This window comes from Pseudomonas gessardii (genome assembly GCF_001983165.1).
Classification (GTDB): domain Bacteria; phylum Pseudomonadota; class Gammaproteobacteria; order Pseudomonadales; family Pseudomonadaceae; genus Aquipseudomonas; species Aquipseudomonas gessardii.
On sequence record NZ_MNPU01000040.1, the window covers coordinates 1 to 54,535 of the forward strand.

The window sequence follows — 54,535 nt, forward strand, 5'->3', positions numbered from 1 at the left end:
ACGGAGAACCGGTCGAAAAAGCTCTCCGTACATGATTTTTCGGTCACTTTTCGTCCAATGACGCTGTAGGTGCCTGGAAAATTGCAACTTGCCGCGGCTGCACGACAAGTTGATCGGAGCATCCCTAAGTTTATTTATGATTTTAGCTACAACAAAGCGCTCATGGACGGGGTTAAGAAGAACTCGAACCAAGCGGTCAGTCTTGTAATTAACCAGGCGTTTTGGCCAGCATTGATGATCAACCAATAATCTAAAAATCATCCGCCAGATGGTAGGGATAGCCCCGTTGTCTGCCTTAGCCGCCGTTGGCCTGACAGACCTCAAAACAATGCTCTATGTGCGTCGCACGATTCAGATTTGCCCTTTTGCCGGAGATCGAATTCGTGGTTGCTTCATATCTTTCGAGGGCTCATCAATGAGCCTTGCATGGGCTTAGCTTGTGCTCGAACAGGATCGATAGACAGCCGCGATTTTGATCAAACATTTTTGCGAGTAAGAGATCGCTGTGATGAAGTTATGCTTTGTCGTGATGGGGTATGGCAAGAAAACCGAGTATGAGTCTGGTCGCACGCTCGACCTGAATGCAACGTACGAAACGATTATCGAGCCCGCTGTCACCAGCCGCGGCTTACGCTGCGTTCGGGCTGACGAGATCATGCAGTCGGGACTTATCGACGTAAAAATGTACGACCTGCTGCTCAGGGCTGATCTGGTCATCGCCGATATTTCCACGGGAAACGTAAACGCCGTCTACGAACTGGGAGTACGTCACGCGCTGAGACCGAATTCGACCATCGTCATGAGCGAGGACAAGGGCAAGCTGTACTTTGACCTCAATCACATCAGCACTTTCCAGTATTCGCATTTTGGTGAGGACATTCTTGCACGTGAGGCGCGGCGCGCCACGGAGGCCCTGGGTAACCTGATTGAGGCCGTGATGGCCGCCCAGGCTATCGACAGTCCAGTTTATACGTTCCTGCCCAGGTTGCGCTCGCCGAGTATGTCGGATGAAGAGTTTGAAGAGTTGGTCGATGAAGCAGAAGCCGCTCAACAACGACTTTTTCATCACATGCGCGAAGGTGAAAAGTTGATGCGGCAGAGTCAACATCATGCTGCCAGCGTAGAGTTTGCTGCTGCAAGGGATATGAAGCCTGGTGAGCCTGATATTTTGCAAAAGCTTGCACTGAGCACCTATAAGTCAAAGATTCCTAATGAGCTCGCCGCGCTGCGAGCTGCCATGGAAGTGCTTAGCCCCCTCAATCCTGAAAGCTCGAATGACCCCGAGACTGTTGGCATTGCGGGAGCGATCGTCAAGCGAATCTGGCTGCTTGAGGGTGATAGAGCTTCACTTGACTCCGCCATTGCTTTTTATCGCCGAGGCTTTGAGGTCAAGCGTGACTATTACAACGGCGAAAACCTTGCGCTGTGCTTCGAGTTTCGAGCGCAAATACAAACAGAAGACGCGGAGAGAATGTTCGACTTCATGTGCGCGCAGAAAATCCGTGAAGCGATTTTGAGGATTCTGTTGCCTGTGCTGGAGTCTCCCGATTTCATTGAACGCAGCGACAGACGCTGGGTGTATGCGACTTTGGCCAACTGCTATTTTGCGGTCGGAGACGCCACGCAAGCCGAGACGTTCGAGAATCATTTTATGGGAGCCTTCATTGCTCAATGGGAGGTTGATACTTATCAGGCGGGCAAAAGTCACGTGTTAGCAACCCGAGAGAAACGGCTCGCAGCGGTGGCCCCGTCTCAGCACTGACCGTTTGAGGTTATCGACAATGCTCAACCAACGACTTCAAGAAAGGAACAGCGAAATGGGGTTGCCCAGAACATTCGTCGGCTTCAGCAGCACAGACCGACACATGTATGAACTGATGGGGGCGTGGAAGAAAAACACTCGGATCGATTTTGATTTCGCCGACTGCCAGTTGAACATGGCGTTGAACTCGGAAGACGAGGATTACATCAAGCGCAAATGCCGGGAAAGGATTGATATGGCCGGCACCTTCGCACTGCTGATTGGCAGGGACACGCGTTCGAAACACAAATACGTGCGTTGGGAGATACAGGTAGCGATAGAGAAGGGGTGCAAGCTCATCGGCATCAACCTGGACGGAGCCCGCCAGGTGAATGCTGATCTTTGCCCTCCCATCCTGCAGGACGTTGGGGCAGTGTTCGTCCCGTATTCCCCTGCCATTATTGCTCATGCCCTGGCGAACCCCACGGCAAGTGAGCGTGGCAACTATTTCTATCCGCCAGCCGTGTATCAAAAACTCGGCTATGAGGTTCCTTGATGCAGATTTCTGATTTCCCTGGTCTCTATCAGGCCGCCGATGAGCTGTCGGGTTCCGCTCAGAAGCATTTTCTTGCCGCGCTGCTCACTAACCTGGCGCTGTTGGTGGTGGCCGCAGTCGTCTCGGTTATCAATTATCCTCACTGGGGTGCAGCGGCCCTGCAGGCGGCTCTTTTAGCCGGCGCATTAGCCAGCTCTGTGTATTTGGCGACACAGCGGCCTGAGCGGCTTTGGTATTCGGGGCGTGCCGTCGCCGAATCAATCAAAACCATGGTGTGGCGCTACGTGTCCCGCGCAGAGCCTTTTCATGAAAGCGACGAGGCGGCCAAGAAGCATTTGCTGGCAAAGCTTACGCAAGTGGTTGAGCAAAACCCAGGCGTGTCGAACAAGCTGCTCACGCATCTGCCGGCCCAGCAAATTACGTACAAGATGAAGCTGATGAGGGCCGGTGATTTCGAAACCCGGCGCGATACGTACATCGAATCCCGGATCAACGACCAACTGGGATGGTATTCACGTAAAGCTAACTTCAACGCCCAGGCCGCCAAGTATTTCTTCATTACATTGATCGCCGTTAACGCCATCGCTTTTGGATGTGCGCTGATCAAGATCGCCAACGTGGAATACCAATACTTTCCGACTGACGTGCTGATCGCTGTTGCAGCGAGTATTCTGACGTGGATGCAGGCAAAACGCTTCACTGAGCTATCGGCGTCTTACGCACTGACTGCGCATGAGATTACGCTTATACGTGAACAGGCCGATGAGCTGAAAAAAGATGAGCATTTGTCGACATTTGTAGGTGACGCTGAGAACGCATTTTCTCGTGAGCACACTCAGTGGGAGGCAAGGAAGGACAACTGACAGCGCCTCGCGTGCGAACGACTACTGGCAGGAGTAGGGCGCTAGTTTCAGAAGCTAAACACCTTCCTGCCGGCAGCTTATTTAAGCTCGTCGGAGAGCTTCGACCAGGGTACGGTTTTGATCTTGTGTTCCGATACCCATTTAGGCTCAGCTGCGCCGAACTGCTTACCGGAATGCACAGCTACAACCTTCTTGCCAAGCTCTAGGCTCTTTTCTACCTCCCATTTCACCCACTTGCTCTGGGCAGTGTCCTTGGAAATGAAGACCACAGTGATAGATGAGCGGTTGATGCGCTCGGCGATCTTGCGCTTGATGTACTCCGCCTGCTCACTGTCGTAGGGTTCGCGGACTGAATGATCATTGAACTCGATGTCATTGTTATCGTTTTTTGCCTGTCCCCTGAGCAGATTGACCTCAGCCATGTCCTCAGTGGCAAAACTGATGAACACGTTGCGCTTGCCCTCATTTAGAGCAGCCTTGGCTTTTTGCTCCAGTGACCTGACATCACCGAGTCGGCTCCATCCACCTGTGCTGCTACCGCCCATCATTGGCACCCTCAAATTTGAATTCGTTGCAGGCGATACAGTTGCCGCACGGCTGTTCTTCACCCAGGTGGCACGAGTAGGTCTGAGAGATGCCTTTCTCGGCTGCCAGCGTCACGACGTCAGGTTTGGTGAACGATGAGAGCGGTGCAAGCACCTTGATATTCCGGCCCATGCATAGAGTTATCATGCGCTCAGCCTCCTCGAGGAATCCGGAGGTCTGATCAGGAAAAAGGCTGGTGCTTTCGTGAAGCAATCCGATGGAGATCGCATCGGCGTTTTTCTGATGGGCGTAAGCGGCGGCGGTCAACAGAAAAAGCATGTTCCGGCCGGGAGTGAAGGCGTCGTCAATGATGTGCAAGGTCGGGTCGGTGAGTCCCGAGCGAATCAACCTGCCAAATCCCGACAGACCGGCAATTTCGGGCTCAGGAAGTCCAAGCTTCTGCATGGCCAGCTTGCAGGCTGCGAGCTCTCGGTCGCGGGCGCGTTGACCATAATCTACAAAGAGTGGAAATATCTGCAGGCCTTGCTCCTGTGCCAACTTGGCGACGAGCGTAGAGTCTAGGCCTCCGGAAACCAGTGTCACGATACTCATACTAAAACAGCCTCCTGCTTGCGATTTGCAACGCGCATAACGATCCATATGGCCCAATCCAAAAGACCAACCGGGCAATCCATTTCCCGGGCATGGTCACGAAGCCTGTCTTCATGCCTGCCATACTGATTCAATCCGGATATGGATACCTGAGTGCCTGAATATATCCCCTGAGCAGACATGTAATTGAGCACGTGCCGATCAAGGATTGCCAAGTCATAAGTAACCCCGCAATTGCGCAAAAACATACTGGCTTGCTTGGGCCCCATACCGGATGCATGGGCCACTAGCCACGCGCGTACATCACTGACGTCACCACTGATCAGCGCCTTGAGTGAGCCGCCAATGCTTGCTACGGCCGCCCACGTGGACGCTAAGTGACCGGCTTTTGCCCTGGGAAACCTGTAAGTGCGCATTTTGCCGTCGACAACGAGAGGGGTTCTGAGCACTTCAAACAATTTCTCGGCAAGGTGCTCGCTGTGTTGTTTGTTGTGATAAAGATAGCCACGTTCATCGATGGCATCGGCGGCTGCCATAGCGAGCGGGTAGGGGACCTGGCTACTGAGAATGCAGCAAGAAAGCTCCCACCATAGATGACGCTCGTCAGACACTGCGCCGGCTTCGATGCGTGTGCGAATATCTGGACAGACCGCAGCGACAGCTCTGCAGAGCGCTTCAGCGCTATAAGTGGTCATAGAAAAATTCCTGGGAATAGCGATCGAAGCTCGGCGCTTTTCATGCCGGTAACTCCCATGGCGAACGGTTCTTCGCGGCCTTTCGAATACATGTCACGCATGATTCGGCCAAACTCCGCATAATACTCTAGATTGTGGAACGCAACCTTGCCTGCGTAGCCTATGTTGTTGTTTGCCATCACCCTATCCATAAATTCACTTCGGATCCTTTTCGTTTTGAAAAAGTCGAAGTGTTGGAAGTGGTGAAGCCGCTCAAGCTCAGGATCTACCGCAAACCGACACCACTCAAGACCGTCGAACGTGTCCGCGCCAGCGGCCGCCAGTAGTGCAATGCTCCACGGGTTTCCAGTGCCCAGTAGATGAATGGGTTGATAATAGGGCAGCTTGTCCAGTTCATCCCTGATATGTCTGACAGTCAATGCACGCTGCGCAAGGCCCGCACCCAGTTCCCTTTCCGGAATGGCGATGATAGGCGGTTGCAGGTGCTCGGATATCGCCCTGACGATCCGAGGAAGTCTTTCGAGCCCCTTAGGGGTCTGCTTGACGTGAATGATGGGTAGCACCGGAGCAGAGGTGTGCTTGGCGTCGCGCTCCACTGCTTTTATGACCTGCCTGACCGCCACTTCGAATTTGTCACTGGGGGTCATGTTGTCAAAACAGAACGCCCAATCGTGTGGCGTATCGGTTAGCGCGCGCTTCAGGTTCGATGGCTTCCACTGTTTGTCATTCAGGCGTGTCGGCGCTGATTGAAAACTGACCCACCCTGCCGATTGAAAATTGACCCAGGGCGGATTGCTGATTTTGGCATCAGCAATTGTGGATAAGCTTAGCAGTCGTGTCCCGGTGGAAGAGGCATTAAGCCCCCACCGCATGTGGGCATGCGGCAGGGTATTTTTGGTGCGGATCAAAACAGCTCATCGTCCTCGGCACCATCATTGTCTTTGCGCTTTCGTTCACGTGACATGATCTTCGTCTGGGCGACCAAGCTGCTGTGTTGCAGGCGGTAGGACTCGTTGCCCGTTTCGACGATGTGGCAGTGGTGTGTCAGCCGATCCAGCAACGCCGTTGTCATCTTGGCGTCACCAAACACGCTCGACCATTCCGAGAAGCTGAGGTTGGTGGTGATCACCACGCTGGTGTGCTCGTACAGCTTGGACAGCAGGTGAAATAACAGGGCACCACCGCTCTGGCTGAAGGGCAAATACCCCAGTTCATCGAGTATCACCAGGTCTGTTCGTAGCAGCCCTTGAGCGATGCGGCCCGTCTTGCCGTCGTACTTTTCGCGTTCCAGCAGATTGACCAGATCCACCGTGGAGTAGAAGCGCACGCGTTTGTGATGCGTCGTGATCCCGGACACAGCCAAGGCGGTGGCGAGGTGTGTTTTGCCTGTTCCAGGCCCGCCGATGAACACGACATTCTGCGCGGTATCGGTGAACTCCAGGTTGGACAGATCCCTGATCAGGCGGGCATCTGCGCTGGAAGCGCTGAAGTCGAAGCCGGCCAAATCACGATGCATGGGGAGTTTGGCCATGTTCATCTGGTGGTTCACTGAGCGCACCGCTCGATCCGCATGTTCTTGTTGGAGAAGATGCTCAAGTAGCCATTTCGAGGATGCCGTCGAAGCTTCTCCTTGCGAGGCTAGTTCTTCCCAGGCGCTGGCCATGCCATGCAGACGCAGTTCTTTGAGTTCCGCCATAAGATCACGCATTGCGAGTCTCCTCATCGGTGGTACGGAGCCGGTCGTAGCGTGCCGTATTGGCGACAGGCGCTATCTTGAGTTGAAGGCTGGTTTCGGCGGACGGAGGGGCTGCTGTCGATGTCAGTCGAGCCAGGACATTCAGGATGTGCTCAGCACTCAAGCTGCCTGATTCAAGTACCAACTCCACAGCCACCAATATGGCGTCGAGCCCGGCGATGGGAACAGCCGCCAGTACCTGCGTCATGACTCGATCACCATTGGCGTGACGCCTCAGACCGCGTTTTAGCAGCTGCAACGGCTTCGGCAGATCAGCAAACGGAGCGCCATTGCGCAGCGCTCCAGGCTTGCGCTCGATAAGCGGGATGTAATGCTGCCAGTCAAAACTGACCTGATCTCGATCAAACAGACGCTCGTGGCTGGCAATCGTCGTTTCATCGGCGATGACCACCACCCGGGAAGGATACAAACGGCTGCTGACCCACTGGCCGACCCGCTCACACGGCACCGAATAGCGATTTCGCGCCACGCTGATCAGGCAGGTGCTGGAGACCCGTACGGTGCGCTCGACGTAGCCATCAAAGGCAGTCGGCATCGGCATCAATTCAGCGCGTTCCAGCTCCAGGACGTCCGCCACGGTCAGCCCGTTGTACTGCGGGTGCAGCAGTTCGCCCCAGAGCGCACGGCAGCGTTGGCCGAGCCAGGCATTCAATTCCTCGAAGGTGTGGAACATGCAGTTTTGAGCATCGAGCCAGATGCGCCGTCGGCTGTCTTGGACGTTCTTTTCAACGATGCCTTTTTCCCAGCCGGAAGCGACGTTGCAGAAGTCCGGGTCGAACAGGTAGTGCGCACACATCACGGCAAACCGAGCATTGACCGTGCGGCCCTTACCCTTGTTGACCTTGTCGACAGCGGTCTTCATGTTGTCGTAGATGCCGCGACGCGGCACCCCACCTAACGCGCCAAACGAGCGGGTATGGGCATCGAACAACATCTCGTGGCCTTGGCTGGGATACGCAACCAACCAAAATGCGCGACTGGCGCACAGCTTCATATGGGAGACCTGGATGCGTCGGAACAGGCCGCCGATCAGCAGACCTTCTTCGCTCCAGTCGAATTGAAAGGCCTCCCCGAGTGCAAAGGTCAGCGGCACAAAGGCTCGTAAAGACTTGCCTTGCTCGCCGCGCCACGAGCGTATAAAGGCGGTGAGTTGGCTGTAGCCGCCGTCGTACCCCTCGGCCTTGATCTGTTCGAAGAGTGCTTTGGCACTCCTGCGGTTGTGCTTTGCCCGAAACGAATCGGCCTTGAGCGCCTGCTCCAGCGTCTCGTGAAATGGACTGAGTTTGTTGAAGGTTGCGCACCGTTGGTACGCCGGCTGGGTGGCTTCGGGTGCTCTGACCCATTTTCGAATGGTGTTTCTCGACAGTCCGGTACGCTTGGCTATCTGATGCAGCGAGAGCTTGTCGCGGAAGTACATCCGCCGGATTTTTCCCAACATTTCCATGCTGATCACCCTGTGTTCTCCTGCTCGAAAAGTGAGCAGAAGCAGTTGAACACCTGGGTCAGTTTTCAGTCGGCAGAACAGCCTTTACTGGGTCAGTTTTCGGTCAGCGGCAACAATTCAGGCGGTAAGCCTCATAATTGCCCGAGTCGATGAGAACAAAACCGCCTAGGTCTCGATAGGTCGTTATTTCAGCAATCATCTTGTGTCGCGATTCAGAATTAACCAGGTCATAGGCAGAAACAAGAATCGAGCGCGTCGGATACACCGTTAATGCTTCCAACGCTTCTACGGGATCGAACTGTGTCTCGTGTGACGAAACAGACATGAAGACATTAGGAAGGGCAAGCGCACCGTCAGCTATCGTGGCTAACCGGACGGGCTTACCCTGAGGAGGTACAACGAGCCCGATTTTCTTCTGCAGCAACTGAAAGCATGAGTGATCTGCTTCGCCCTGCCATGACCGGAAATCAACACTGCTGAAGTGACCATATGGGTACGGCGGATCACTGTCATCCAAAATGAGAGGGACGACCTTCTTTTGATATTTTTCTGCCAAGCTCAACTCGCCAGTGATGGTGTGCTTGTGAGCAAATGAGGAATATAGAGCAACGACGCATTTCGCTTCTTTGAGATTTTCTGTAATCGCGACACTGAAGTCGCCAACTATCAAATCGTCTAGCCACACGCTCCAGGACGCGGAGAGGAGATCGCGAACCTTCAGCGCTGTCTTGCTATTTTCTTTGGCATATATGATATAGACGTCCGCCATGGATCGATCTGGCCTCAGCTGGTTACATTCCGTTGCATGACCCTGCGGGCGATGCCGATTATTGTTTTATCTTTCAGTGAGTGGCAGCGGCTTCGCCAGCAGCCCAGACTGCGAGGTACATTGCTGTCGTGAAGTCATCCGTTGTCTCTGTTGCAACGGTTAATACACTCGCGGCAGTAGTGCGCTCGTGGAGTGTGATGATCGGAATTGATCGGGCTCGGTCTTCTGCAATTCGTGCCAGGGACTCCACCGACAACTCATCATTTATTACCAAGGTCGCATCCGTATTCCAGCCAGCGTTTGCCACTTCAATCTGTGGACATGTCACATCAACACCCAGTTCGCGCAATGCAAACCGGGCTTCTTCCATCGTGTATCGCTGTCCTAGTGAATCAACACCACCTTCAAGACGAACCCTGCCACCTCTCCAAGATGAGATAGGCTGACGTTGCTTGAGGATGGATTCATCAAACTCGAACGCACGGGTATCGCAATAGACAGATACCGACCGTGACGCCAGATCTGCAGCTTGGTGAGGCGGCAGTTCGCCTTGCGCCCAATGAACCGCAAATACGGCAGTAAATATGTCACCTGTTCCGATTTTAAAAACACTGCTGGAACGATAAGCCGGTATGTGTGAAATCTTGCCTACACCCTCGTAAACTGAGGCGCCACGTGCACCTTGTTTGATCACGACAACCTGTGCGCGTTGTTTTTTCAGCAGGTGTTGCGCCGCTAAGTGCAACTCATCGATTCCAGTTATCTGGCGCACTTCCAGTTCATTCATTACTAGGGCCAATTCTCTGGCCGTCGACCCATTGGCTCCAAACGATGGCGGGTTATGCCAGGTTTGCGGGTCGTATACGGCCCGATTCGCCGTGACCACCGCATCTCCCTCAAGAAAGCCGAAGCGCAAAACGGCGTTCCCAGTCACCGATATCGAGTTTTCGCGGTTGATGGACGCGCGGGGTGGCTCAATATGGGGCGAAGAAAGGGGGTGGAAATACGCAAAGACTATTGGCGATGGCCTGGTAGCGGCATGCGTGATGATTCCCTGCGACTCCAGCGAAACCAATGCGGAGCGATCAGCGGGGGAGGCATAAGTGGAAAACTCGACACCCGAAGCCAGTGCGTTGGCGGCCAAGGCAGCGCGACCTCCAGAGCCCAGCGTAGAGTCCCAGAACGGTACATCACATAACTCGCGATATAGACCACCAACGATGTGCATTCCGTGCCCTCGGTCAGTCTTACGTCGGATCGGCAGCCAATGCATCGCTTCAGAGACTGAAGTTCAGATGATTTGCTCTTTAACGCATATCGCATCATGCCCTACAAAAAAAGCCTGAAAACCAGCAGCCACATAGTCGCTGCGCGGCGAACGACAACGATCGTCGATTGACACTTCGGTCGATCAAGCTCACGTCCTCGAGGCCCGATGATGCTGCACGAGTATAGGTGTCATGATGATATTATCGTCAAGCAGGGCGCCCCAAAAAACTTTGAGACTAAGCCAATCAACCATCGAACTCTATGAGCTCCTGGAGAGCGGCAACGGAACGGTTCAGTAATGAGCGCTGCCCCGAGTTGATTGTGCATGTCGAGCACCCAATGGGATGCTACGGAGATTTAAGCTTTTTCGAGCTTAAGAAAGGGATTATCGGTAGGTACGGCCGCAGCTTTGAACAATAGTGCTGGTTCTTCTAGCAAATAGCCTTTGAGTTTTGCCTTCTTACGGGGACCTTCGACCTGACAAGCCCAGATATTTAGACCGTCGTCACGCTTCCTGTGGACCTTCAATTTTTCGAATTGCTTCTGCACCCAACGCCATTCTTCAGTCTCTTGATTGGCACCCTGAGAGATACCAGGGAACTCCTGCGCATAGCGTTGGAAGAGACCAGGCGTGACCAGAAATACGCTGCCACTCACCGTGTGGATTTTGGCCTTGCTGTCATTGATGACCAGTTTGTGGCTCAGGATGCTTTCCTTGACCCAATTCAAGAATGCCTGGCCAGGGTTATTCGAAGGAGGATTTGAGATTTCGAGAGCGTTTGCTGACGGTGCATCACGTGCCTCGGGTTCTGCCATTTCGAACATATCCAGCAACGCTCCTAAGTAGTCGGCATCTTCCGTGGCTACGGGATCTGGCTGTGATGGGCTTTGATCTGATCCTCTACTGACAACCTTGGGTGCTAGTGGCGATGCCGGAGCGTCAGTTGAGTGGTCATCGACTGCGAAGCTTACCGTTCCGCTGAAAGCTTCAGGTCGGTCTTCGTTCGCCCAAATCAACGCCGGTTGAAGGCGCAGAAAGGTAAAGCTCTGCTGCCAGTTTCCCTGCGTGACAAGCGCAGTCCAGATGGCTTTGCCTTCCGGCGTGGACTCAACCAATCCATGCGATTGCAGTTCGTCGAACACAGCAATGTTGGACGACGGAATGCCTTCTATCGCTTGTGAAAGCAAATAAGCTCGGAGTTTGTCCGTGACTGCCTTACTAACCAACCACAGGGAGTCCTGGGTCAGCCATCCCGCGGCCCCTGGCTGGTTGAGTTTCAGCTCGTGCTGAACGAGATGACGCAGTCCGCTGATCAAGTGATGTTGCAGCGTATGAATCGGCGCTTGCAACGCCTTGCTTGGGTTGCCACCGATGTTCTGTGCGGTGGAGACCCGGTCGGCTTGAATCACCAACTCGCCCAGCACGCCGGCGCGTTCATACTGGCCGGCTAGGACATACAGCAGACTCGCCCACAGCGGCGGAAAGCCACTCAGCCAATCGAGGATCGGTCGGTTGAGAATCTGGGTGTAGAGCAAGCCTGCGGCGGCGCCGTGCAGGTGATAGTCGCGACCTTTGAGGTAGCGAAAGCGGTAGGGCTGATCCAGGGGACCCTGCCAAGGATGCCAAACACGGCCATCCTGGCGTTCGACTAGCAGGTCCACGGCGATCTTGCCGATGTCATGCAGAAGGGCACCATAAGCAATACCCGCCGACCAGGCATCGGTCTGGGCGGCTTGGTCTTCGGGCGCAGCGCCGGTTGGCAGCAGATACGACTGACGCAGTTTCAAACTGCAAGCGACCAGTTCCAGTCCATGGTCGAGCATGCCGCCAAGGTAAGCATGGTGGTGCGTCTCGCTGGCAGGCAGTTGCTGGACCTGTTCGGCGTAGCGATGGATCGGATTTATATAGAGCTGGGTGAACTGCGCGTGGGAGAGGGCGGTGTACTGCCAGATGCGGTCGAGCAACTGGCGGCGGTGTTCCGCGGCTAACAAACTGTGAGCCGACTCGATGGGCAGGTAACCTTCGGCGACGTTGACGGTCGGTGGCGGAGGGGGCTTCTGCCTTTTGCGGCGAAACAGGCTGAGCATCGTGATCTCCGGGAAGTGGCTGGGTCATTGGCCTTTTAGCCTTTTCGGATAGCGCTCTTACCCTTGAGTGCCCATTCCCTTCCAACCCTTACCCGTCCTTTTGGCTCGTGTCCCTTTGTGAGGCAATCGGAATATGGATACTGCTAGGCATCATTTTTTTGGGGGCTAGTACGGAAAAGAAAAGAGTCGGTACACTGCGGTGCCTATTTTTTGGGTCTTGCCATGAACCTTACTGACGCCACGCTCGTGCTGCTGCTCGCGGCACGTATCCATGGGACCGACGAAGCCGTCAGGGCCTCGGCGAAGAGCGTGGTCAAGAAGTTACCGCGCAGTAAACGCGATCTGATCTACAAGGTGATCGACAGCCGGAGTCCGCTCGAGCTGGTGGATTTTCTGGCGCAGAACCTGGATACATAACGGCATGCTGCGGGTGTGCGCCCCTCTCTTTTTCTTTGCGTGAGGGGCCCGCCGTCTGTTTTCTGGAAACAGAAAAAAGGGCTCAACTCGCGTTGGGCCCTGTGAAGCGTTTGCAGCGGTGAGGTAACGATCAAGCTCCATCGTTCATGCATAGTGAGTCATCCAAGACCGCTTGCTTCAGTTGCTGCTCCAGGTTGAGTACATACTCCGAGGCGCTTCGGGCCTGGCCACTGGCGCGGAAGATCGCGCGTTTGTCAGCCTTGAGCAGGCCGAGCCAGGAGTCAATGTAGCCCTCGTGCCTAAGTTCTCCCTGTATACCGGTGTAGGCACATAAAAACGCAGCGCCCATCTCGGCGATCAACTCCTCAAACGCGTAGCCTGGCGAGCCGAACGGACAGGCTGACGTCATGCCTTCGCGCTGCAACCGAGAGTGATGCCCGGTCCAGTGCGTCAGCTCATGAAGTGCCGTGGCGTAGTACCCGCCTTCATCGTGAAATTGTGCTTTTGTCGGCAGTTGGATGAGATCCCTGATCGGGTGGTAAAAGGCTTCGTCGGCAGGCCGATGAACGATGCGTGCACCTGAACTTAATAGCAGATTTTCCGCGGCGCTGTTGGGCTGGAAGGGATCACTCTGTTCCGTCTCGAGCAGGGTTTCATTGAGCATTTCGAGCCCCTCCGTTTGCTCGATGTTGAACAGAAAATGTGTCCTGAGAATGCCGAAGTGAGCGACCTTGGGTTGACCGTTTTCATCGAGTACGGGTTGGCCTGACTCGGTCTGTTCCTCGCGCTCCATCGGCTTGTAGAGCACCGCCAGAGTGCTGTGCTCACCCTTACGAATGTGCCCACCGGTCTTTTTGGCTTGGTTGAAGGTCAGCCAACGATCTTGAGTGAACCCCTGCAACCTGGCCTCGGCCCAGAGCAGCGGTAAATTGATGCCCGAATACGGACGTCGTGTGATGGCGTTGACGGGGTAGGGTTGATGACCGATGTAAGCGGAGCCACTTGAGGACCAGGGTTTGATCCAGGGAGCAACGCCTTGGTCTAACGCGGTAACGATCTTGTCAGTTACGTCTTGGTAGATATCGCGCATGGCAATTTCCTCGAGAGAAAACGGAGGAACGCCTTGCCCGTCGGGGGAGGGTTCCCCGGTTGGGTGATGGGTTGGATTGATGCAGGTCTTGCATGCCGCCCGAATGTGGAGGTGGGCGCCGCCCATTGCGCTTAGCGCTGGTGTTCTCCTGCAAGCGCTATCAGCAAGGCGGCAGGCTGACCCGGTTCTTGGAGTAGGCTCAGACTCAATTGCAGCAACGGGTCGTGGTGTAAGTGATCGGTTGGTTCAATGTGGATTACCTCGAACAGCACGTAGGGCTTGTGTGGATAGGCCAGGTGGGCTTCGAAGGCTGCGCGCAATACGTGGCTCAACCGATCGACCTGCAGCTTCTCAGCGTGATCGGATTGCTCGAGCAGTACTGCGCGTTGCCACGCGCCAGGGGTGAACACGATGGGCAACCGAAGGGTGTTCAGTGTTTGCGGTGTAAGTGAGTCGGGCATGGTATGTCTCTGTTGAATACGCGAAGAAACCTGCCCTGTGCGGGGAAAGATTTCCCCGCAGTGGGTTGAAGAAAATCAAGAGGGCTTATCTCACGAGCAGCGCTCGAAAGGCGCTCAGGAGAGCAGTAGGCGTTCATCATCGTAGCAACGGTCACCGTGCGAGCCACCGAACGCTAATCGCACTTGGGGAGAACCATCATCGAAGTGACGGAGCCTTGAAGGTTCTGGCTACCTGGGAAAGTGCTGTCGATAACAGCGATCCGTACCTTGTATTTAGCTGGACGATTTATCTGGGTCAATCACTGTAGATAGGCTTTTTCACGGGGCTTGTCTTCTGTCTTCCAGTGAAGATTTTTTCGGCTGGGCAAACTGATAAACGGTCAGGCACGGACAGTTTTCAGTAGTAGGCTGTTACTCCTGTCTCAACCATGAAAACGCTCAGAAGAGTGCGAGAGCATGCCGACTCAGCAACCTGTTCAGAATTCACGTGGCCACAGCTGGGCGTACGCATGTGGCACGTCGGTAAAGCGTGGTTATCGCAAATTGCAAGCGTTTGAGTCCCGCCTGGCTGAGCGTGCGGTGACGGCAGGTATGCCCGCAGGTAAATTACTTGTTCGCGGGAGCTTTCTGATTGCCAAACTGGCATTGATCGGAGGATTGCTCTTTGTCAGTGTTTGGCTGGTTACTTTTTTTGTGATGATGCTGGCTGTCATCACTTTGCTATGGTTCAGGGCTTTTGTTGGTTCCGATCATCAAGAGGAAAGTCCAGGGCCAGACTACCTAGGTGCTGATCTCTACATCGGTGACTTCGATGACAATGGGCATTATATAGGCGACAGCAAGTCATCTAATTGAACGTTTTGCAGCACCCAATATTTGATCCGTACCTTTGCTCGCTGAATCACTTGCGGCTTTGCTACCGTTCGCCAACATGCCTTGAATCCCGTTGCCGACTGAATATCCTGCCCAGCTCATGGCCCCTAGAAACAGCATTGGTAGCACGATGAACATCGCCCCCATCACATACTCGATCACCTGTGCCGTGACGGTTCCATCCATGAAGCCGGATGTGGGCAGCGATAACAGCACTTGATTGGAAGCCGAAACCTGGTTGTACAGCGTATCGAGCATGCTGGAGTCGATCCAGCGAGCGAGTTCCCACCAGAAGCTCAGCATGTGTAAGGTGAACAGCGCGAACGTCACGGTCATGACAGTTTTCAACTGGTAGGTACTGACCAGCAGGATCAGCGGCAAGCTGATGATGACGCCCATGATCAGGAACGCCTGCACCATCGGCAAGGCGGCGCGTAGTGCATTCATTGCCGGGAAGTTGCTGAAGGAACCGAGGGCCAGCCCGGTATTGGTGGCTAGGTTATTGAGCCCCTGATTGATCGAGCCGCCACGAGCGCTGGAACCATAGTCCTGGTACACCTGTCCGGGCGACATGGACATCGATTGCTGGCGCGGACTGACCAGTTCGCGCAGGGTGGCATCCTCGATGTCGTTGCTCGAGCGGCCAGTCAGCCAATTTTTCAGCTGAGTCAGCAGAGAGGGATCAACCTGCTGGATCAACTGCTCGCGCAAGCCAACACCGCTGTCGCTCCACCACTGCTTGCAAGTGGGGTAGCCCGCGGCACTCTCCAGCCGCGGCAAGGAAACATCGCGGCTTTCGTCATACGGCCAACTGATTCGCGGTGTGCGTGAACGATCCGTGTCGTAGTAGCCGGGCGTGTCGAGAAGATAGCTTGAGCCGATCCAGGACGCGTCGTGACTTTGTGCCTTGTCCAGTTGCGGGCGATTGGTAAACAACCGAGAACGGGAATAGCCATAACAGTCGCGGGTGAAGTCGGCGACTTCCTGCAGCAGTACCTGGCTGTTGATACGCGAGCTGTCGATCTCCATGCGCATCTGCCGAATATCCGGTGCGCAGGGAATGGAGGCGGTGGCTGCGGCGGTTACTCCTTTGCTCAAGGCATGCACTAGAAACCACCAGATCGGTACGTTGGCGGAGCGTTCGCCGATGGTATTGAAGGTTGTCCCCCAGGCGGTTTCCGCTGGCTTGGCCACATTTACGCCGCAGCGCTGACTTGCCGCATCATCGAACGTCATTGACGAGAGGCTCAACGGAAAGACCGGCGCGCAGCCGAACAATACGACGATGTAGGCCAGCCACAACCGGTTCTCGATCCGTGGCACCGAGAGCAATCCCTTGTTTCCCTCATCCGCGCCTTGCTGACGGGCTGACAGCCATTCCTGGAGGATGATCGCGCCAAAGGGCGCGGCGAACAGTCCGGTGTCGGACAGGACGCTCCAGAGTCCGTTGTTGATGATCCAGGCCAGCAGGGAGAGGTAAAACTCCAAGTAGCTGTTGGTGCTCATGAGCATGGTGGTGACCTCACAGTCGGGTGAGTTCGACGAAGGTAAAGAGCACGAGCCCTAATGCCCCGATGCGTTTCACGCGCAGTCGATCCTGTGGTCGATGTCGGTAGCGCCGAAGCAGATCCACCCACAGCGCGAAGAGGGCGCCGTAGAGCAGGGCACGCCACCACTGCAGATAGGGCCTTACGGATTCGAATGCCTGCTGCCAGACCTCGAAGCTGCCCAGCGCAGCGTGGCCGATCCATGCGACCAGTGCGGCGGTCAGGATCATCACTGCGGCAATCCCCAGACTCGAAAGCAAAGTGAATAGCGGTGAGCGTTTCATGGCTCACTTGCGCCTGGCGTCAGCGTCATTGAGTCGGCCCGGCTCAGGGTCGCCTTGCTCGACGGTGCGCGAAGCATCAGCACCGCCGGCATGCCGATCGAGCACTAGGCTGGCGGTATTGGTGGCCAGCATCTGCCGGACCTGCAGTTCGGTCTGCAGCAGGCGGATTTCGCGCTCCAGAGCGTCGATGTTTTTCGTCAAGGCGGTTTGGGCCGGCTCGGCGGAGGCGATGTTCGGTTCGTGACTGCCCGCCAACAGGGTGCGCAGTAGCAGCAACGCTTTGTCGAGCACACTGGACAAGGCCGTCTCACTGGCCAGGCGCCGTGCCAACAGATCCTGGTCGGGATCGTCGCGCAGGGCTTCGACCACGCCACGGGTTACCGGCAGCATTGGGCTGGAGGCTTTAGCCAGATTGTCAGGGGTAGGCGGCAGTGAGCCAGACAGCAGCCCTTGCAGGGCCTTGAGGCGTTCGCTGTAGGCCTCCTGGATCAGCGGCGTCAGTCCGCTGCCAGCGGTCGCACGCAGGGTTTCGCAGGTATCGCAGGTCGTGACTTCAGTTTCGCCCAGCACGCGAACGGCCCATTCGGATTCCTCCTGGGGCGAAGCCCAGGTCTGGCAAATGGCCCCACCCAGGCAATCGCTATTACTAATCGAGGCATTGTCATCCATCGACCGGTTATGCAGCAGGTTGTAGCCCGCGCGCACTACGTCGGCGGTCACCCGAATGGGCGTCTGCCCATCACCGCCAGCCTTCGAGCCGCCGACCCAGGACACCCCCTTGTTGCCGTTATGGGCCTCGGTGTTTTTCACCGCGGCCACCGCATCACCGCCGGTTTGCTCCAGATTGCCCTGCATCTCCTGGTTCTTGGCCAGCGCGCCCCAGCCGGCTTGACCGACCTTGTCCGCCATCTTCTCGGCCATGGCCTGGCAGGTCAGCTTCGAGCGGTCGAAGTCGATACGCCCCTGCATCACCCCGTTGCTCAACAACTCATAGAGGCCGGGGTTGGCGCGTTGGATGATCAACGCCGGCAGCGACATCACGGCTTGGGTCGCGTTCTGCACGATGCTGCCCATGATCTGCTGGAAACCTTCGGTGACGCCGTTCAGCTGGTTTTGCAGGGTGTTGGTGAGGCTCATGTTTCCGCACATCATGTTCGCCCGCCATGACCCGCCGACACCGAGACCACTGGGTCGGTAGAGCGAGCTCGGTGAGCCGACTGCCGAGCCGCCACCAATGGTGTACATCACTCGGTCGTCGAGTACTTCACCTTGAGTACCCAGACGGTAATCGCCCTCGGCGGCGTAGGCATGTGTGGCAATGGCGAGCAGTCCACAGAGCAACAGACTCATCGTGCCCAACCAGGGCCGCGCGAGAAGCCGACTCATGAAGCACCTCCTTCGAAGTCGATGCTGAACAGGAAGGTCTGTCCCTCACGTTTGCAGCAGCTATAGGGACGCCACAGCGACCAGGCGTAGCCGCCATCCGCGCTCTGTACCGGATCGCTGGGGAAGATGGCGCACGTGGGCTGCACCTGGGGGTAGAGCAATTGCCATTTGTGGGTCGAAGCGTCGTTTTCAACGATCGGGCCAGGCGGCCAGTAGCCGTCGCGTTTGGCGGGCGTGAGTGGTAAGTACACATGCGGCTGCCAGTTGTGGGTAATCACATCGCCGGCGCGTTGCGCCATGACTGCGGCCGCCTTGAAATCGTCGGGCTGTACCAGAAAGCCCTGCCGGGGATAAACGTTGCCCCACATGTTTCCCGAGACCTGACGACCAATTTCACGGATCCCCGGCATGAGCGATTCGGGGTAGAAACTTTCTGGGATGCCATGGCGCCAGGCCAGTGAGTCCAGGGTACTCAGGTAGTAAGGCATTAATGCAGTTGCACCGCTGGCGCAGGCATAGCCGGATTGCGAAGCCAATTGCGTTGCGACCCAGCCACCGGGGTGGCCGATGCCATCAACGTTCTTGAATCGAGGCAGGTTGTCGCGGCGGGCGTTCGGCGTGATCAGGTTGCCGCCACCTTCTGCACCGCTGATGGGAGCGGAGAGGGTGGTCATCTCGGTCCAGGGGTTATTGCCGGTGGTGGCGTAGCTCGAGACGACCAGTTCAGGAATGAAATGACGAACCTTGGTCGAGGTTTTGACTGTGCAGCCGAAGGGCGTGCAGAGTAGCCAGAAACAAATGCCGACGACCCTGTATTCGAGACAGTTTGGCGAAAGCACGGAGGAGGTGATGCTGACGGTGTCCAGCGCCATGCTTGGGCCGCACGCCAGCAGAATGCTTAGCGCCAAGGGCCTTAGTTTTGTGGGCGGAAGTGACGAGCAGGCAACAGGCATTATCCAGGCTCTCGGTGTATGGCCTGGGCAGGTTCGGTTAGGGACTGAAGACTGTCAGTGGGAATTATGAAGGCGGATCTATCGGATTTGTGAGGCGTGGGTCTATTATTTGACGTGAAGGGAGCTGCGCAGGGTATCGGCGTCTACAAGTAGTTGATCTGTGGTGATTTCGAAAATATTGGCGAGTTTGCACAGGACCAACAGCGAGGGGTTGCCCGCGCATCGTTCGATTTGGCTGACGTAGGTGCGATCCACCTCGGCCATGAGCGCCAGCTGCTCCTGGGTAAGGTTCTTTACGCGCCGCATCCAGCGGATGTTCTCCGCCAGTTGCAGACGAAGTTGTTCGTAGTCTTGAGTCATGCGCGCAAATTGCGCCTTGAGGGACTCTCAATCCACGGGATATAGTCTACATTGGCATTCAACTAGGCCATTTGGTGTTCATGCCTGGTATCGAGCGTTCATTTGGTGTCGTTACGCTTTTCGAAGCTGCGCCCAGCATCTAACAATAAATCAGAAATTTAGGGTGTGTATGGACCAAAACTACATTTCAATTCCTGCGGCGGATGGTTGCCCAAGTCTTCTGACACCTTGGGGCAGCGAATTTTCGCCGATGATCGAGCGTGGTGTGCAATGTGCCCAGGCTTGGCTTGAGGCAACGACCGATATTCCTTTGTGGTGGGAACTGGCGCAAACGCGCAAGACCTTTCCTGTCGGTGACTGCCAAGATGCCTTCGAAGCCGGTTTTCTGTTGAGAATTCAGCAACGGCTTCGGAGCGTGTCACAGTAACCCTGTTGCTTATGGGCGATTGCATCGTCTTGATCGCCCGTTTGCACTCAACCTGGCTGCATCGACACAGACCATGCAGTTTAAGAACGATTGCCGCTTCGCTGGCGCGTTTTTTCCACCGGCTGAACAACTCGGTGGGGGATTGTGCTTCCCTTATTTGGGCGCTGCACCAAGGGCGGCACTTGCTTCAAATGCCACCGGTCATGCATCGAACGTGAAAATCTCTTGAAAGGTATGGTTCCAGACGCCATTCCTCTAGAATGAAGGCTGACAGAAGTAGCTTTCGCCCTGTTACAAACAGGTTTACGTAGCTAAGATTCTGATTAAGTGCAGATTCTGCACGCTCTGAGAACGTGGAGCGAGATATGAAAGCCAAACGAGTGTTGAGTGACGATCTGGTGAGCCGACTGGAGGATAAGATCCCGGTCATGGCTGAAGGCGCCATCAATACCGCCTATATCAACGCCCTGGCTGCCGGCCGCAGTGTGATGGAAGTCATGAACGGCATGCTTGTTGAAACGACTGCTGACGGTAAGCACAAAGTCATTCGGGTGGCCAAGCCCAAGCACAAAGTGACTCTGGGTGGCGTCATTAAGGTGCGCCGTTGCTCATGACTGTCCCTCGGTTGAGGGTCTTTGCTGGACCCAACGGCTCCGGCAAGAGCACGATGAAGAGTGCCATCCCTTCCCACCTGATCGGTATCTACATTAACCCGGATGAAATCGAGAAGGCTGCCAAAGACAGCGGTCGTCTGGAGTTCAGTGATTTTCAACTGGAAGTTGAGGGTGATGAGGTCCTCGGTTTCATTAGGGAGCATCGGCTGGTCAGGTCTGCCCGGCTCGATGAGGAGGCGACCAACATAGGCTTTAGCAGCAACGGCCTGAATTTCCAGACGGTCGCGATGAACTCCTATTTTGCCTCCGTGCTCTCTGACTTCATCCGGAACAAGCTCCTCGAAGACCAGCTGTCTTTCACCTTCGAAACGGTGATGTCTAGCGACGACAAAATCGCTTTTATGCTCAAGGCAAGAGAGTCTGGATACCGAACCTACCTGTACTTTGTGGCAACTGAAGACCCTGACATCAATATCAACAGGGTCAGGAACCGTGTCGCGGCAGGTGGGCACCCAGTTCCCACAGAAAAAATTGTACAGCGCTACGGCCGTTGCCTGAGCCTGCTGCCTGTGGCTATTGCTGCTTCGGACCGGGCCTACATCTTCGATAACTCCGGTGCCGATCTGGTGCTGCTGGCCGAAGTTACGGATGGGACGGACCTTGAGTTCAAGGTTGATGAGGTCCCTGACTGGTTCATGGATGCCTACGTTGAAAAGGTGTCCAACGGCTAGCTGCCGGATTGGCCAAGCTGGGAGCGCCACACCTCCCTTATATGGGCTCTATTCCTCGTGCGCTATCGATCCGTTCAGCTACCCGGTAAGCCGCTTCCAACTCCGAACAGCCATTCTCCTGCATCAGTGTCCAGCGTTCGGCTTTTTCCTCGGGCTCTGTCATGGCCAAAGCGAGGTAAAGACTGGGTGGCACGGCTCGAAACAGCGTCTCGAGCTTTTTCGACAGCACCACTCCCTCGGTGTATTTCCCCGGCTCTTTGCTGGCGGAGAGCAACAGGGCTTTCTGCGCAGGTGAAAGCTTCTTGAACCGTGCGATTTCTTCGATTTCCGCGGGCGGCATATTCAAACAAATCCACCATTCGATCATGTTGAGCATGGTCTGCGCAGCCGTGGGAAAATCAGCAAGGTTCTGCGTCGCCAGCCAGAACCAAGCGCCGAGCTTGCGCCACATCTTCGTCCCCTTGACCACGAACGGCGCCAGCAACGGGTTCTTGGTGATGATATGACCCTCGTCGGTGACCATGATGATCGGTCGGCCCAGGTACTGGTCGCGCTCGGCGAGGTTGTTCACGGTGTTCATCAAGCTGATGTAGCTGATGGACATCTGTGCCTCGTAGCCTTCGCGCGCGTAAGTGGCAAGGTCGACAATGGTCACATCGCCCTCGGGCCAAGGCGTGCCTTCGCGATCGAACAGTTCACCCTCGAAACCCTGGCAAAATAGGTCGATGGACTCGCCCATTTCCTGGGCACGCTCGCGACGTTTCTCCGGCAAGTGCGGGTCGGCGGCGATGCCCAGCAAGGCGTCGCGTACGTCGCGGGTCAGTACCTGGCGACCCGCCGCGACGCAGGTCTGCGCCGCATCGAGAATGCACTCGCGGATCAAGCTGCGATCGGCTCGACTCATGCGCGCCTCTTCTTTGGCCTCGCCGCCGGTGATCATCAGGCGGGCAGTGATTTCCAGTTCGCCGAGAACATCGCGCTGGTCTTCGTGACTGGTTACCACCTCATCGTCCAGCTCATCGATCGACAGACTCGCCACCTGATCCGGCTGCTCGACCAGGCGCCAAGCATCGGCGAACGGGGCGAGACAGACCGAGGCGCCAGGTTTCAATTGGACCTTGTTGACCGACAGGCCCTGTGTCGCGAAGTAGTCTCCCTGCAAGCCGAATGAGTTGCCGGCCTCTACGATAAACAGGCGAGGGCGGTACACGGCCATGACCTGCATCAGTAGGGTGACCAAGGTCGCCGACTTCCCGGCACCGGTGGGGCCGAACAACAGCAGATGACCGTTCATGGCCCGATCCAGGCGTGACAATGGGTCGAAGCTCAATGGCGAGCCGCCGCGGTTGAACAGGGTGATGCCCGGGTGGCCGGTGCCGGTGCTGCGGCCCCAGACCGGAACCAGGTTCGCTAGGTGCTGGGCGAACATCAGGCGGGTGTACCAGTTACGCGTGTCGCGGGCCGGGTTGTAAGCCATCGGTAACCAACGCAGGTAGCTGTTGCAGGCGGCGACCTCATCGCCTTCACTTACCGGTTGCAGCCCCGCGCCCAACAGCGCGTTGGCCAGGCTGACCGAGCGCTGGTGCAATTGCTGTTCATCGTGACCGCGTACGTAGAACGCCAGGGTTCCTCGGTACAGCTTGTGCTGGCGGCCGATGATCGCGCGAGCCTCTTCGACATCCTGACGAGTCTGGGTCGAGGCCAGGTTTTCACCGATGGCTTTGCGAGCTAGGCGGTTCAACTGATCCTCGAGTACATCCTGTGGTTTGACCATTAAGGTCAGACTCGTCACCGTACCTTCGGGTAACTGGTCGAACAGCGCATTCACCGCGTCACCCTTGCGGGTTTCGCCGGTGAGTTGACCAATCGATGGTGCCCGCCGCAGTTTGTCCACCACTATCACCCGGTGGGGTTGATCGTCGAAAAACCAGAGTCCGTGCTGCACATCCGAACGCGGTTCGTTGAAGAACAGCCGCTCGGCAAAGTCATGATCGAAGGGCAGATCCAGCGACTCACCGTCACCCGACTCCGGATAGGCCACGCGGCGGTAGAAATTTTCGGGCGCTTCATCAGTGAGCCTGGGGGCCGGATTGAACCAGGGCAATAACCAGGCATACAGACCTCGGCCATCGACTCGCGTTGAGTGCACCCCGCACGCCTGCAACGAAGCACGGATACGTTCGCAAGCCTGTTGCAGGGATTGCACCGGGGTGAGTCCCGTCTCCTCAGCGTCAGATTCAAGCCAGCGATAGACCACCAGACGCACCCGTCGGTTATTGCCGCGCCAGGGCAGGCGCGTCACCACCTGATCCTCAAACAGACCACCGGGCTTGGCGATGGCCTTCAGATGACGGCGGCTGAGCTGCAAATACGCCTCGGTGAAGACCGTACCTCGCGCGCTGTTCTGAATATAATCGGTGAGCTGGGTCAGGTAGGGTGTGAAGTCGTTGTCGTCTTGACAGAAAAACTGCGCCACCCAAGGCGCTTGATCCAGCTCGTCAAAGCTATCTTGCAGGGCGTCTTCGAGGGCGTCGCGGACCGCCATCAGCCAATCGGGTTCGCGCCCTTCGGTGCCGATGGGCAGCAACTCGAACACCGCACCCACCGAGCGATTGTCATCCAGTAGAAAACACTGCTCAGTGTCGAGGTATTCGACCCAAGGCAGGTAATCGGTGAAGCTGGGGTTGTGCGCATAGAGTGCGGCCTCATCGGCCAAGGTCGCGCGAGGGCGCAATGGATTGCGCCAGCCTTTCCACGTGGGAGTGCGATTGCCCGAATCGCCGCTACGCACTACAGGTCTTCCTGACGTTCACCAGGTAATGCGTACTGCACACGTTGGTAGAACGGAAAGACGGTCGAGTAACCTGGGATCGGTGCCTGCTCGGTACCACTCAGATGCGGATACACGTATAGCACCAGATCGGGATTGGGCAAGCGAGGGAACAGGTTGCGGATCTCGTTCGCCGCTGTGCGAGTGTACGGTTCCTGGAGAGAAAAGGAGAAATCTGCTTGAGCCAACGGGCGGCGTAACTGCTGCCGAGCATCCAGCAGTTGCTGCTGAGTGCCTTGCGAACCGGCGCCGTTCCAGATGTCCAGCATGGTTTGCTCTCCATGGGGCAGAAGCGTCTCCTTGTCGGTGGAGCACCCCGCCAGGACCCAGCAGAACACGCTAATCCAGGTCAGGCAGGGAGGCATGGTCTTTTTCATGGCGAACGCTCCGGCCCTTGGGCTCGTAGTCGATGGTGATCTCATGGTCGAGGTGCAGCGCGACTTGTGCTGCCGGTGGCACGTACACGGCAGCAAAGGCTTCGCCATACAGCTTGTTGACCCACTCGCGGATGTCGCTGACCCCGCCGCTGAGAATTGAATTCAGCGCGCTGTTGCCACTGCTACTGGTGACCCCGAGGGTACTGCCGCCTGAACTGATCACGCTGCTGTTGTTCCGCTCATCCCCGAGCAGGGCGGCGACACCGGCGCCGGCGGCAGTGATCAGGCTCTGGCTGCCGAGGTATTGCTGAGCGTTCGAGCGGCGCTCGCCAGCGATGCAAGGAATGCCATACGGATCGGACAGGTAACCGAGTCCGCCGCGGATCTTGTCGGTGTTTGAGCTCTGGGTGGTGGAGGCAGTGCGGCTGGCTACTGCTTTCGGCTGAGGTACCGTGCGGATGGTGCCATCGGTAAACACAAAGGTGATTGACTCGACCTGTCCACGTACGCAAGACAGGGTCCAGTCACCGGACGCGGTGCCGCTCATTACGGCACCCGCGACGTCTGGCAGGTCGATGCCGTTGGCGGTCAGGTTCTCAGGGCCGACCAGCACTTTGAAGGGATAGGGATCATTCACAGTGCCGTCCACCGGGACGCGGCCGATCAGCGCGGTCATGGCGACTGAGCCCATCAATGTCGCGTTTTCGGGGATGGTGTAGACCGGCTTCGCCCCTTCGGTTCGGTCAACGGATCGCGTCAGGTCACGCTCACCCTTGGTGACTGCACGTAGCTGTTTCTGGCTGCGATCAATAGGATTGTCTTTCAAGCCTTCCAGTGAGTTGAAGGCGGTAGGCAGACTCAATGCGAGGGAGGAGGTCTTGGTTTTGCCTCGGGTGTCGGTGCCCGAAGCATCCGAGGGTTCAATCCACTGCAGCGCATCATTGGCAGGATGCTGTCCGTCAAACTGAGCACCGTCGCCAGGCTCGAGCCCCAATCCGATTGGCATATCCTTGCCTTTGCCGGTCAGCCCCGACAACTGATCCTGCAATTGCGTGAGCAGGCCGCGAGCCTGACGACTGTCTTGTTCCGCTTTGAGTCGGGCCTCGTTGGCTTGGCGGCGGCCTTCGTCGACCTGCTGGGTCACACTGCCAAGCGCGGTCTGGATACGCGAATCGACACTGTTTTCCCGCTCGCGTAGGCGGTTGTTTTCCGTCTGCAGTGAGTCATTGTGTTTCTTCAAACCGAGCATGTCGCTGCGCATGGCCTTCACCTGGCCGACCAGGGTGGCGACCGTGTCGCGTGGGGTATCGCCCGCAATGCCGAGCGACTTGGCTTGCTCGGCGGATAATTGAATATTGCCCTGATCAACTGGGTGCTCTGGAGAAGGTGTGCTGCCACCCGGGACCCAGGTTTTCAGGATGATCAGTACCACGCCCAGCAGCGCAGCCGGTACCAGCCATTTGAGCAAGGCGTTAGCTTTCATCGTCAGCACCTCGCGCAACGGGCGGTAGCAGCACGGCTTGCTCGAGGCCGGCACCGCGGGTGACAAGGTAGGCGATCGTGGTGTCTTCAGCGCTGCCGACAGGCCCGAGGAAAGCATGCTGGAAGGCCGCGGCGAACAGCTTGGCCTGAAGTCGACGTGGATCGAGTTGCACCGTCTCTGAACCACGATTGCGCAATTTCACCGCCGTCACCCAGTAATCACCGAGTCGCCAGACGGCGATGGGTGTGCTGGACACGTTTTCGGTCGGCAGCAGGGTCGGCAGTTCGGTACGCAGCTTGAGCGGGACGCGGCGTACACCGGGCAGGGACTCCACGGTGCGCAGCGGCGCGTACAGGCTTTGCGCGGCGTAGCGCGTCAAAGCGACCGGGATCGGTGTGCGTTCTGGAACAGGGACGGTGCTAGATTCAGCCTCGGTAGCTTGCCCCTGAGCATTCTTGAGAATACGTACGGGCTCCAGCGGTTGATCGCCGGGAGTGGCCGCGATATCCAGGAGGATGATCTCGCCCGTCGTGACCGATTGCAGCTGCAGTCGGGTCGGTGCAATGGCTTCCGACGCTCGCAGGTACAGCGTGCCGCCGGTTGATTGCACACGCAGCTTGCCGGTCAGGGTTGAGGGCACACCGACGCGAACAGCCTCATCGATAAAGACCACTCGTTCCTGATTGATCACCAGCGGGACCGCGAGGGGGAGGCGTTCCCAGTGCATCAGCTCGACGGCCTGCGCTACAGCTCCCCATAGCATCAGTGCAACGGTGAGTCCCAGGGTAGAAATCCGCTTCATGGCTCACCTCCAGGCAGGGAGATTTTTTGCGGAGTGCCCTGATAACAATCCAGTGCCAGCCCCCACTTATTGCGTTCGGGGTCCAGATCAAAACGCACCACGCGCAATGGATACCGCACCACCACCCGTTTCACCGGTTCGGCGGCGTAATATTCATCGGCATTGAGATCGAGCTTGACCAGCCAGCTGTCGCGGTCGAGTTGCTTGACCCTGAGTTCCGGATCTTCGCTGTAGCCTCGGCCCAGAATTTCGTAGACGCCACGCACCCGCTGGCGCAGCTCGCCGGCGGCCTTGCGGTACTCATAATCACCGTCGAGGAAGGCCTTGCAGGCGGGTGTCAGGTAGGACTGCAAGCCATAGATGGCGCGGCGATAATCCTGCTCGCCATCCGAAGGCCAGCGGTTGAGTTGGCCAAAGATGTACAGGGCAAAGGCATAGACATTCTCTGGGGGGACATCCCACCACTTGCGAGTGCTGCCCGAGCGCAGATCCGGGGGGACATGCACCGTCAGATCGGTCGGTGCCGAGCGCCAGCCATACCAAAGTCCGGCACAGACCAGGGCCAGAATCACTACCGCCAGACGCAGGCTGAAGATGTGGGCGTGTTGGGCATCCACCTTGTTCCGAAAACGATTCATGGTTGCCACCGGAACAGGGCAGGGCGCAGTCGACGCGAACGGCGAATCGTCCAGGCGCCGGAGTGGAGAATCAAACTTCCGCGCCCCAGGCGCCAACGGCTGGCGAGTATCCATTCGAGCTTGCGGTACAACCAGGTCTCGGGGCGAGCCCGTTTGGCCCGACGCAAAAGCGTACCACCGGCAAATAACACCAGCGCCATGCTTGCGATCATGCTGGTCGGCGCAACGGCAATAGACGAGGTGACGATCCCTAGAGGAACGCCCAGCAGCAGGCCAATGGCGGCGCCAGTGCCGAGAGCTACCCACATCTCATCATTGGTCAAACCGCGCAGTACGGCAGGATCGCGGTTGAGTCGCTCCGGCAGAAAGACCAAGGTGCCGTCGGCAAGGCGTTCGATAGTGTCGTTCATGTCGACCTCACAGAATCGCGGCGGCCTTGGTCAGGAACCAGATGATGATCACCACCAACAGGGCGCCGATGCCGACCACCGCGCCGAGGTCCTTCCAGGTCTTGCGCTGGTTCTGCACGTCGGCATAGACAGTTAGGGAATGCCAAGCCACCCCGAGAAAAGCGAGCAGGGCGATCAACAAACCGAGCAGGATGCCGCCGTCATAGGCGTAGTTTTTGATCGTCTCGATCAACCCGGAACCTTCACCACGCGAAGGAGCCTCCATGGTGGGAAGCTCGGCAAAAGCCAGGCTTGGGCCGAGCACCAACAGCAGGCCGATCAAGCGCTGGCTGGCACGATCACGCAGGTTGTTTTTTAGAGGGGTAAAGCACTTGAGCATGGCAGTGATCTCCTGGATTAGGACAGCGTGAAGAACATCAGGACTAGTAGGGCGAGCAAAACACGTGCGGCGCTGCCGCCAAACGCGCCGAAGCGCACACTGCCGGTGGCCCAGCCCCGGTAAGCCGTCCACATCACCCAGGTGCACCAGAGCAAAGCCAGGACGAGAACCAGGGACAACCAGAGTGTCGAACTGCTCTGTGCCGAGAAACCGGAGGCGTTTTGGAACGCTGCGGTCTGAGCGTCGGTCATGCTCATGGCGACGGTTCCACGGACGGGATGTCGAGGCGGTAATCGCCGACCAGCTCACCAGCGTCGTGAGGTTGAGCACGGGAGGGCGACAGATAGTTCTGCATTCCTTGGCGAATGCGTTGGATGTCCTGAGACAGGCGGGGATAGTCGAAGCGATAGCGTTCGTTTGGTTCGGAGGTCCTGGCTACCTTAGCTTGCGCCGCAAGGCGCTCAATAGTGTCGACCTGCTGCTGAACTAGGCTGAGCTGCTCGCGCTCATGAGCAGATGCGGCATAGCCGCCGCTATGGAACGTCATCAATATGAGCAGTAGGCAGATTCGGAAAAATGTAGTCGGCATGTGGATAGCCCATTTGGAGATGGGGCCAGCATTCAACTAACGTCCAGGACTCAGCAGTAAGAAACACGAAACACGCTGCGTCATTTTATTTCGATACAGTCTCTGATCGTGGAGCGAGTTCGAACACCGTATCGAGAGCTACGAAACGCGGAAAAATGACACGATTGGACCGCAAGTACAGCATTGGTTACTCATGAAAAACGATTAGTAGCCGTTAACTTTTGATTCCGCTAACAGCATTGTTAGCGGGGCGCAGATAAGCGCGGACGAAATCAGTTAACGAAGAGTGATAGCAGAGAGTGAACATCCAACAAGCAATTCGGCGGTACCGTATTCGACAGGCCGTGGGCTTCTCCTTGATGGTCTTCGGGGGGCTATTTTATTTGGTTTCATCGTTGATTTTTCTGCACCATCAAGCAGAGACTCTCGCGAGCACAAAATTTTTTGGGCATTTGGGAGGGGTTGTGCAAAATTTAGTAGCCGATGTTTACCAGGTCACATCACCCTACATCGGTTTTGTATGGGAGCACGCGCCTACCCTCAGCCAGGAAAACCCGCTCAGCTATGGAAATTTGCTGTTTTTCGGTTTGCTGGGTGTGATGATTATTGGAAAGCAAATTCTCCTTTCCGCTAGCCAACTCAAGAGGCGTGTTCAGGTTCAATTCGAACGTCTTGAGGAAGCTCAGTGGCGCAACTCGATGCAAAATGGAGCAGCCACCCAAGTCAACGCAAATCAGATCGGGCAGATCAATTTTTATCAGCAGTCTATGCCGCCGTCCCCTAGCGGTGATTGGTGGCAGCGGCCGTTGGGTATTGTTGGTTTGTCTATTATTGGCGGTTATGTCGTCGCGATTTTGGCTAAATTCACCGGAATGGTTTAACACGTCAGCGTTACATTTTATTAAATGTATTTTTTAAACGTCGCCGCGGTGATGGCTGTCGTTATTCCGAGCATCATCGCGCAAGGCAAAAAGACGGCCATAGGATTGAGCGAAAAGGGCAGGGACAGATACATGATCCAGGGTACGAGCAGCAGGGGTATCACTGCTCGTTTAGCTCGGTGATAGACAAAACTGCTTTCTCGCCCGGCTCCAAACTTGCGCAGGTCGCGGCGCATCAAACCATCGACAAAACCGGTGAACGAGGCCAACAAAAATAGCGGTGTGGCCAGAGCCAAGATGGTTAGGCGCACTACGAAGGTAAAGGTCACATACACCGCCGCCAGTACGAAATCCTCAATGCTCACGTAGAGCTGATTCGCCCAGCTCCAGAAGCCATTGCCCTGGCCCGAAACCCGCGCCTGCCGGGCAAAATCCTCAAAGCCAGTCTTGACCAGCAGCCACTGATTGAGGAGCTCCAGCCACTGGACAATTGTTTTCCCAGGCTGTTGGATGAGAAGTGAAGCTTTGAAGTGCTCGCTGAGCCAGCCCAACTCACTGGTTAGCATAGCCTGACTATGCCGCCAGCCCTGATCACCCCAGAACAGTAGCAGCCCGGCGAACTCGATGAGGATCGAGAACAGCAACGAGGCAATCAGCAAACCGATGATGCGCAGGACTAGGCTGATCGCCGAGATGATCAATCCCGGACGCTGGATCGGTTGTGGCGGCGTGTTCTGGGTGGAAGTCGCCATAGTTCACCCCATTGCGCGCTGCAGAGTTGATGTGGGCAATACGTCTCCTGGATCGTTTTCTGCTGAATCGAAACCTGTTGTGGGGTAGGGCTACCCCACCTGATCCAGATCGAAGTTGGTAGTTGGGCCGCCACCGCTTGCGCTCCACCATTGCCCCGCCTGCGCGTTATAGGCCGCCCGCATCCGTTGAGTGAGTTCCTGTAGGTCCTTGGGCATGGCGTCGACGTTGGAGGGTTTTGGCAACGGCATGCGGACTTTCCAGAGCTGCCCACCGGCCTGGAAGGAGAACATTTGCCCCTTGGGCAAACTGACGATATGAGCAGGCTCGATCAGCGGCACACTGGTGCTGCTGACACGGTCCTGGGAGGACGAGGTGAAGTCCGTGTTGGCGTCCGGATCGGATGTGTCCGTCGCACCCGACATCAGGGTCTTGGTCAGCACGTTAACCTTGGGTAACTGCTGGGTGAGCAGTTCAGCGGTGGCGGTTTCGCGCACGCGGAGCATCTGCAGGGTGTTGAAGTTGCCAATCACCTGGCCAACTTTGGCGCGGTTGCCGATACGTGCTTCGATATCGCTGAGGGTCTGGGTGTAGGCGGTTACCTGGATACCGGCGCCGCCACCCTTGTTGATCAGGGGGATGAACTCATCGCCCATCAATTCGTTGAACTCATCAGCGTGCAGGTTTATCGGCAGCTTGTCACTGCTGCTGCCTGATGGGGGCAGGCCGTGGTCAATGCCATGTTTGTAGATGTGGCCCGCGACCGAGACCAAATCAGCGAACATGGAGTTGCCCACAGCGGCTGCGACTTCGGCGTCGGTCAGCGCATCCAGGCCGACGTAAACGATGCCGCGTTTGCGAATGATCTGCATCCAGTCGAAGATTGGTCGCGGGTCATCTAGGTCGGTGTAGTTGGGGGCCAGCAGTTGGGCGGTCTTGCCGGTGGTGAGTTTCTCCAGCAGCGGCAGCAGCGAAGCAACGATTTTGTCGAAGTAGGTGCGGTCGTAACGTACTGCCGAGCGCAGTCCATCCAGCACCGGATCGAATACCCGTTTCACCGCCAGGTACTGTTCGATGGCCACCACACGCTTTTCGCGTCCCACCATATGCCGGGGAATGTTCTTCTCAGTGAGTTTGCCTTCCAGTTGGACGATCACTTCCCAGGCTTTCGGATCGGTCTTGGCGAAAAACTGCTGAGCGTATTCGATGAACAGCGCGTCTATATTGACCACATGTCGCTGGATCTGCAGGTAGTCTGGGCGCCGGCCCAACTCGATCAAAGCCCGGGCAATGATGTTGACAAAGCGCCAGGCGAACTCGCGAAAGGCTGCGGAGTTGCCTTCGCCACTGAGTTGCCCAGCGATGCGCGATGCTACCTCCGAGATGCGCCCGAAACGTCCCACCGCGTTGTAACGCGCGGAGATCTCTGGCCAGCCTAGATGGAAAACATAGAATTCCTTTTCCCGACCGGCCCGTTTGGCTTCGACGTACATGCGTTTGAGCAGGTCGGCATCGCCCTTCGGATCGAAGACGATGACCACCTCATGTTCGACGCGGTGAATGTCCTGGGTGATGTACACCTCGGCGAGTCGCGTCTTGCCGACACGGGTAGTGCCCAGCACCAGGGTGTGTCCGACCCGTTCGCCCAGCGGCAGACTGACTTCCGTTTCGTTGGGCTCGACCCCATGCAACAGAGGCGAGCCACCGACTGGGGGTAAAGGGCGCAACGGATTGAAGGCACTGTCCCAGGCGGTGACACGGGCCAGTATCGAGAGCGGAAACGGTGCATGCTCCAGGCGCCGTTCGAGTTCACGGGCCAGCCGGTAGTGGGTCGGTTGGTCGACATAATGGGCGACCGCCGGATCCTGGGCCTCGACCAAGCGCTGGGTGTGCAGGCGGGTCCAGCGAAAGCCGCGACCCATGAACAAACGCTTACGACTGACCGGAATCTGCCGGCTGGTCAGCTCGTAGCGGGGCAGCCGGCGGATATTGCGCCGATAGCGCAACACCTCCCAGGCTTGTCGCAGGCGGATCAGGCCGAACAGGGTATAGGCCAGCGCCGCAACCTGCCCGATCTCGGGTGACAGGGCCACGGCCCAGGGCGAGTACACGCACAACACCGCGGCGGCGATGCAGATTGTTACGGTGTACAACTCGACCGCTGGCCGGAGCTTGGACTCCATCGCATGCTCGGCCATGACCTGACTCACTGTCCCAATGAGGTGGCGGTGATCAAGACGGGGTAGTGCAAAATCTGCAGGCGGGTGGCGATGTCGTTGCCGTTGACCGGCAGGATGGTGATGTCTGGAGCGGCTGCGCGAATTCGGGCCAGGGCTTCAGTGTCGGCTACTTCGACGGCGAGGCCAGCCGCGCCCATTTCCTGCAGTTCAGCAGCGCGCTGACGCAGCCAAGTCAGCGACAGGGGATCGTCACCGACCAGAAAAAATGGCCGCAAGCCCGGCATGTTCAGGGCGCGATACGTGATCTGGCCGGGGCTCAAGTGGGGGCTACGGATGGGCAGTATCCAGGCTTCATCGGCAAACGTGGACAGGTCCGCATGCATGGCCCGATCAGGCTGGATCTTGTTGTTTATTAGCGGCCTGGCAACTTGAAAATGGTGTCGGGTGAAGTCGCTAGGCTGATCCCCGGCTACGGTCAGTTCCGGCTGGGCGAAAGATACCAAAAGCAGGATGAAATAACAGGCGATGGGGATTCGCTTCATGGTGGTGTGCCCTGTTTGAAAGAAACCAGCAACCGTTCGAGTTGCCGGGAAAAGCCGGCGCGGTAACGCGCGGCCGGCGTTCCTCCTGCCGGGCGGTGATATCGGCCGGCAGCTGATACCCAATCACCGGTGGTGGCGTGATGCTCCTGCAACAGCGCGGCGGTCACGGCGAGATTTCGGTAAGGGTCAAGGGCTTCGCAGGGGCTGGAATAACGTTGCCCGTGGTAACCCAGGTTGGTTTGTCCAAGACCGACATCGACCCGCTTGGCGTCATGTCGCGCGAGCGCCTGAAGTAAGGCGTGACAGGCGGCCTGGCGAGTGGCGAAGCGGTAGGGTATTCCGGCGATGTTCAGGGTCCAGGGCCAGGGCAGCAATCGACCACGGACGTGGATACCACTCTCCTGCAGGGCAATTGCGAATAGCACCATAGAAGGGATGTCGGCGTCATGCGCCGCCAATTGATAGGCCGGAGGCGGAAGTTGGTCGGCCTGGACGGCGAGCACCGTCAGCACCAGCGCAAGACCACTCAGTCGAGGCGTTGCCATTGTCCATTCACCTGTTGAAATGTGGCAGGCATTGGCCCCGGGGCACCCAGGCTGAACCAGCGACCACGGTCATGGTTCAGGGTGATCTGCCGGCGTTGAACCTTGACGGGATCGATGCCCGCTTGCCGAGCCCAGCTACGGACGCGTTCATCCTCGCCTTGGCTGCCCACCAGGTAGATATCGAACGCCGTGTCGCTGCTTTGCAGACGCTGGGCTTCGGCGGTACACGCTGAGCAGTGGTCCTCCACAAATAGAGCCTGGCGCGGCGCGGCCGCTGAGCTGATAGGGGGCGGGGATGCCATGCCCTGGATCGGTAGCAGCCCGGGAAACAGCTTGGTCCAGGCCGCGGCGTAAGCGTTTTGGTAGGCCAACTCGCGCTCGGCGCGTTTGGCTTCCAGCGCTACCTGTAATTCGGCATAGCGCTGGCGCTCTTGGTCGGTCTGGGCCTCAACCCCGAGCGCGGTCAACGGATCGAGGTTCGGGCTCCAGAAACCGCGTGGGCCGGATTGGATCTGTTCGAAGCGCGTCCACTCCTGCCCCGTCAGGCCCCAGCTCGCTGCCTGTTCAGAGTCAGAGCGCCCCAGCGGAGCAGACTGCGTGTCCTGGGTCTGTGACTGTGTCGTGACGGGGTTGCCCATCGCAGCGTCCATGGCCAGTAGCGAAGCGAGACAGACGACGGTGGGCAGTAGCGCTCTGTTCATGATCGCTTCTCAAGGGAGGTGCACGGTCTGGTCTGGCTGAGCGGCCACCGCGAAGATGGCTGAGTTCGGCTCCAGCACTTTCAGGTACCAGGCTCCGAGCTGCTCGCCGCTATGCAGCAGCCGAACATCTATGAGAGAGCGACTGTCATGAGGTGCGACTGCCAAAAAGCGCTCACCACCACGGGATTCGACCCCCAACACCGAGAACGGTGGCGAGAGCGGGACGGGCTTGGGGCGAGCGGTCTTTTTCGGTTTAGTCGCGGAAGGCGACGGCGGTGGGGGTGATGGCTGGGTCTTGTGCTCCTGGAACTGTTGCTCGACCTGTTCAAGGTGTGCGCGCAGCGCTGTCAGTTCTGCCACGGTGGCGCGGGCTGCCAGACCATCGCGCAGCTCCTGTATTTCTTGCGCCCACTGATCCAGCATCGGATCGAGGGTATTGGCCTGTTGCTCACTAGTATCGACCATCTGCTTCAGGTCTTTCAGCGCGTACTGCAGCTTCTCTTGTGCATCCTTGAGGGCGCTTGAATCATGTTGCAGGGTGTCCAAAGTTTGTCGGTATTGCGTGTCCGTGCTCTGCAGTTTTGCCATGCGTTGATACTGGTTATACAAACCACCGCTCAGCCCGGCGACCGCCAGGCAAAGGAGCCCGATGATGAGGGTTTGAAACGTTGAGGCTTTCATGACCGCGCCTCCGATTGATGGGGCAAGACGGGTGTAATCAGCGCGACACCGGCATCCGTTTTCTGCTGTTCGAAGCAGACCGAACGGCTGACTTCATCGGTCGTGAGTTGCCAGGCGGGGCCAGCCAGCACTTGTAGCGCGCGGCGCAAAGGGATTGGACCAAGCCGGTAATGGGCTGCAGGCAGAGGCCGGGTAAACAGCAACTTCACCGACGCAGTAACGGGGCAGAGCGAATAGCCCGAGCGCTGCAATACGTACTGCAACGCATCCTGCACTGAGGGGTTTAGGCTGGACGGGATGTTCACTTCAATGATTTGAGCGAGAAGATAGCGTTGTTCCGTGGTGGGCTCGGTGCTGACCAGCGTATAGCGGCCATAGCGGAGTTCTGTCGGATGGTTTCCTTCCGCTGTGTCCCTCGAAAGCTGGGCCCGATTGGAGCCACTGTCGATCTCTGGATGGGTTGGCAATGTATTGGGGATTTGCGCGGTGCAGGCGCTCAACAAACCCAGCAGGCAGACAGGCGTGAAAAAACGCTCCATGGAAAAAACCTCATGACAGATTCAGTGCAAAACCTGACATGAGGTGAAGGAGCAACTCAGTGAGAAAGTTGATTCAAGGCGGGTCGTGTTAACGCTGAACGCGTTGCTATTCATCAAAAATAGCGAGCCCATTCAAGACGGCAGCGTCGGGGTCGAAGATCAACAATCTCGCATCCGCCAATGCCGCCAGGTACAGTACGTTGACTAGGACTTCCGGTGTGCCTGCGTCGAGTTGCTCTTGTCTCAAGCTTGAATAACGTTTGCCCTCAATGTTCAGCAAGTTTTCGTCCGTCCATGGCGTGCCAATCAGCTTGCAACTGATGCCGCAGCAATCCGGCAACTCGAAAAGCTCGAACAAAAGGCCGGTTTGCCTCGGAGCGGAGTTACTTGCCCATCCTTCCAGATAGAACATCGCTTCTTCAGGAAGGTGTGCGGTACTGATCTCCCAGGCTCGACTGTAGTGCCCCGTTTCGAAGCTCAAGCGATGGACCATGGCTTGGGCTTCTTCTAGGGAGTACAGATCGCCGAGGTGATGCCGCTCGTTGAGCATGTCGCCCATCACGGCGTAGATCACTTGGCGCACCAACCCGGTGGACTGGCAGCGTTCATCTAATTCATCCAATTCATCCGGAATGGATTGGCCTTCGCTGATCAAGGCGAAATCGTCATTGAACAGGCAGGTGAACAGTTGCAGCTCATTGTCGGGCAGATGTGCTTGTGAGTCGTGCACTGGTCGAACGCAGGGAGGGCAGTCGTTTTCGTAGGTGATCAGTAGCAGCCGTTCGATATGAAGGTTGTCGTAGCCGCGAGCAAATGGGGTTGAGGCCATCAGCAGAGCTGGGGCTTGGTGTGCGGGGTTCATGAGGGTTCTCCAGAATGAAAATGAACAAGGCGCCCGAAGGCGCCTGTGAGGGTTAAAGCCAGCCGTATTCGGCAAGGGAGAGAGGACGACCTTCACCCACGATGAAGTGATCCAATACACGCACTTCGATCAAGGCCAAGGCCTCCTTCAGCCGTGCGGTCAAGACGCGATCCGCCTGGCTGGGTTCTGTACAACCCGAGGGATGGTTGTGAACCAAAATGGCGGCCGCAGCGTTATGCGCTAGGGAACGCTTAACGACTTGGCGGGGGTAAACGCTGGCGCCATCAATGCTGCCGTGAAAGAGGACTTCGAATGCCAGCACCCGGTGCCTGGCATCGAGAAAGATCACACCGAAGACTTCATGCTCTTGTTGCGCAAGCTGCAGTTTTAGGTAGGAGGCAACAGTGTCAGGCGACGTCAGGATAGGGCCGCGGGCGAACAGCCGACGATCCAGAATATGCTGCGCTTCGTCGATCAGCTGGTTTTCTTGGACAATGCGATCAGCCTCGAAATCCGAGGTCTCAATCAGTGTAAGTTGGGTGCTCATGGCGGTACCTCCGAAGGGAACAATCAGGGGTACACGCCCGAGGGGAGTGGTATCCCCCAAGGTGGGTGTGGAGTCTTGGGCGTTAGCAGATGGCGCGCTGTTTACAGCCGAGTGAATCGGTGGCGTTGACCGTGTAGATGTGAACCACAGCCGTCGCAAGGCGATGGAGAAAAGGTTCTTATTCCCCAGCCGGCTTCGGGATCGAAGTCGGCACTGATGGGCATCAACCGAAGTAGCTCACGATGTATCGCGGCGATGCGTTGTTCGACCTCATCCTGCGAGTAATACAGCGATAAGGTGCTGTAGTCCTCGTAAGCTGTAGCGAACAGGCAGTCGTCGCAAAGCCAGAAGGATTCCATAATGGTCCCCTGTGCTGATTGAAGAAAAGGCGCTCGACGGAGCGCCTTGATGAGGAACATCGTGGACTGTTCAGGCGGACTGAACGGTACGGGTGGCATCACGGCGGGCCGTGCGCGGAGCGGGTGGAGATTCAGGTTCCACCCGAGCCTCTATTGGGTTTTCGGTATCCTCAACTTCGGCATCAGCCGACGGTGGGGATGGTTCACTGTTTGGCGCTTGCTCAGCAGGTGCTGTTGCTTCCTGCCTGGCGGGTGCTTTGTATTCGAACGTGCCGTTGATCTTGATCCAGTCGATGAACAGCAAACGACCTTTCAGGCTGGCGCCCGGTTGGCCTTGTTTCTCGCCTTTCTCATAGAGAAACGGATCGATCCACAGGTCGCCGATACGGAACGACAGCAAGACCTTTTTCTCGGCGTTGACGGCGTCCATATAGAGACGAATCAAGCGTTCAGCTTCACCCCCAGCGACTTTGCAGTCGAAGCGGGTGTACTCCACCGCATCGGTGGCACCGTGCAGGGCTGCGATATCGCAGGCAATGAATGGTTGGCCGCGGCGGACTTGGACTTCACGAACACGGTTGAGGTAGCCGATACCGACGGTGTGCAGGTTGAAGTAAGTGGTCGCTTCTTTGGATTGGTTGGCGTGGGCCATGGTGGTTCTCCTGTTTCAAGGGGAAACGGCGACGCACAGTCCCTGATGGGGAAGTGAGCCCCCGTCAGGGTGGGTAAGGTGAAGAAGAGCGATGAACGACTCACCACCGGCAAGCCGATGACGATCAGAACGATGCGTCTGGCGGAATAACGGTGCAGCTGAGGAACGTCTGCGGTAGTGGTTAGCAGACATGGGGTAGTGGGCATTCATCACCGCTGAGGCGGTAACCGTGCGAGCTTCCGAACGCTGATCGCACTTGGGTAAACCACCACGAACGTGGCGTAGCCTTGAAGGTTCAAGCTACCTGGGCTGGGCTGTCAACGACAGCAAACCACGCCCTTTGTATAAGCCTGTCACAGGGGAGCGTCAAGACGCTGCAACCCGATTTTTTATAGCCGGAATACAGTGGCAGTCACTGGACTGAAGAAAGTGAAGAGTGGGCCTGACGGGATGCCAGGCGAGGAAGAAAAACCACCTTTGACGGTCTTACGCAGTCGACCAGCGCCTCGCAACACTTGGTTGAACTGCGCCATGATTCGCCAACCGACCCTTGTCGTGGCCTGGGTCGGAACATGCTGGCACGCATCCGCGCACAAAAGGTGCCCAGTGTTTCCCCGGCGGGCTCCGGGACTGAATACGATCGCCGAAGCGGATGACCGCTGTTGCCGGGTAGAGGCAACAGTGGTCATCCGCCACCACGATCAGGTCAAGCACAAAACGGGAATGAAATCCCGCAGAAGAGAAGGCTCCGAACTCGACGAGTTCGACCGAGCTACCCGGAGCAAATCGGTCTTGGGTCGCCATTGGCGATGATCCTGAGGCACTACAGCAGAGAGGGTGGGACGACGTCAAGGCAGAGAACGCACCGTTCTCATAATGATCGTCCCATGGAACATCATGAGCGACGCGTATCTTTACTGATCGACACAGTGCCCTTGCAATCTGGGTAGTGGGAGCATGACCAGAACTGCCCTGATTTTCCTTTACGTCTACGCATCGAGGCATTGCAAATGGGGCAGGCCGGGCCGGCTTCGACAGGTACCGCCAAGGTGAGTGCGCCACAGTGTTCGACCAATTGTGCAATCCAGTTCGCCTGCTTGGCGACGAACGCATCAAGGGTCAGGCGTCCCGTTTCGATTTCGTCCAGGGCCTGTTCCCATATCGCGGTCATGCCCGGATCTGCGATTGCGGCGGGTACCGCCTCAATCAGGGTATGGGCCGCTGCGGAGGCCATTAAGGCGCGTTTTTTCTTCAGCAAGTAACCGCGATCAATCAACCCCTTGATGATGCCGGCTCGCGTGGCTTCGGTACCGATACCGGTAGTGTCCCGAAGTTTCTGTTTCAGGCGTGGGTCGTTGACCAGCTTGGCGACGTTTTTCATCGCCTTGATCAGATCGCCCTCGGTGAGTGGTTTGGGGGCGGCGGTGCGCATGGACTTGAGTTCGACGTCGTCCACTGCGCACTGCGTGCCCTGTTGCAAGACGGGTAAGACTTGGGACTTGTGACTGGGTTCGTCCTCCTCGGTGTTTTCGGAGAGCAAGCCTTTCCAGCCCTGGACCAGGATCTGTTTGCCAACAGCGGTCAATCGTTTTTCGCCACATTCCAGTTCGACCTGGGTTCGATCAAACTCATGAGACGGAAGAAATTGCGCGAGGTAGTGGCTACGAATCAGTTCGTAGACTTGGCGTTCTTGTTCGGACATCCGCGCAAGGTTCGCCGGCTCGGTGGTGGGAATGATGCCGTGGTGCGCGGTGACCTTGGCATCGTTCCACACGCGGGAGTGCAGTGATCGATCGAGTCTTCCGAATGCGGGCCGCAGGGTGGGATCGGTTTTGAGCAGGGCATCGAATACCCCAGATACCTCGTCGAACATACTCTCTGGCAAATAGCGGCAATCACTGCGCGGGTAGGTGGTGGCTTTGTAGGTTTCATACAGAGCCTGGGCGATATTCAGGACTTCCTGAACGCCGAGTCCCAACTTGCGCGAGCAGACTTCTTGCAGCGTGCTCAAGTCGAAGGGCAGGGGCGCCGCTTCGCGGAAATGCTCAGTCTGCAGCGAGAGTACTGTGGCGGTCTTGCTGCAAGAGATCGCTTGGACCGTTTGACTGGCAAGCGCCTGTTGCAGGCAACGACCCGCTTCGTCCTGTCCTGAGCTTGGCGGTAACCACGATGCGATGAATCGCTGACCCCTCGACGATAAGTGCACTTCAACGTTCCAGTAGGGCACCGGAACGAAACTGGCAATCGCACGATCCCGATCGACCACTAGGCGTAAAGTGGGTGTCTGTACGCGTCCAACCGACAGCACGCCGTCGTAGCCTGCCCGCCGACCGAGGAGGGTAAACAAACGACTGAGGTTCATGCCGATCAGCCAGTCAGCACGGCTGCGGGCGAGGGCTGAGTGATAGAGCGGGAAGGTCTCCTGACCAGACTTCAGCGAGGACAATGCTTTGCGAATCGACGCCTCGTTGAGTGCCGACAACCAGAGGCGCTGAACGGGGCCTCGATACTTGCAGAGTTCCAGTAACTCGCGGGCAATCATTTCACCTTCGCGGTCGGCGTCGGTCGCGATGACGACGGTGGTGGCTTTACTGAGCAGGCGCTTGATGACTTTGAACTGTGCCGCAGTCTTGGGTTTGACCTCGACCTGCCACTGCGCGGGAATGATCGGTAGATGATCTAACGACCAACTCTTGAAGTGTTCACCATAAGCTTCAGGCGGTGCTGTCTCCAGCAGGTGACCGATACACCAGGTGACGGTTGTCTCGGGTGCGATTAGGCAGCCATCGCTGCGCCGGCTGGCTCCGAGAACTTTGGCGATGTCACGACCTTGGGAAGGTTTCTCGCAGAGGAAGAGGCGCATAAGACTGCTCCGGATGGGGTCCGGAGCAGAGTTGTTGGAAACAGCAGCTACGAGATATGAGAAACCTGACTCGCAGGTACCTCATATTAGTCGGTGAGGACTGCCTTGACGATCCGATGCTGTTACCCCGTTTTAGCGTGGACGACAGTGTGGGTCTTCACGAGCAGCGAGTAGTAATACGCCAGCAACTTCGCGCAAAGGCGCAATTTTTATGCCTAATGCTCGTCATTCCGGAGGTGGCGGCCCTGTGCGCTTTTTTGGCTTCGACGCAGGTGAGCTGGCTTGCTCTGTATTTTGCCCGACGTGTTTCGCAGATGCTGCCGGTTCATTGGATCGCTCCCGCATGACCACGCTGTGCACTCGATGAGGCAGGATGCCGACTCGACGGGCCTCGATCTTGAAGGTCACCCGCGCGTTGTCTTCGCTGTCCTCCCACTCATCTCGTATCGTGCGGCCCTCGACCAGCACACGCATACCTTTCTGGTACAGCGTGCTCCAGTGTTCAGCCTCGCGGTGCCAGAGCTCAACCGGCGCCCAATAGCCGCCTCGATCTTCGTAGCCGCCCTCGCGTGGCACGGGGTTGTCGAAGTACACATTCAGCCGTAGCAAACGCCGTGGCTCGTCATTGCCTGAGGCGAATTCCTGGAACTCTGGCGCACTGCCGATGTTGCCTTCGCCGACGAAAAAAGTACTCATCGTGATATCTCCGCTGCGGTTGTGAACTGGCGCAGCAGCCGTTCGGCACTGGCCATTTTGATCGCGCAGGTCGAGGCCTGGCGGTAAAGCGAATGCACCACGCTCATCTGCAGGTTCAGTGCAATACGGTTGCATTCGAAACGGTGCAACCCCTCGCGTACGGCCTGCGGTTGGGTCTTGTTGCGGACCTGGCGTTCCCAGACCGCAACCCCCATGCGGGCGAAGTCACGGGTGCGCCAACGCAAAAAGGTGCTGCCCGCGCTGGTGTTCTGCAGCACCAATCGAATATCCAGCAGTGAGTACGGGGGCTGTCCGGCTTGCTGCACAACAGCTTCCATCAGGTGACATAACTGCGCCTCGATTTCCCTCGCCACCTGCGCCAGGTGGTCCAACTCCCCCTTACCCTTAAAAGGTTTTAAAAGGCCTTTTAGGGAGGCAGCGTGTTCGAGCTGTCGATAGGCATCCGGTGTTAACGCTTCGAAGGGCATTGGTTGAGCCGGGATCATGAGATTCATGCTTCGTCCTCCGGCTCATCCACCGTCGCAGATGGCTCTCTCGCTTCCTCTGCCAATGCGTCCGCGTCATCCACTGCCACAGCACCACGACGAATGATCGGTGGCGCGAACTGGGAGCGGCGATGACCCTCAAGAATGTCCATGGGGGGCAAACCCATCTTCTCGATGGCCGCCAGAGCACGGGCATTGTTCGCTGCCATGTCATCACGGGTGACGCCAGAATGCCGATAGCGCTGCGCCTGGCCGAACAGGCTGCGCAGCAGATGGGCGCCGTCATCGATCCAGGCTTCCATGTCGACGCGGCCGATCAAGGCTGTGTGATGGGCCAATAGGGTACGACGCACCAGGGTGTCGTAGTCGGTCAGCAGGTAGACCGCCAGAAAACCCAGCTGGCTGCCGATGTACAACGGCAAGGTGACGGGGTGGATGTTGAGGTTGTCGCCCATGTCGATCTGTGTCGGCAGGTCCTGTCTGATCCGATCCAGCTGTTGGGTCAGTTCCAGCATCCCAGCCTTGGCCTGCATCAGTTTTTCTTCGAGTTGTACGATGGCCCAGTCGGCATAGGGATCGTCCTGAGCCGCGGTTTGTTTGATCAGGTTGGTGACACTGATGTAGCCGGCCATGCCCATGATCGAGTGAACGCCTTCGCGTGCGGTCCGCCCTTGCCAGATACGGGCGGCGTGGTGAGTGTGCAGGGTCAGGGTGATGCTGCTGCGCAATGAACCCAGGTTGAGTTGGTAATGATCGGCCACGGCGTTGTCCTCGCATTCGCTTGGACGGAAACGTTGCGGCAGATGAGGGTCAAGGACAGCCAAAAAACTGAATGCGGTCTGTTCGGTTTGGTTTAAGAGGGCTAATTATGGAGACGTCAGTAGATTTGATGCCACCGGCATCAAATCTACTGACGTCTACGTTCATCGAAAGAGATGTCCCGGCTTTTCCCTAAGAGTTTCATAGTTTGGTCCGATGTGTTCGTAGAGTGGAACACCATGGATTTGATGCCACTGGCATCAAATCTACTGAGGTCCACCGCGTTTGCCACGCAGTTGGCGCAGCTCATTCAGGCACGCTTGTGCGAGGGCAGACGCGGGTTCGCCCTGTTGTCGAGATGGCCGCGAGGGAGCGGGTGGAGGTGATTCTGCAATGGGTGAAGGTTCGGCCTGACCTGCCCAAGGACGAAAGTCACCTTTCAGTGCGCGCTGGATCAGGCCCATCAGATACGCCGCTGGCTTGCGGATTCCACCGGCCGCACAACGTGCTCCCGCTTCGTTGAGCACCGCCTGCCGATCCGCTGGTTTGAGTTTGTTCAGCGCCACGGCGACGGCCTGACGCTCGCTTGGGCTCAGGTGCAGCGCAGCGGGCCAGTGCAGGTTATCCACCGCTGCGGTCGCGCGCGGTACTGTACAAATACTTTCTTTTAATACAGTACAGGCGGCGTTCGGATTCCGAACGGTGTCTGAAACATTGACGTTCAGGCCCGGTTCGGAATCCGAACGAGGGCCTGCACGATTCCGAACGCGGTGATCTTCCTCCCGTTCGGAATCGTGGAAGGCATCAACGGCTGGCTGATCCAATCCTTGCTGCGTCCAGTGTTCGCCCCAGCTGTCGAGCCGCGTCGGTAACCGATCACGATCGATATTCGTGTCCTGGCGGACTTCCTCCACAACGTGCTGAGCGACAATACGCACCGCCTTCGTCGCATGACCGAGGGCATGCCCGACCAGCGCCAGGTAATCCTGATCCAGTTCCATGGCTTCGGCGGGGGTTAACGGCTCATCGTGCAGAACATACAGAAAACCTTGAAGACGTCCGCTGAGCTGATCGCGTCCGCGACTCACCAAACTGAGCCAGCGCGTCAACCTGAGCATCGTCAACACCCGAGCAATGGTTTCACGGGAGGCTGACGCACCGTAGGGCACGCTCGACAGGTAAGGCTGCAAATCCTCATAGCGCGGCGTGACCACGCCCTGGCCTTGCAGCATGAGTCGAAACACCTGCCAGGCATTGCGTTCCAACGGCGTCAACCGACTATCCAACAGCAGCCGACGTGGCACGACTTCGTGAGATTGGCCACTGAATAGAAAGCCAGCTTGCAGGGCCTGGTTGGAGGGTTGTTCAGTGGTAGGGCGTACGGGCCAGCGTTCACTCAGATGCTGGGTGCATTGCTGCAGGACACGCTGCCAACGACTGGAAGGGGCTGTGTTCATGTGCCGTTGCTGTACTGGTCGATTTGTTGCCAGACGATGGTCAAGCTGATCTGTTGCTCCTCCGCCAGCATCATCATGGCGTCGAGCTGGTCCTCGGTACTGTCCTGAGCGCGTAGTTGGCACCAACGCTGCCAGAGCGCATGCTCCTGCGCCTCGCTCAAATTCTGAGGGCGACCTTTTCGGGTTTCTATCTTGAGCAGACGTCGACGCAGGGCGGTTTCCGAATGCGCCAAGCCAAAGCATTGGTACATGATGGTGCTGCTGGCGCCGAGCTTGAGCGCGCGGTTGATCAAGCGCTCGTTCTGCTCGTCACGTTCGGCTTGCTCGATCAACCGATGCAGCACCGGCGAGTCAATCTTGATCTCAACCCAGGGGATGGTTGCATGGGCCAGGCGCGACAACGTAGTGGGCGGTAAGGATTGCAACAGGTAGATGTCGTCCTCACCCAGTCCGAGTGCCTTGCAGCGCTGCAGGTTACCCTGGCGCAGCTCATGCAGTATCTGGGTCAGCATGGCCTGGTTGAGCACATTGAAGGACAGGTTCATGGCAGCTCCTTCGGTGAGCTATCTTCAGGGGGAATCGTTAAGTCGATCAGACGCCGGGCCAGGCGGATCAGGCGATACAGTTTGATTAACAGCCTGTCGGGCAGCCGCTCCAGTCCCACGTCCACGGCGGGACGATTTGTGAGCGGGAGTTGATAGATCCCCAGCAACAATTGGCCGAACAGCGCTGACGGCAGTTGCTTACGATCTTCCCAGTTGACGTCGTCTTGAGCGCGCAGCAGGGCCATGAGCAGTAGGTGAACGCCGGTTGCGTGAGGCGCTGCAAGATCAACTCGCTCGATGTTCAGGGCGAAGCCCAAGCCAAGCGGCTGACCGATGATGCTCTCGGGGTATCCGGCATAGGCCGCCATTTCTCGCGCCAGTCCGGCAATGGCTAAACGCAGTTGTTCGGGTGTATCCAGCGTTGGTGTGATCGTCCAGAGGTCGTCGATTGGGCAGGTTTCGACTGGAGACGTCGCTTTGGTGGCTATCTCGCGATCGATTTGCTCACGAATCTGTTGAACGCGTGATCGAGGATTGACCGCTGGTGAAACATTTTTTTCGGGTTCTGCGAGCAGTTCTTCTGAAACTGACTCTATCCTGCTCTCGACCTGGGTTGATTGTGATTCAGTGTCGGAGGAGGGCGGTTCTGCCGCGGCTTCATGTTCGCTTGGCGAATAGATGTTCTCTGAGGGCCTGGTAGTGACAGCCCCAGGCGTGGATACGACCCGTTGGGTATCGCTCAGCTCCAGGGCCAGCATACGGTAGGACTGTCCGAGCAAGCGGCTCATGCGTTCGAGTAATTCATCCTGGATCTTCTCAAGATCAAAGGATTCAGGATCGCAATCGAAGTAACCCATGGATTCCAGCCAGAACTCTGCAAATGCAACTGTGGCAGTTGGATAACGGTTCCAGATTCGCTCAGCCTGACTACGTAGACCGATCAGACGCTCTATCTGAGGCTTACCCAACCCGGCATACAGAGTTTGTGGAATGGCGGGTAATAAGTGTTCGAGGGTGTCCAGCATCCGGCTGATGTGCGACTGTGAAATCGGATAGCCCCCAGCGGCAAGACGTCGAGCCAGCTCCCGTTGTGAGAGCTGTGGGCCATCCGATTCAAGCATGGTTTTGAGTTTGGCTACCGCCAGAGCCCGTTCGATGAACGTGAGTTGGCCGTGCAGATCGCTTTCCGCCAAATGGCCGAGTAGGGCGTTGGTTTCATTGCTCCAAGGTCGGAACAGGCAGTGAATCCGAAAGAAACGCTCGTCGCGAGTTTCCTGCCACAGCTCGCCGAGAATCGCCAAGCGCGTATTACCGCCGTTGCGGATGATGAAATAGGTTTCTCCCGGGCGACGGGTAATCGGCGGTGGTTGATCCAGCCCGCGTTCACGGATCGAAGCCTTGATATCGTCATACAGCGGATTACGAATGAATCGAGGGTTGTGTTCGTAGGGCCGCAACTGCTCCAGAGTGACCAGCATAGGCGTGTCAGTAAGTGGATCGGATAGCCGCTCCAGTTCTGGACCTCGAGGGAAGTGGTCCTGGTGCAGCTTGTCGGTGATCTGCGCCTGACTGAGCTTCTTCATCGGAACAACCTCAGTTAACGCCGGTTACGCAAATGGTCACCGACCTCGAACTTGACGATCTTGGCAGTCCCCGAACCTTCGAAATGTCTGGAAAGCTCTGCGAGGAGCCAACCCATGGCCGAGCGTCCACCCTGCAGGCGAAAGACGACAGTGCAGTATTCATCGCCAGATGGGTGGTGTGGTCGAGTGAATGGTGGAGCGATGATGGGAAGTTGATCCAACATCAGAAGACTCCTTGCCAAACGCTGTTGGCTATAAGGTCGAGCAAACACAATGATTGGGCGAGAAGTGCCGGCATGGTGAATGGTGTCATTTAACCTCCGTGCACCTGCCCACCCTAGAAATCGCTTCGCGCCATTCCGGAAACAACTCGATGGCCAGCGCTTGCATGGTTTCCATCGCGGATGGCGAGCGTCGTTCCCGTGACTGGCGTGTCTCGACTCGGTGGACCGGTAGGCCAAGGGAGGCGGCGTTGAGGTACGCCACTCGCTCCGGAATTGCGGTGTCTAGAACCGAGATGTTGTTAGCCCCTGCGAAGGTCTCGCGCAGGCCACGGATGATCATCCGGGTGTCCACTCGAATGGCATTCACCTGGTTCAGGAGCAGTCGTAAGGGTGGGGGTGGAATGCCCAGGTGGCGGAAAGGTTCGAGTTCGCTGAGTAGCTTCAAGGTGCCACGCTGCAGTTCGCGGGCGGCGAGCATTTCCGGGGTGATGGGAGAGAGGGCAAGGTCGGAGGCCAGGATGGCCATCTCCAGCAGCACGCTACGCGCACCTTGGGTGTCGATCAAAAGCAGGTCGTAACGGGCGCGGAAGTTGTCGAGCAGATTGCGTAGGCGTAATCGCCCGTCAGGGGCGTGCAGCAGCAAGGTACTCAGTCGACCTTGATCGTCGTTGGAGACGATCAGATCGAGCCCTGCAATCACTGTCCTGGAAATAATCTGGGCAGGCATAGCTAGGTTGAGTGCGATGAACTCGTACGCACCGACATCAGCCTTCTGGCTCAAGGCGTAATAGCTGGAGAGGGTGGGTTGGCTATCCAGATCCAGTAGCAGGACGCGTAGGCCTGCGTCAGCCAGTAGGCCGCCGAGATTGGCGGCTACTGTGGTTTTGCCCACCCCGCCTTTGGTGGAAACCACCGATACCACACGCATGGCATCAGGCCTGTTTGCCTAAGCGTTCAACGACCCACTGCTCGATTTCTAGCGAGTCCCAACCGACTGCCCGCAATCCAATGCGTTTAGCCTGAGGGAATTTACCTTCCTTCATCAGGTTGTAGATGTGCGCGCGTTTGAAGCCGGTTTTTCGCTCCACCTCGTCACGTCGCATGATGTGGCGTTCTACCTGCAGTTGAGGTGCTTCAACGATGGGTAAGGATTGGCTGGACATGCTGGTCACTCCTGGCGCCGATTGGCGCGTGGTGGGAAGTGACCTGAATTGAATAGCAGAAGTGGGGGAGAGTCATTGCACTGCAATCAGAGGTATTGCAGTGCAATTGCTCCACTCAGATACCTTTTTTGAGTATGCGATTGGCTGCGGCGAACTTTGCATCCAGCGTGCGTTTGCTCAGGCCAGGATCGTCTTTGCGATGAGCTGAGATGGAATTGACGATGGAGGATTGACTATCAAATACTGAGTGCGGTTTACCTGATGGCGAGTGTCCTAAGATTAGTTCAAGCAACGCCCCTATGACTTTCAGGTAGCCGATTTCACTGCGGTCACTGAGTTTACTGTTGGACTTTAGTAACTGATGGATATTTTCTCTTTCCAACCCCATTGCCTCAAGCTCATCGAGTAGTTGTTGATAAGACGCTTCTATATTTTTTATCCGCAATTGCATTGCATCTCGGTCGGCTTGTAAGGCCAGATAGGTGCCAGGGCTGATAGCTCCTTGTTGGTTGAAGGACTGTTCGAAAAGAAAGCTTGGTCTTTGGTCAGGGTAGTAGCGCGCCATCCAAACTCTGAGGTCAGTATGGCGGATAGTTATCTGACTGCAATCGATGGGCGTGCCAATCGTGACCGACACGCCGAAGCAGCCATAGGCCAGGTCGCCATGGCGAATGGCATCTATAATTTTTTCGGTATTTGCCTGTAGGCACGGCCATTGGGGGAAGTATTTTGACAGGAGCGCAGGACATTCCCAAGCCGATTCTAGTATTTGGGTTTCATGAGCCATGAGATTGCACCAGCGTATAGCTGCGTCAATGGGCCGATAAAAAATTTTTGCAAAAACGTTGTAGCTGTCGGGTTCATACATAGGAGCAGCCTCATATTCGAGGGAGCAGATCCGCTAACTACGTTTTTATGGCCTTTACTAGCTGGGCTTCCGTGCGGCAACTGTCCCTTGATTCGGTTTTATTTGTTGGTAAATCGATATCCTTTTTTTCGTGAGAGATCCGAGCATTAAGCACCTAATGCACTCTGGTTATCGAGTTCTTACGCTTGTTTCAATTGACGATTTAGACGCACAGCACCACGGTGCTTCTCCCAATAACCTATGCATCGCTAGACTTTGAAAGAGCTTATTCTGTGGTGTAGCAACTGACTTTGCTTATTCAGGAGTCGTGCTCCATCAGCCAGGTCATTGACATAGTGGGAGACTCCATCACTCAGTCGGTGAATGGTGATGATATTTTCGTTCACCGTTTCCGCGACAGTACTCTGCTCCTGAGCAGCCAAAGCAATGTGTTGGTTCATTTCATTGATGCCCTGAATGTTTTCGCTGATTCGCGTCAGGAACTCACCGACTTGCCGTGAGGTGCCCACCGCATCCTGCAGCGCATTCTGGCAACCCTCCATGGCTTCTCGTGCCTGATGCGCTGCGCCCTGTAACTGGGTGACAATATTTTCAATGACTTCGGTCGACTGGCGGGTTTTTAGCGCCAGGGCACGGACTTCGTCAGCGACCACGGCAAATCCTCGTCCTTGCTCACCGGCTCGTGCGGCTTCGATGGCGGCGTTCAGGGCGAGAAGGTTGGTCTGCTCGGCGATCCCGCGAATAGTGACCACCATCGCACCGATCCCCTCGCTGTCTCGCATCAAGTCACCCAGTTTCAGAGCGGTATGGGCTATCTGTGTCCCCAGGCGTTCGACCATTTGCTGGCTGGCGTCCATCATGGCGTTCCCTTCGCAGACATGGGCTGCCGACTCGCGTGTTTGTGCGCTAGTGCTCGAGGCGTGTCTGGCAACCTGGATGGCGGATCGAGCGAGTTGCTGCACGGAAGCGGCTACGGATTCGACCTGCTGAACCTGCTGGGCGGTAGCGTGCGAGGTGTGACCAGTTGTTATGTCCATTTCACCGGCATGCTGATCGAGAGCGCTAGAGACGAGCCCGACATCCGCAATCAGGTTCGATAGCCGTTCAAGCACTAGGTTGAAGTTGCCAGCCAACTCACCAATTTCATCAGGGCAACTGGCATCTAGGCGTTTACTCAAGTCAGCTTCACCTCGTGCTATCTGCGCCAGGCAAAGGCTGACCTCTTTGACTGGTCGCAGAATGTGACGCCGGGTCAATAGCCACACAGTCCCCAAGGTAGCGAGCAACAAAACTGCGGTGACTGCCAAGTTTTGCAGTAATACAGTTTTCAGGGTCGTTCTCAGCGCCTGGTTGTTGAACTCAATATCCAGCATAGCCAGCGCCTGACCATGATGCATTACCTGTGTGTTGAGCCGGAAGGAGACATTAGCCGCGTTTTTCTGACTGACAGAAGTTGAACGTTGCGTACGGGAATCGCGCACCGTTAGTCCATTAACATCGGGGGCGCGCAACAGTTCATTCAGCAAGTTTTCGATCTGAGCCTGATTACCACTCGCGAGCGGTTCGCTTAGGGATTGTGCCGCAAGCTCAAGTAACGTAGTGGCTTGCCTGAGTTGCTGTCTGCTCAACTCCCGAGACGTGAATTGATAGTTGAGCGTCGCGACAGCGAGTGAAACGCAAAGCATGACCAGTGTGAGCGTCATCATCATTTTGCCTGCGAGCGAATATTGCATCATGGATCTCGTTTTATTGGCGTGGTCTTTCAGCAGAAACGATGCAGGGTTAATTTCATCCTGATGCGACTCGCGGCATTGCGGAGTAGGCGAGATAATCGGCGAAACGCGGATCTGAAATTTGTGTAGAATTAAGAATTACTGAGGTAGCACAAGTCATAGGCGATCTCGGTGTGAACGACGGATATGTTCTCGGTAGCGCTAATCTTCAGTGCAGCCGGACAAACGCAAAAGACACACGAACGGCTATTGTGCTCGGTAGGAGTTACCTGCAGATTGCCGTTCAGCTCGTTGAGGCCCACCTTCCATTTGTCGACCCACTTCCATATCCAATATTTATTTCGACGAACGGTTAACTTGGAAGCCAACGCGTCCGTGGCGGGGAAGAGTTGAGCGCCACCTCGACGTATCGCTACATCGAGGATAATGCTCTTGACCTCAAAAGGTGTGCGCGTAACGTACCTGCACGACGTAGTCGTTGCGTGCGCGGTTCTCTACTTCGGTCTCACGATAAGTGTTGAACCAGACACCATCACCATCGCCTACTTTCCAGAACACCCCAGGGCCAATCCCAAGCACTTTTTCGCGAGAGTCGGCGAGGCGGTGACCATTGACCTCATCATCACTTATTTGTTTGAAGTAATACCCATTGAGGCCAACTGAGACGTTGGGTATCACTTCATAGGAGGCAGTAAAGTTAATCCATGCCGCTTTGCCTGCCTGGGTATCACGCACAGGCTGACCTTCGAACAGTTGCACTGAACTGCTGGCTGGGTCCTTGTTTTTAAAGTTTTGCAGATAGTGCAAGCGCCAGCTCACTTCCCAGCGGGGTGCGGGCATCCAGGTCGCCGCCCAGTAAGGATTGATCGAGTAGAAGTTAGATCCTTGGTTGAGGTCCTTGTGTTCATCGTATTTACCGACGGGTAACAACACATCCAGTGCCAGGCGCTGGACGAAAATAGGTCGTCCATGCTCATCGACAATAGGATCGAACTGCACCAGCGGGCCGGTGGTGACGTCGCCAACTCCAGTGGCGTTGTCCTTGAGTTGTGGACCGTTGCTACCAAAGTCACCGTCGAGTGAAACGATCGGCACAATGATGTTCCAGCCCAGGTGTGCGCCCGCGCCAATAGTGTTGGGCGAGTAATAGCTGAGTTGGTTGATCAGGCTGGTGACATTGATCTTCGGGTTATCAAAGTCTTTGATTTCCTTACCCGAGTTATTTCGAATCGAACTGGCGCTGGTGTACTTCAAGTATTGCTGGAACGAAAAGCCGGGCAGGCCGGCAAATCCATCGTAAAAACTGGTGCCTCCCAGATTGATCCCGTTCGGCTCCCCAACGCTAGGCGGTGGAGGGCCGTTGGCGGCTACAGTTTCTAGGGACGAGAGAGTGGCGAGGACTAGCAAGGCTGGACAAATTTTTTTTATTGTGTTCATCGTTGTTGGCTCTATTGTTATTTTTTTTGGCGCTATTTGGTAATTCCCAGAGTGCTTTTGCATCAAGCAATCTGGTACCAATGTGCTTTTGGCACATTATTTTTTTGCTTGCGTGGTACCTGGGCTCGCGGGATCAGACGCTGAGGGCTTTGCTCTGAATCGATGGAAAGGGCAACCCGCGACTTTCGCCTGCTCGCTCTGCTGATCTGGTGTTTTAGATGCACCCGCAGCGCGCTTGGCGGCATGCGCCACTTGCCGGCGTTCCGTGAAGGTGTCCTTCGGATCAGGGATCACCTTTTCCCCCATCCACAGAAAACCGGCAGTAAACAAACGCAATGCTTTCCTGGCCAACGGTGAGGGTCGTTTGAGTTCGTAGGCGCGGATCAGATGATCGGGATAAAGACTGATCACCCAGGCAAATACCAGAGAGTGTGAGAACTTTGGAAAATAACGATCGGCGAACTGTTGGATTATTGCTCGCGCCGCCGGTGGGCCCATGTCGTGTTTGGGAACATCCTCACTTTCCCAGCGATCCATGAAGGCCATGATTCCATCAAAGGAATCAGGGAAGCCTGTAATCGCTTCGCCCGTCCCGGCGTTGCGAAAAATGGTTGACATCTGGTGCCAGTATTTAACAGCGGCGAGCTTCTCTTTTTCGCTCATGCCCGCCATACCTACGCGTTGCATCAGGCGATGCATGCCGGCTGCTTCATAGCAAAGCGTGTAGACGTAGGTGTCGTTGCGGCTGAAGCTCTCGCCAAATCGCTGAGCGTAGTGGGAGTGTATTTTGTTTATCGACTCAACGTTTTCGCGGGTCTTGTCGTGGTGTGAACCGTAATGCCACCAAACCTGCATCTTCCAGGATGTGTCATCGGAGCGTCTGAATGAGTTTTTTAGAATTTTCCCGTCACCGTTGTCAATGAGAGGCAACGCGTCCAGTTCCCTTACGAAGAAGTGAGGGAAAGTGACGGCGTACACAAGATTCATGATGAAGTCGGTTGGCCGATAAGCCGCAGAGAGTTTCCAGATCTCGTCATAGTCGGTAGCAGGGTCGAGCTGATCAATACGCGCGGCGATCCATTTGCGGGTCATCGGGTTTTCCTCTTATTTTTGTTGTCATCTCACTGGGCGCATGGTCATTGCGCTTCCTGCGGATGGCTTACAAGTTAGAAGAAGTACCGAGCGCAGTCATTAGGCCGGAAAACCAAAATAATGATTGGTTTTGGTATTGCAGTACGGCGGCCCTCGAGCGCTTGAAACGTGCGTTGATGGTCTATCGACTGGGATACATCAATCTCACTGTTTACCTGTTTCTATTCCCTTTCATGCTTGAGGACACGGCCCTCGTACTGGGTGATCAGGTGCAAGGCGCAGCGTATTTCGAGCTCTCGTTGCTTGATAGGACAACCCAGCAGTAGTTCTATCTGTTGCAGTCGATACACTAGCGTGTTGCGGTGAATACCTAGCGCTTCAGCACCGTGGAGCAAGCTGTTGCCTGACTGCAAGTAAGCGCTGAGTGTTTGGCGGTAGCCGCCGGCTTTCTCTGATTTGTTTGCCAGAGGTCCGAGCACGGAGTCGACATACCACGCGGCCTTTTCAAGATCCTGACCGACCAGGATCGTCAGGACATGGTCAGCCCAGCGCATGACGCCTTTGATTGGGGAAAGGATTGCAACGCTACTGACATCTCTGGCTTGAAGATGAGTACGCCTGAACCCAGCAGGGCCCTTCGCTGGTTCACCCAGTGCACATTGAGTTCCACTTAATTGCCCCAGTGTTTCTTCAAGTCGTTTCAGTTGGGTCGGAGTAGGGGCGCGCGGTGTACTGACCCAAGCCCATGTCAAATGCTGAGTGAAGGAAACTACCAGCGGTGTATCGCCGATGATTGCATCTTGTAAATTGCGTTGTAACTCACCCAAGTCTGAGCTGAGCTTGGTGTTGAGATCAGAAATAATGATACCGACATGGAAATGCTCAAGATCCAGGCCATGATCTTTTTTGATTTGCTTTAGCTCGAATGGTTGAAGCGCGCCCGCATTGCCGATCAACTTTTCCACAAGGGCGCGGCGTCTCGCGATTTGACTTTCCATCAGCACCTGACGCTCGTCCAGGTAGCACAGCACAAAGTGCTCGATGATTTCATCCACCACGCATGCACCGTTGGTGACTAACCGTTGAACCGTTGAGGGTGCAAAAGTCCTGGACGCCGACGCGGTGAAAAAATGATTGACCCAGATAGTCTGGTTGGCTCGCATGTTTTTGACGATGCTGCTGAACGGTACTTCGCGACGTGCAGCTTGTCGCGCCATTGAAGGGATCAATTTCAGCGTAAAGTGCTCACTGTTTCTCGATAACGAACTCATGAATGGGCATTCCACGCCATCCGGCCACTCAGTCCACCAACATCCGGCCACCTATTCCACGGTCATCCGGCCGGGCAGTCGGAGCGCAGCGACGCAGGTTTGCATTGTTAGTCTGAAGTCTCTGTCGCCG

The 54,535-nt window shown here is 56.6% G+C and carries 59 protein-coding genes and 2 pseudogenes; 9 read left to right on the forward strand and 52 right to left on the reverse strand.

What is annotated here, in order from left to right; translation table 11 throughout:
• The first annotated feature begins 508 nt into the window (after positions 1-508).
• The 3 genes from BLL38_RS22245 to BLL38_RS22255 are packed head-to-tail and all read left to right on the forward strand — an operon-like array spanning position 509 to position 3,160.
• Positions 509-1,762 (forward strand): tetratricopeptide repeat-containing protein, encoded by a 1,254-nt coding sequence (locus BLL38_RS22245; RefSeq protein ID WP_020300933.1) that lies wholly within the window; start codon positions 509-511, stop codon positions 1,760-1,762.
• Positions 1,763-1,817: 55 nt separating this feature from the next.
• Entirely contained in the window at positions 1,818-2,297 is a 480-nt protein-coding gene (locus BLL38_RS22250) for a TIR domain-containing protein (protein ID WP_020300932.1), read from the forward strand.
• On the forward strand, positions 2,297-3,160 hold the full coding sequence (locus tag BLL38_RS22255) for a DUF4231 domain-containing protein (protein WP_020300931.1): 864 nt from the start codon (positions 2,297-2,299) through the stop codon (positions 3,158-3,160). Before BLL38_RS22250 ends, BLL38_RS22255 begins: the two co-directional genes overlap by 1 nt.
• 77 nt (positions 3,161-3,237) lie before the next feature.
• Here the strand turns inward: BLL38_RS22255 and BLL38_RS22260 are convergent, their stop codons facing one another.
• From BLL38_RS22260 to mobH, 9 genes are all read right to left on the reverse strand, one after another.
• Positions 3,238-3,705, reverse strand: coding sequence for a TIR domain-containing protein (locus BLL38_RS22260; protein ID WP_032903651.1), 468 nt, complete (start codon positions 3,703-3,705; stop codon positions 3,238-3,240).
• Positions 3,695-4,297: a 7-cyano-7-deazaguanine synthase gene (locus BLL38_RS22265; RefSeq protein ID WP_020300929.1), complete on the reverse strand. Its 603-nt coding sequence runs from the start codon at positions 4,295-4,297 to the stop codon at positions 3,695-3,697. The genes BLL38_RS22260 and BLL38_RS22265 overlap by 11 nt, the downstream gene beginning before the upstream one ends.
• Positions 4,294-4,992 (reverse strand): 8-oxoguanine DNA glycosylase, encoded by a 699-nt coding sequence (locus tag BLL38_RS22270; protein WP_032903619.1) that lies wholly within the window; start codon positions 4,990-4,992, stop codon positions 4,294-4,296. The genes BLL38_RS22265 and BLL38_RS22270 overlap by 4 nt, the downstream gene beginning before the upstream one ends.
• Positions 4,989-5,900 carry a hypothetical protein gene (locus tag BLL38_RS22275; RefSeq protein WP_240678619.1) on the reverse strand — a complete coding sequence of 304 codons (912 nt, stop codon included), beginning with the start codon at positions 5,898-5,900 and terminating at the stop codon, positions 4,989-4,991. The genes BLL38_RS22270 and BLL38_RS22275 overlap by 4 nt, the downstream gene beginning before the upstream one ends.
• Entirely contained in the window at positions 5,897-6,700 is an 804-nt protein-coding gene (istB, locus tag BLL38_RS22280; protein ID WP_020300922.1) for an IS21-like element helper ATPase IstB, read from the reverse strand. Before istB ends, BLL38_RS22275 begins: the two co-directional genes overlap by 4 nt.
• Positions 6,693-8,192, reverse strand: coding sequence for an IS21-like element ISPpu27 family transposase (gene istA / locus BLL38_RS22285; protein WP_115284415.1), 1,500 nt, complete (start codon positions 8,190-8,192; stop codon positions 6,693-6,695). The genes istB and istA overlap by 8 nt, the downstream gene beginning before the upstream one ends.
• Positions 8,193-8,295: 103 nt before the next feature.
• Entirely contained in the window at positions 8,296-8,961 is a 666-nt protein-coding gene (locus BLL38_RS22290; protein WP_083743100.1) for a toll/interleukin-1 receptor domain-containing protein, read from the reverse strand.
• A 73-nt stretch (positions 8,962-9,034) separates the two neighbouring features.
• A complete protein-coding gene (locus tag BLL38_RS22295) occupies positions 9,035-10,189 on the reverse strand; it encodes a carbohydrate kinase family protein (protein ID WP_020300926.1) in 1,155 nt (384 codons plus the stop codon).
• Between the two features lie 398 nt (positions 10,190-10,587).
• Positions 10,588-12,318: a MobH family relaxase gene (gene mobH / locus BLL38_RS22300; protein WP_020300925.1), complete on the reverse strand. Its 1,731-nt coding sequence runs from the start codon at positions 12,316-12,318 to the stop codon at positions 10,588-10,590.
• 222 nt (positions 12,319-12,540) lie between these two features.
• Here mobH and BLL38_RS22305 point away from each other — a divergent pair, with 222 nt between their 5' ends.
• Positions 12,541-12,735, forward strand: a complete 195-nt coding sequence (locus BLL38_RS22305; RefSeq protein ID WP_020300924.1) for a DUF7740 domain-containing protein — start codon at positions 12,541-12,543, stop codon at positions 12,733-12,735.
• 130 nt (positions 12,736-12,865) lie between these two features.
• Here BLL38_RS22305 and BLL38_RS22310 read toward each other — a convergent pair whose 3' ends face one another.
• Positions 12,866-13,825, reverse strand: coding sequence for an ArdC family protein (locus BLL38_RS22310; RefSeq protein WP_032903620.1), 960 nt, complete (start codon positions 13,823-13,825; stop codon positions 12,866-12,868).
• Between the two features lie 131 nt (positions 13,826-13,956).
• On the reverse strand, positions 13,957-14,286 hold the full coding sequence (locus BLL38_RS22315; protein ID WP_016978896.1) for a hypothetical protein: 330 nt from the start codon (positions 14,284-14,286) through the stop codon (positions 13,957-13,959).
• Between the two features lie 456 nt (positions 14,287-14,742).
• Between BLL38_RS22315 and BLL38_RS22320 the strand changes: the two genes are divergently transcribed.
• On the forward strand, positions 14,743-15,141 hold the full coding sequence (locus tag BLL38_RS22320) for a DUF3742 family protein (protein WP_020300919.1): 399 nt from the start codon (positions 14,743-14,745) through the stop codon (positions 15,139-15,141).
• Here BLL38_RS22320 and BLL38_RS22325 read toward each other — a convergent pair.
• From BLL38_RS22325 to BLL38_RS22345, 5 genes are all read right to left on the reverse strand, one after another.
• Positions 15,130-16,671 carry a conjugal transfer protein TraG N-terminal domain-containing protein gene (locus BLL38_RS22325; RefSeq protein ID WP_020300918.1) on the reverse strand — a complete coding sequence of 514 codons (1,542 nt, stop codon included), beginning with the start codon at positions 16,669-16,671 and terminating at the stop codon, positions 15,130-15,132. The genes BLL38_RS22320 and BLL38_RS22325 overlap by 12 nt on opposite strands.
• Before the next feature lie 10 nt (positions 16,672-16,681).
• A complete protein-coding gene (locus tag BLL38_RS22330; RefSeq protein ID WP_020300917.1) occupies positions 16,682-16,990 on the reverse strand; it encodes a hypothetical protein in 309 nt (102 codons plus the stop codon).
• A 3-nt stretch (positions 16,991-16,993) separates the two neighbouring features.
• Positions 16,994-18,376 (reverse strand): integrating conjugative element protein, encoded by a 1,383-nt coding sequence (locus BLL38_RS22335; RefSeq protein ID WP_032903621.1) that lies wholly within the window; start codon positions 18,374-18,376, stop codon positions 16,994-16,996.
• Positions 18,373-19,329, reverse strand: a complete 957-nt coding sequence (locus tag BLL38_RS22340; RefSeq protein ID WP_032903622.1) for a TIGR03756 family integrating conjugative element protein — start codon at positions 19,327-19,329, stop codon at positions 18,373-18,375. Before BLL38_RS22340 ends, BLL38_RS22335 begins: the two co-directional genes overlap by 4 nt.
• Positions 19,330-19,434: 105 nt before the next feature.
• Complete coding sequence (locus BLL38_RS22345; protein WP_020300913.1) at positions 19,435-19,689, reverse strand: helix-turn-helix domain-containing protein; 255 nt, start codon at positions 19,687-19,689, stop codon at positions 19,435-19,437.
• 169 nt (positions 19,690-19,858) lie between these two features.
• Here BLL38_RS22345 and BLL38_RS22350 point away from each other — a divergent pair, with 169 nt between their 5' ends.
• The 3 genes from BLL38_RS22350 to BLL38_RS22360 all read left to right on the forward strand — a co-directional run bounded on the left by BLL38_RS22350 (position 19,859) and on the right by BLL38_RS22360 (position 21,461).
• Positions 19,859-20,116, forward strand: a complete 258-nt coding sequence (locus tag BLL38_RS22350; protein ID WP_076964374.1) for a LasR-specific antiactivator QslA — start codon at positions 19,859-19,861, stop codon at positions 20,114-20,116.
• A gap of 365 nt (positions 20,117-20,481) precedes the next feature.
• Positions 20,482-20,730: a hypothetical protein gene (locus BLL38_RS22355; protein ID WP_020300912.1), complete on the forward strand. Its 249-nt coding sequence runs from the start codon at positions 20,482-20,484 to the stop codon at positions 20,728-20,730.
• On the forward strand, positions 20,727-21,461 hold the full coding sequence (locus BLL38_RS22360; protein WP_020300911.1) for an ATPase: 735 nt from the start codon (positions 20,727-20,729) through the stop codon (positions 21,459-21,461). The genes BLL38_RS22355 and BLL38_RS22360 overlap by 4 nt, the downstream gene beginning before the upstream one ends.
• Before the next feature lie 37 nt (positions 21,462-21,498).
• Here the strand turns inward: BLL38_RS22360 and BLL38_RS22365 are convergent, their stop codons facing one another.
• Genes BLL38_RS22365 through BLL38_RS22405 form a run of 9 tightly spaced genes read right to left on the reverse strand, consistent with a single transcriptional unit; the run spans position 21,499 to position 28,969 of the window.
• The gene (locus BLL38_RS22365) at positions 21,499-24,252 is read right to left on the reverse strand and encodes a conjugative transfer ATPase (protein WP_020300910.1); all 2,754 of its coding nucleotides are present in this window, start codon (positions 24,250-24,252) and stop codon (positions 21,499-21,501) included.
• The gene (locus BLL38_RS22370; RefSeq protein ID WP_032903625.1) at positions 24,252-24,668 is read right to left on the reverse strand and encodes a TIGR03751 family conjugal transfer lipoprotein; all 417 of its coding nucleotides are present in this window, start codon (positions 24,666-24,668) and stop codon (positions 24,252-24,254) included. Before BLL38_RS22370 ends, BLL38_RS22365 begins: the two co-directional genes overlap by 1 nt.
• Positions 24,631-26,151: a TIGR03752 family integrating conjugative element protein gene (locus BLL38_RS22375; RefSeq protein ID WP_020300908.1), complete on the reverse strand. Its 1,521-nt coding sequence runs from the start codon at positions 26,149-26,151 to the stop codon at positions 24,631-24,633. Before BLL38_RS22375 ends, BLL38_RS22370 begins: the two co-directional genes overlap by 38 nt.
• The gene (locus tag BLL38_RS22380) at positions 26,141-26,953 is read right to left on the reverse strand and encodes a TIGR03749 family integrating conjugative element protein (RefSeq protein WP_020300907.1); all 813 of its coding nucleotides are present in this window, start codon (positions 26,951-26,953) and stop codon (positions 26,141-26,143) included. Before BLL38_RS22380 ends, BLL38_RS22375 begins: the two co-directional genes overlap by 11 nt.
• Complete coding sequence (locus BLL38_RS22385; RefSeq protein ID WP_020300906.1) at positions 26,950-27,591, reverse strand: PFL_4703 family integrating conjugative element protein; 642 nt, start codon at positions 27,589-27,591, stop codon at positions 26,950-26,952. Before BLL38_RS22385 ends, BLL38_RS22380 begins: the two co-directional genes overlap by 4 nt.
• Positions 27,588-28,001, reverse strand: a complete 414-nt coding sequence (locus tag BLL38_RS22390) for a TIGR03750 family conjugal transfer protein (protein ID WP_020300905.1) — start codon at positions 27,999-28,001, stop codon at positions 27,588-27,590. Before BLL38_RS22390 ends, BLL38_RS22385 begins: the two co-directional genes overlap by 4 nt.
• Positions 28,002-28,008: 7 nt before the next feature.
• On the reverse strand, positions 28,009-28,380 hold the full coding sequence (locus BLL38_RS22395; RefSeq protein WP_020300904.1) for a TIGR03745 family integrating conjugative element membrane protein: 372 nt from the start codon (positions 28,378-28,380) through the stop codon (positions 28,009-28,011).
• 17 nt (positions 28,381-28,397) lie between these two features.
• Entirely contained in the window at positions 28,398-28,637 is a 240-nt protein-coding gene (locus BLL38_RS22400; RefSeq protein WP_020300903.1) for a TIGR03758 family integrating conjugative element protein, read from the reverse strand.
• Positions 28,634-28,969, reverse strand: coding sequence for an integrative conjugative element protein, RAQPRD family (locus BLL38_RS22405; protein WP_020300902.1), 336 nt, complete (start codon positions 28,967-28,969; stop codon positions 28,634-28,636). Before BLL38_RS22405 ends, BLL38_RS22400 begins: the two co-directional genes overlap by 4 nt.
• 299 nt (positions 28,970-29,268) lie before the next feature.
• Between BLL38_RS22405 and BLL38_RS22410 the strand changes: the two genes are divergently transcribed.
• Complete coding sequence (locus BLL38_RS22410; RefSeq protein ID WP_020300901.1) at positions 29,269-29,850, forward strand: hypothetical protein; 582 nt, start codon at positions 29,269-29,271, stop codon at positions 29,848-29,850.
• Between the two features lie 20 nt (positions 29,851-29,870).
• Here BLL38_RS22410 and BLL38_RS22415 read toward each other — a convergent pair whose 3' ends face one another.
• The 27 genes and pseudogenes from BLL38_RS22415 to BLL38_RS22540 form a co-directional block, all read right to left on the reverse strand.
• Positions 29,871-30,602, reverse strand: a complete 732-nt coding sequence (locus tag BLL38_RS22415) for a TIGR03747 family integrating conjugative element membrane protein (protein ID WP_020300900.1) — start codon at positions 30,600-30,602, stop codon at positions 29,871-29,873.
• 90 nt (positions 30,603-30,692) lie between these two features.
• Complete coding sequence (gene traD / locus BLL38_RS22420; RefSeq protein WP_076964375.1) at positions 30,693-32,798, reverse strand: type IV conjugative transfer system coupling protein TraD; 2,106 nt, start codon at positions 32,796-32,798, stop codon at positions 30,693-30,695.
• A gap of 8 nt (positions 32,799-32,806) precedes the next feature.
• Complete coding sequence (locus BLL38_RS22425; protein ID WP_020300898.1) at positions 32,807-33,322, reverse strand: integrating conjugative element protein; 516 nt, start codon at positions 33,320-33,322, stop codon at positions 32,807-32,809.
• On the reverse strand, positions 33,319-33,867 hold the full coding sequence (locus tag BLL38_RS22430) for a lysozyme family protein (RefSeq protein WP_020300897.1): 549 nt from the start codon (positions 33,865-33,867) through the stop codon (positions 33,319-33,321). Before BLL38_RS22430 ends, BLL38_RS22425 begins: the two co-directional genes overlap by 4 nt.
• Positions 33,849-34,568 (reverse strand): TIGR03759 family integrating conjugative element protein, encoded by a 720-nt coding sequence (locus BLL38_RS22435; RefSeq protein ID WP_032903628.1) that lies wholly within the window; start codon positions 34,566-34,568, stop codon positions 33,849-33,851. The genes BLL38_RS22430 and BLL38_RS22435 overlap by 19 nt, the downstream gene beginning before the upstream one ends.
• Before the next feature lie 9 nt (positions 34,569-34,577).
• Positions 34,578-35,249: a hypothetical protein gene (locus tag BLL38_RS22440; RefSeq protein WP_020300895.1), complete on the reverse strand. Its 672-nt coding sequence runs from the start codon at positions 35,247-35,249 to the stop codon at positions 34,578-34,580.
• On the reverse strand, positions 35,246-35,788 hold the full coding sequence (gene pilL2 / locus BLL38_RS22445; protein ID WP_020300894.1) for a PFGI-1 class ICE element type IV pilus protein PilL2: 543 nt from the start codon (positions 35,786-35,788) through the stop codon (positions 35,246-35,248). Before pilL2 ends, BLL38_RS22440 begins: the two co-directional genes overlap by 4 nt.
• A gap of 106 nt (positions 35,789-35,894) precedes the next feature.
• Complete coding sequence (locus tag BLL38_RS22450) at positions 35,895-36,650, reverse strand: DUF5983 family protein (protein ID WP_020300893.1); 756 nt, start codon at positions 36,648-36,650, stop codon at positions 35,895-35,897.
• A 52-nt stretch (positions 36,651-36,702) separates the two neighbouring features.
• A pseudogene (gene radC / locus BLL38_RS22455) lies at positions 36,703-37,083 on the reverse strand (RadC family protein); the annotation flags it as partial.
• Between the two features lie 215 nt (positions 37,084-37,298).
• Positions 37,299-37,556 carry a hypothetical protein gene (locus BLL38_RS31485; protein WP_076964380.1) on the reverse strand — a complete coding sequence of 86 codons (258 nt, stop codon included), beginning with the start codon at positions 37,554-37,556 and terminating at the stop codon, positions 37,299-37,301.
• Positions 37,557-37,626: 70 nt separating this feature from the next.
• Positions 37,627-38,208, reverse strand: a complete 582-nt coding sequence (locus tag BLL38_RS22465) for an STY4534 family ICE replication protein (RefSeq protein ID WP_020300891.1) — start codon at positions 38,206-38,208, stop codon at positions 37,627-37,629.
• Positions 38,209-39,103: 895 nt separating this feature from the next.
• Positions 39,104-41,071 carry a DNA topoisomerase III gene (locus tag BLL38_RS22470; protein WP_020300890.1) on the reverse strand — a complete coding sequence of 656 codons (1,968 nt, stop codon included), beginning with the start codon at positions 41,069-41,071 and terminating at the stop codon, positions 39,104-39,106.
• A 225-nt stretch (positions 41,072-41,296) separates the two neighbouring features.
• On the reverse strand, positions 41,297-41,767 hold the full coding sequence (locus BLL38_RS22475) for a single-stranded DNA-binding protein (protein ID WP_020300889.1): 471 nt from the start codon (positions 41,765-41,767) through the stop codon (positions 41,297-41,299).
• Positions 41,764-42,282, reverse strand: a complete 519-nt coding sequence (locus BLL38_RS22480; protein WP_032903630.1) for a DUF3158 family protein — start codon at positions 42,280-42,282, stop codon at positions 41,764-41,766. The genes BLL38_RS22475 and BLL38_RS22480 overlap by 4 nt, the downstream gene beginning before the upstream one ends.
• A complete protein-coding gene (locus tag BLL38_RS22485; protein WP_020300887.1) occupies positions 42,279-43,034 on the reverse strand; it encodes a PFL_4669 family integrating conjugative element protein in 756 nt (251 codons plus the stop codon). The genes BLL38_RS22480 and BLL38_RS22485 overlap by 4 nt, the downstream gene beginning before the upstream one ends.
• A 264-nt stretch (positions 43,035-43,298) precedes the next feature.
• Positions 43,299-44,489 (reverse strand): STY4528 family pathogenicity island replication protein, encoded by a 1,191-nt coding sequence (locus BLL38_RS22490; RefSeq protein ID WP_020300886.1) that lies wholly within the window; start codon positions 44,487-44,489, stop codon positions 43,299-43,301.
• Entirely contained in the window at positions 44,486-45,034 is a 549-nt protein-coding gene (locus BLL38_RS22495; protein WP_020300885.1) for a DUF2857 domain-containing protein, read from the reverse strand. The genes BLL38_RS22490 and BLL38_RS22495 overlap by 4 nt, the downstream gene beginning before the upstream one ends.
• Positions 45,031-46,617, reverse strand: coding sequence for a ParB family protein (locus BLL38_RS22500; protein ID WP_076964376.1), 1,587 nt, complete (start codon positions 46,615-46,617; stop codon positions 45,031-45,033). The genes BLL38_RS22495 and BLL38_RS22500 overlap by 4 nt, the downstream gene beginning before the upstream one ends.
• A 14-nt stretch (positions 46,618-46,631) precedes the next feature.
• Positions 46,632-46,841 carry a hypothetical protein gene (locus BLL38_RS22505; RefSeq protein WP_076964377.1) on the reverse strand — a complete coding sequence of 70 codons (210 nt, stop codon included), beginning with the start codon at positions 46,839-46,841 and terminating at the stop codon, positions 46,632-46,634.
• Between the two features lie 85 nt (positions 46,842-46,926).
• Positions 46,927-47,769 carry a ParA family protein gene (locus tag BLL38_RS22510; RefSeq protein ID WP_020300883.1) on the reverse strand — a complete coding sequence of 281 codons (843 nt, stop codon included), beginning with the start codon at positions 47,767-47,769 and terminating at the stop codon, positions 46,927-46,929.
• Positions 47,770-47,773: 4 nt separating this feature from the next.
• Positions 47,774-48,004, reverse strand: coding sequence for an AlpA family transcriptional regulator (locus BLL38_RS22515; RefSeq protein WP_020300882.1), 231 nt, complete (start codon positions 48,002-48,004; stop codon positions 47,774-47,776).
• Between the two features lie 115 nt (positions 48,005-48,119).
• Entirely contained in the window at positions 48,120-48,872 is a 753-nt protein-coding gene (locus BLL38_RS22520; RefSeq protein ID WP_020300881.1) for a hypothetical protein, read from the reverse strand.
• Between the two features lie 248 nt (positions 48,873-49,120).
• A complete protein-coding gene (locus BLL38_RS31995) occupies positions 49,121-49,909 on the reverse strand; it encodes a methyl-accepting chemotaxis protein (protein WP_371101270.1) in 789 nt (262 codons plus the stop codon).
• Positions 49,910-49,978: 69 nt separating this feature from the next.
• A pseudogene (locus BLL38_RS32000) lies at positions 49,979-50,608 on the reverse strand (HAMP domain-containing protein); the annotation flags it as partial.
• Between the two features lie 435 nt (positions 50,609-51,043).
• Positions 51,044-52,042 (reverse strand): SphA family protein, encoded by a 999-nt coding sequence (locus BLL38_RS22530; protein ID WP_032904495.1) that lies wholly within the window; start codon positions 52,040-52,042, stop codon positions 51,044-51,046.
• A 96-nt stretch (positions 52,043-52,138) separates the two neighbouring features.
• Positions 52,139-53,134 carry a hypothetical protein gene (locus BLL38_RS22535; RefSeq protein WP_020300878.1) on the reverse strand — a complete coding sequence of 332 codons (996 nt, stop codon included), beginning with the start codon at positions 53,132-53,134 and terminating at the stop codon, positions 52,139-52,141.
• 221 nt (positions 53,135-53,355) lie between these two features.
• Positions 53,356-54,405, reverse strand: coding sequence for a PucR family transcriptional regulator (locus BLL38_RS22540; RefSeq protein WP_083743101.1), 1,050 nt, complete (start codon positions 54,403-54,405; stop codon positions 53,356-53,358).
• Positions 54,406-54,535: the final 130 nt, after the last annotated feature.

Coding starts and splice junctions, on each gene's coding strand:
- BLL38_RS22540 (WP_083743101.1), bottom strand. CDS start 54,405: ATGAGTTCGTTATCGAGAAACAGTGAGCACTTTACGCTGAAATTGATC.
- BLL38_RS22265 (WP_020300929.1), bottom strand. CDS start 4,297: ATGAGTATCGTGACACTGGTTTCCGGAGGCCTAGACTCTACGCTCGTC.
- BLL38_RS22465 (WP_020300891.1), bottom strand. CDS start 38,208: ATGGCCCACGCCAACCAATCCAAAGAAGCGACCACTTACTTCAACCTG.
- BLL38_RS22470 (WP_020300890.1), bottom strand. CDS start 41,071: ATGCGCCTCTTCCTCTGCGAGAAACCTTCCCAAGGTCGTGACATCGCC.
- BLL38_RS22510 (WP_020300883.1), bottom strand. CDS start 47,769: ATGCGTGTGGTATCGGTGGTTTCCACCAAAGGCGGGGTGGGCAAAACC.
- BLL38_RS22245 (WP_020300933.1), top strand. CDS start 509: ATGAAGTTATGCTTTGTCGTGATGGGGTATGGCAAGAAAACCGAGTAT.
- BLL38_RS22325 (WP_020300918.1), bottom strand. CDS start 16,671: ATGCTCATGAGCACCAACAGCTACTTGGAGTTTTACCTCTCCCTGCTG.
- mobH (WP_020300925.1), bottom strand. CDS start 12,318: ATGCTCAGCCTGTTTCGCCGCAAAAGGCAGAAGCCCCCTCCGCCACCG.
- BLL38_RS31995 (WP_371101270.1), bottom strand. CDS start 49,909: ATGGACATAACAACTGGTCACACCTCGCACGCTACCGCCCAGCAGGTT.
- BLL38_RS22315 (WP_016978896.1), bottom strand. CDS start 14,286: ATGCCCGACTCACTTACACCGCAAACACTGAACACCCTTCGGTTGCCC.
- BLL38_RS22490 (WP_020300886.1), bottom strand. CDS start 44,489: ATGAACACAGCCCCTTCCAGTCGTTGGCAGCGTGTCCTGCAGCAATGC.
- BLL38_RS22390 (WP_020300905.1), bottom strand. CDS start 28,001: ATGAACGACACTATCGAACGCCTTGCCGACGGCACCTTGGTCTTTCTG.
- BLL38_RS22495 (WP_020300885.1), bottom strand. CDS start 45,034: ATGAACCTGTCCTTCAATGTGCTCAACCAGGCCATGCTGACCCAGATA.
- BLL38_RS22295 (WP_020300926.1), bottom strand. CDS start 10,189: ATGCACATCGTTGGTGGTCTATATCGCGAGTTATGTGATGTACCGTTC.
- BLL38_RS22440 (WP_020300895.1), bottom strand. CDS start 35,249: ATGAAAGCCTCAACGTTTCAAACCCTCATCATCGGGCTCCTTTGCCTG.
- BLL38_RS22425 (WP_020300898.1), bottom strand. CDS start 33,322: ATGAAGCGAATCCCCATCGCCTGTTATTTCATCCTGCTTTTGGTATCT.
- BLL38_RS22345 (WP_020300913.1), bottom strand. CDS start 19,689: ATGACTCAAGACTACGAACAACTTCGTCTGCAACTGGCGGAGAACATC.
- BLL38_RS22340 (WP_032903622.1), bottom strand. CDS start 19,329: ATGCCTGTTGCCTGCTCGTCACTTCCGCCCACAAAACTAAGGCCCTTG.
- BLL38_RS22320 (WP_020300919.1), top strand. CDS start 14,743: ATGCCGACTCAGCAACCTGTTCAGAATTCACGTGGCCACAGCTGGGCG.
- BLL38_RS22430 (WP_020300897.1), bottom strand. CDS start 33,867: ATGGCAACGCCTCGACTGAGTGGTCTTGCGCTGGTGCTGACGGTGCTC.
- BLL38_RS22360 (WP_020300911.1), top strand. CDS start 20,727: ATGACTGTCCCTCGGTTGAGGGTCTTTGCTGGACCCAACGGCTCCGGC.
- BLL38_RS22515 (WP_020300882.1), bottom strand. CDS start 48,004: ATGTCCAGCCAATCCTTACCCATCGTTGAAGCACCTCAACTGCAGGTA.
- BLL38_RS22385 (WP_020300906.1), bottom strand. CDS start 27,591: ATGAATCGTTTTCGGAACAAGGTGGATGCCCAACACGCCCACATCTTC.
- BLL38_RS22335 (WP_032903621.1), bottom strand. CDS start 18,376: ATGAGTCGGCTTCTCGCGCGGCCCTGGTTGGGCACGATGAGTCTGTTG.
- BLL38_RS22310 (WP_032903620.1), bottom strand. CDS start 13,825: ATGCGCGATATCTACCAAGACGTAACTGACAAGATCGTTACCGCGTTA.
- BLL38_RS22250 (WP_020300932.1), top strand. CDS start 1,818: ATGGGGTTGCCCAGAACATTCGTCGGCTTCAGCAGCACAGACCGACAC.
- BLL38_RS22505 (WP_076964377.1), bottom strand. CDS start 46,841: ATGTTGGATCAACTTCCCATCATCGCTCCACCATTCACTCGACCACAC.
- BLL38_RS22375 (WP_020300908.1), bottom strand. CDS start 26,151: ATGAAAGCTAACGCCTTGCTCAAATGGCTGGTACCGGCTGCGCTGCTG.
- pilL2 (WP_020300894.1), bottom strand. CDS start 35,788: ATGGAGCGTTTTTTCACGCCTGTCTGCCTGCTGGGTTTGTTGAGCGCC.
- BLL38_RS22400 (WP_020300903.1), bottom strand. CDS start 28,637: ATGAGCATGACCGACGCTCAGACCGCAGCGTTCCAAAACGCCTCCGGT.
- BLL38_RS22355 (WP_020300912.1), top strand. CDS start 20,482: ATGAAAGCCAAACGAGTGTTGAGTGACGATCTGGTGAGCCGACTGGAG.
- traD (WP_076964375.1), bottom strand. CDS start 32,798: ATGGCCGAGCATGCGATGGAGTCCAAGCTCCGGCCAGCGGTCGAGTTG.
- BLL38_RS22290 (WP_083743100.1), bottom strand. CDS start 8,961: ATGGCGGACGTCTATATCATATATGCCAAAGAAAATAGCAAGACAGCG.
- BLL38_RS22520 (WP_020300881.1), bottom strand. CDS start 48,872: ATGTATGAACCCGACAGCTACAACGTTTTTGCAAAAATTTTTTATCGG.
- BLL38_RS22370 (WP_032903625.1), bottom strand. CDS start 24,668: ATGAAAAAGACCATGCCTCCCTGCCTGACCTGGATTAGCGTGTTCTGC.
- BLL38_RS22435 (WP_032903628.1), bottom strand. CDS start 34,568: ATGAACAGAGCGCTACTGCCCACCGTCGTCTGTCTCGCTTCGCTACTG.
- BLL38_RS22405 (WP_020300902.1), bottom strand. CDS start 28,969: ATGCCGACTACATTTTTCCGAATCTGCCTACTGCTCATATTGATGACG.
- BLL38_RS22350 (WP_076964374.1), top strand. CDS start 19,859: ATGGACCAAAACTACATTTCAATTCCTGCGGCGGATGGTTGCCCAAGT.
- BLL38_RS22415 (WP_020300900.1), bottom strand. CDS start 30,602: ATGGCGACTTCCACCCAGAACACGCCGCCACAACCGATCCAGCGTCCG.
- BLL38_RS22500 (WP_076964376.1), bottom strand. CDS start 46,617: ATGAAGAAGCTCAGTCAGGCGCAGATCACCGACAAGCTGCACCAGGAC.
- BLL38_RS22255 (WP_020300931.1), top strand. CDS start 2,297: ATGCAGATTTCTGATTTCCCTGGTCTCTATCAGGCCGCCGATGAGCTG.
- BLL38_RS31485 (WP_076964380.1), bottom strand. CDS start 37,556: ATGGAATCCTTCTGGCTTTGCGACGACTGCCTGTTCGCTACAGCTTAC.
- istA (WP_115284415.1), bottom strand. CDS start 8,192: ATGGAAATGTTGGGAAAAATCCGGCGGATGTACTTCCGCGACAAGCTC.
- BLL38_RS22395 (WP_020300904.1), bottom strand. CDS start 28,380: ATGCTCAAGTGCTTTACCCCTCTAAAAAACAACCTGCGTGATCGTGCC.
- BLL38_RS22535 (WP_020300878.1), bottom strand. CDS start 53,134: ATGACCCGCAAATGGATCGCCGCGCGTATTGATCAGCTCGACCCTGCT.
- BLL38_RS22450 (WP_020300893.1), bottom strand. CDS start 36,650: ATGAACCCCGCACACCAAGCCCCAGCTCTGCTGATGGCCTCAACCCCA.
- BLL38_RS22380 (WP_020300907.1), bottom strand. CDS start 26,953: ATGAAGCGGATTTCTACCCTGGGACTCACCGTTGCACTGATGCTATGG.
- BLL38_RS22305 (WP_020300924.1), top strand. CDS start 12,541: ATGAACCTTACTGACGCCACGCTCGTGCTGCTGCTCGCGGCACGTATC.
- BLL38_RS22530 (WP_032904495.1), bottom strand. CDS start 52,042: ATGAACACAATAAAAAAAATTTGTCCAGCCTTGCTAGTCCTCGCCACT.
- BLL38_RS22270 (WP_032903619.1), bottom strand. CDS start 4,992: ATGACCACTTATAGCGCTGAAGCGCTCTGCAGAGCTGTCGCTGCGGTC.
- BLL38_RS22475 (WP_020300889.1), bottom strand. CDS start 41,767: ATGAGTACTTTTTTCGTCGGCGAAGGCAACATCGGCAGTGCGCCAGAG.
- BLL38_RS22480 (WP_032903630.1), bottom strand. CDS start 42,282: ATGAATCTCATGATCCCGGCTCAACCAATGCCCTTCGAAGCGTTAACA.
- istB (WP_020300922.1), bottom strand. CDS start 6,700: ATGCGTGATCTTATGGCGGAACTCAAAGAACTGCGTCTGCATGGCATG.
- BLL38_RS22330 (WP_020300917.1), bottom strand. CDS start 16,990: ATGAAACGCTCACCGCTATTCACTTTGCTTTCGAGTCTGGGGATTGCC.
- BLL38_RS22260 (WP_032903651.1), bottom strand. CDS start 3,705: ATGGGCGGTAGCAGCACAGGTGGATGGAGCCGACTCGGTGATGTCAGG.